This is a genomic window from Acidovorax sp. IB03 (assembly GCF_016406015.1).
Lineage (GTDB): Bacteria > Pseudomonadota > Gammaproteobacteria > Burkholderiales > Burkholderiaceae_C > Acidovorax > Acidovorax temperans.
The window spans coordinates 167,396-217,765 of the sequence record NZ_JAEFCH010000003.1 but is presented as its reverse complement, the minus strand read 5'-3'; the positions used below and the strand labels follow the sequence as shown (position 1 = coordinate 217,765).

Annotated in this window: 40 protein-coding genes, 2 pseudogenes and 1 riboswitch (1 of these 43 running past the window's edge); of the genes and pseudogenes, 21 read left to right on the top strand and 21 right to left on the bottom strand. The window is 65.2% G+C overall.

The window, feature by feature from the left end:
• The 4 genes and pseudogenes from IHV84_RS03155 to IHV84_RS03140 all read left to right on the top strand — a co-directional run.
• Positions 1–173, top strand: a pseudogene (locus tag IHV84_RS03155) (IS1595 family transposase); the annotation flags it as partial.
• Between the two features lie 111 nt (positions 174–284).
• Positions 285–1,220: a translesion DNA synthesis-associated protein ImuA gene (gene imuA, locus IHV84_RS03150; RefSeq protein WP_198845762.1), complete on the top strand. Its 936-nt coding sequence runs from the start codon at positions 285–287 to the stop codon at positions 1,218–1,220.
• A complete protein-coding gene (locus tag IHV84_RS03145; protein ID WP_233099667.1) occupies positions 1,183–2,766 on the top strand; it encodes a DNA polymerase Y family protein in 1,584 nt (527 codons plus the stop codon). The genes imuA and IHV84_RS03145 overlap by 38 nt, the downstream gene beginning before the upstream one ends.
• Positions 2,759–6,028 (top strand): error-prone DNA polymerase, encoded by a 3,270-nt coding sequence (locus IHV84_RS03140; protein ID WP_198845761.1) that lies wholly within the window; start codon positions 2,759–2,761, stop codon positions 6,026–6,028. The genes IHV84_RS03145 and IHV84_RS03140 overlap by 8 nt, the downstream gene beginning before the upstream one ends.
• A gap of 49 nt (positions 6,029–6,077) precedes the next feature.
• Here the strand turns inward: IHV84_RS03140 and IHV84_RS03135 are convergent, their stop codons facing one another.
• The 3 genes from IHV84_RS03135 to IHV84_RS03125 all read right to left on the bottom strand — a co-directional run bounded on the left by IHV84_RS03135 (position 6,078) and on the right by IHV84_RS03125 (position 8,720).
• Positions 6,078–6,962, bottom strand: a complete 885-nt coding sequence (locus IHV84_RS03135; RefSeq protein WP_198845760.1) for a universal stress protein — start codon at positions 6,960–6,962, stop codon at positions 6,078–6,080.
• Positions 6,963–7,086: 124 nt separating this feature from the next.
• Complete coding sequence (locus IHV84_RS03130) at positions 7,087–8,070, bottom strand: calcium/sodium antiporter (RefSeq protein WP_198845759.1); 984 nt, start codon at positions 8,068–8,070, stop codon at positions 7,087–7,089.
• A 59-nt stretch (positions 8,071–8,129) separates the two neighbouring features.
• The gene (locus tag IHV84_RS03125) at positions 8,130–8,720 is read right to left on the bottom strand and encodes a gamma-glutamylcyclotransferase (RefSeq protein WP_198845758.1); all 591 of its coding nucleotides are present in this window, start codon (positions 8,718–8,720) and stop codon (positions 8,130–8,132) included.
• A gap of 388 nt (positions 8,721–9,108) precedes the next feature.
• Between IHV84_RS03125 and smc the strand changes: the two genes are divergently transcribed.
• The 4 genes from smc to IHV84_RS03105 all read left to right on the top strand — a co-directional run bounded on the left by smc (position 9,109) and on the right by IHV84_RS03105 (position 18,600).
• Positions 9,109–12,633: a chromosome segregation protein SMC gene (gene smc / locus IHV84_RS03120; protein ID WP_198845757.1), complete on the top strand. Its 3,525-nt coding sequence runs from the start codon at positions 9,109–9,111 to the stop codon at positions 12,631–12,633.
• Positions 12,634–12,649: 16 nt separating this feature from the next.
• Positions 12,650–13,789 carry a cell division protein FtsZ gene (locus IHV84_RS03115; RefSeq protein WP_198845756.1) on the top strand — a complete coding sequence of 380 codons (1,140 nt, stop codon included), beginning with the start codon at positions 12,650–12,652 and terminating at the stop codon, positions 13,787–13,789.
• 152 nt (positions 13,790–13,941) lie between these two features.
• Positions 13,942–16,068, top strand: coding sequence for an NAD-dependent DNA ligase LigA (gene ligA, locus IHV84_RS03110; protein WP_198845755.1), 2,127 nt, complete (start codon positions 13,942–13,944; stop codon positions 16,066–16,068).
• Positions 16,069–16,200: 132 nt separating this feature from the next.
• Positions 16,201–18,600, top strand: a complete 2,400-nt coding sequence (locus IHV84_RS03105) for a penicillin-binding protein 1A (RefSeq protein ID WP_370541172.1) — start codon at positions 16,201–16,203, stop codon at positions 18,598–18,600.
• A 251-nt stretch (positions 18,601–18,851) separates the two neighbouring features.
• On the opposite strand, the gene IHV84_RS03100 is transcribed toward IHV84_RS03105, so the two are convergent.
• Together IHV84_RS03100 and IHV84_RS03095 are read right to left on the bottom strand one after the other, a co-directional pair.
• A complete protein-coding gene (locus IHV84_RS03100) occupies positions 18,852–19,403 on the bottom strand; it encodes an NUDIX hydrolase (RefSeq protein ID WP_198845753.1) in 552 nt (183 codons plus the stop codon).
• 133 nt (positions 19,404–19,536) lie between these two features.
• Positions 19,537–20,232 carry a fumarylacetoacetate hydrolase family protein gene (locus IHV84_RS03095; RefSeq protein WP_198845752.1) on the bottom strand — a complete coding sequence of 232 codons (696 nt, stop codon included), beginning with the start codon at positions 20,230–20,232 and terminating at the stop codon, positions 19,537–19,539.
• A 146-nt stretch (positions 20,233–20,378) separates the two neighbouring features.
• Here IHV84_RS03095 and IHV84_RS03090 point away from each other — a divergent pair, with 146 nt between their 5' ends.
• From IHV84_RS03090 to IHV84_RS03080, 3 genes are read left to right on the top strand one after another with little or no spacing between them, the layout of a single operon-like run.
• Positions 20,379–20,828 (top strand): MarR family winged helix-turn-helix transcriptional regulator, encoded by a 450-nt coding sequence (locus tag IHV84_RS03090; RefSeq protein ID WP_044402876.1) that lies wholly within the window; start codon positions 20,379–20,381, stop codon positions 20,826–20,828.
• A 60-nt stretch (positions 20,829–20,888) separates the two neighbouring features.
• The gene (gene maiA, locus IHV84_RS03085) at positions 20,889–21,557 is read left to right on the top strand and encodes a maleylacetoacetate isomerase (RefSeq protein WP_198845751.1); all 669 of its coding nucleotides are present in this window, start codon (positions 20,889–20,891) and stop codon (positions 21,555–21,557) included.
• Positions 21,536–22,447, top strand: coding sequence for a polyphenol oxidase family protein (locus tag IHV84_RS03080; RefSeq protein WP_370541169.1), 912 nt, complete (start codon positions 21,536–21,538; stop codon positions 22,445–22,447). The genes maiA and IHV84_RS03080 overlap by 22 nt, the downstream gene beginning before the upstream one ends.
• On the opposite strand, the gene IHV84_RS03075 is transcribed toward IHV84_RS03080, so the two are convergent.
• A complete protein-coding gene (locus tag IHV84_RS03075) occupies positions 22,364–22,687 on the bottom strand; it encodes a hypothetical protein (protein ID WP_198845750.1) in 324 nt (107 codons plus the stop codon). The genes IHV84_RS03080 and IHV84_RS03075 overlap by 84 nt on opposite strands.
• 125 nt (positions 22,688–22,812) lie before the next feature.
• On the opposite strand from IHV84_RS03075, the gene IHV84_RS03070 reads away from it, so the two are divergent.
• The 3 genes from IHV84_RS03070 to phbB all read left to right on the top strand — a co-directional run bounded on the left by IHV84_RS03070 (position 22,813) and on the right by phbB (position 26,720).
• Positions 22,813–24,513: an alpha/beta hydrolase gene (locus IHV84_RS03070; RefSeq protein WP_066782761.1), complete on the top strand. Its 1,701-nt coding sequence runs from the start codon at positions 22,813–22,815 to the stop codon at positions 24,511–24,513.
• Positions 24,514–24,604: 91 nt separating this feature from the next.
• Positions 24,605–25,783, top strand: a complete 1,179-nt coding sequence (locus tag IHV84_RS03065; protein WP_044402866.1) for an acetyl-CoA C-acetyltransferase — start codon at positions 24,605–24,607, stop codon at positions 25,781–25,783.
• Between the two features lie 199 nt (positions 25,784–25,982).
• Positions 25,983–26,720 carry an acetoacetyl-CoA reductase gene (gene phbB, locus IHV84_RS03060; protein WP_044394578.1) on the top strand — a complete coding sequence of 246 codons (738 nt, stop codon included), beginning with the start codon at positions 25,983–25,985 and terminating at the stop codon, positions 26,718–26,720.
• Between the two features lie 207 nt (positions 26,721–26,927).
• Here phbB and IHV84_RS03055 read toward each other — a convergent pair whose 3' ends face one another.
• From IHV84_RS03055 to IHV84_RS03030, 6 genes are all read right to left on the bottom strand, one after another.
• Positions 26,928–27,086: a DUF3309 family protein gene (locus IHV84_RS03055; protein ID WP_015014216.1), complete on the bottom strand. Its 159-nt coding sequence runs from the start codon at positions 27,084–27,086 to the stop codon at positions 26,928–26,930.
• A 213-nt stretch (positions 27,087–27,299) separates the two neighbouring features.
• Positions 27,300–28,574 (bottom strand): acyl-CoA dehydrogenase family protein, encoded by a 1,275-nt coding sequence (locus IHV84_RS03050; protein WP_066782766.1) that lies wholly within the window; start codon positions 28,572–28,574, stop codon positions 27,300–27,302.
• 45 nt (positions 28,575–28,619) lie between these two features.
• A complete protein-coding gene (locus tag IHV84_RS03045; protein WP_142080703.1) occupies positions 28,620–29,705 on the bottom strand; it encodes a phosphotransferase in 1,086 nt (361 codons plus the stop codon).
• A 156-nt stretch (positions 29,706–29,861) separates the two neighbouring features.
• Positions 29,862–30,581: a Crp/Fnr family transcriptional regulator gene (locus IHV84_RS03040; RefSeq protein WP_044394583.1), complete on the bottom strand. Its 720-nt coding sequence runs from the start codon at positions 30,579–30,581 to the stop codon at positions 29,862–29,864.
• A gap of 203 nt (positions 30,582–30,784) precedes the next feature.
• Positions 30,785–31,564 (bottom strand): oxepin-CoA hydrolase, alternative type, encoded by a 780-nt coding sequence (locus IHV84_RS03035; RefSeq protein WP_198845749.1) that lies wholly within the window; start codon positions 31,562–31,564, stop codon positions 30,785–30,787.
• A 4-nt stretch (positions 31,565–31,568) separates the two neighbouring features.
• Entirely contained in the window at positions 31,569–33,092 is a 1,524-nt protein-coding gene (locus IHV84_RS03030) for a 3-hydroxyacyl-CoA dehydrogenase (RefSeq protein ID WP_198845748.1), read from the bottom strand.
• Positions 33,093–33,255: 163 nt separating this feature from the next.
• On the opposite strand from IHV84_RS03030, the gene IHV84_RS03025 reads away from it, so the two are divergent.
• Positions 33,256–35,352, top strand: a complete 2,097-nt coding sequence (locus IHV84_RS03025) for a hypothetical protein (RefSeq protein ID WP_370541168.1) — start codon at positions 33,256–33,258, stop codon at positions 35,350–35,352.
• A gap of 101 nt (positions 35,353–35,453) precedes the next feature.
• Here the strand turns inward: IHV84_RS03025 and IHV84_RS03020 are convergent, their stop codons facing one another.
• Genes IHV84_RS03020 through thiO form a run of 4 tightly spaced genes read right to left on the bottom strand, consistent with a single transcriptional unit; the run spans position 35,454 to position 38,503 of the window.
• Positions 35,454–36,359, bottom strand: a complete 906-nt coding sequence (locus tag IHV84_RS03020; RefSeq protein ID WP_198845747.1) for a thiamine phosphate synthase — start codon at positions 36,357–36,359, stop codon at positions 35,454–35,456.
• Complete coding sequence (locus tag IHV84_RS03015; RefSeq protein WP_198845746.1) at positions 36,352–37,164, bottom strand: thiazole synthase; 813 nt, start codon at positions 37,162–37,164, stop codon at positions 36,352–36,354. The genes IHV84_RS03020 and IHV84_RS03015 overlap by 8 nt, the downstream gene beginning before the upstream one ends.
• A 14-nt stretch (positions 37,165–37,178) precedes the next feature.
• A complete protein-coding gene (gene thiS / locus IHV84_RS03010) occupies positions 37,179–37,376 on the bottom strand; it encodes a sulfur carrier protein ThiS (RefSeq protein ID WP_044394592.1) in 198 nt (65 codons plus the stop codon).
• A complete protein-coding gene (gene thiO / locus IHV84_RS03005; protein WP_198845745.1) occupies positions 37,373–38,503 on the bottom strand; it encodes a glycine oxidase ThiO in 1,131 nt (376 codons plus the stop codon). Before thiO ends, thiS begins: the two co-directional genes overlap by 4 nt.
• A gap of 58 nt (positions 38,504–38,561) precedes the next feature.
• A riboswitch (TPP riboswitch) is annotated at positions 38,562–38,695 on the bottom strand.
• A gap of 68 nt (positions 38,696–38,763) precedes the next feature.
• Between thiO and thiD the strand changes: the two genes are divergently transcribed.
• Complete coding sequence (gene thiD, locus IHV84_RS03000; RefSeq protein WP_198845744.1) at positions 38,764–39,666, top strand: bifunctional hydroxymethylpyrimidine kinase/phosphomethylpyrimidine kinase; 903 nt, start codon at positions 38,764–38,766, stop codon at positions 39,664–39,666.
• Between the two features lie 58 nt (positions 39,667–39,724).
• Here thiD and IHV84_RS02995 read toward each other — a convergent pair whose 3' ends face one another.
• The 3 genes from IHV84_RS02995 to IHV84_RS20280 all read right to left on the bottom strand — a co-directional run bounded on the left by IHV84_RS02995 (position 39,725) and on the right by IHV84_RS20280 (position 42,574).
• Positions 39,725–41,026 (bottom strand): cytosine permease, encoded by a 1,302-nt coding sequence (locus IHV84_RS02995; RefSeq protein WP_198845743.1) that lies wholly within the window; start codon positions 41,024–41,026, stop codon positions 39,725–39,727.
• Positions 41,027–41,279: 253 nt separating this feature from the next.
• A complete protein-coding gene (locus IHV84_RS02990) occupies positions 41,280–42,188 on the bottom strand; it encodes a pseudouridine synthase (protein ID WP_198845772.1) in 909 nt (302 codons plus the stop codon).
• A 218-nt stretch (positions 42,189–42,406) separates the two neighbouring features.
• On the bottom strand, positions 42,407–42,574 hold the full coding sequence (locus tag IHV84_RS20280; RefSeq protein WP_233099666.1) for a hypothetical protein: 168 nt from the start codon (positions 42,572–42,574) through the stop codon (positions 42,407–42,409).
• On the opposite strand from IHV84_RS20280, the pseudogene IHV84_RS20275 reads away from it, so the two are divergent.
• Both IHV84_RS20275 and IHV84_RS20270 read left to right on the top strand, forming a co-directional pair.
• A pseudogene (locus tag IHV84_RS20275) lies at positions 42,495–43,397 on the top strand (Cache 3/Cache 2 fusion domain-containing protein); the annotation flags it as partial. The gene IHV84_RS20280 and the pseudogene IHV84_RS20275 sit on opposite strands and share 80 nt — an antisense overlap.
• Before the next feature lie 36 nt (positions 43,398–43,433).
• Positions 43,434–44,339, top strand: a complete 906-nt coding sequence (locus tag IHV84_RS20270) for a methyl-accepting chemotaxis protein (protein ID WP_370541171.1) — start codon at positions 43,434–43,436, stop codon at positions 44,337–44,339.
• Between the two features lie 208 nt (positions 44,340–44,547).
• On the opposite strand, the gene IHV84_RS02980 is transcribed toward IHV84_RS20270, so the two are convergent.
• The gene (locus IHV84_RS02980; protein WP_198845771.1) at positions 44,548–45,636 is read right to left on the bottom strand and encodes a DUF72 domain-containing protein; all 1,089 of its coding nucleotides are present in this window, start codon (positions 45,634–45,636) and stop codon (positions 44,548–44,550) included.
• Positions 45,637–45,752: 116 nt separating this feature from the next.
• Between IHV84_RS02980 and IHV84_RS02975 the strand changes: the two genes are divergently transcribed.
• From IHV84_RS02975 to IHV84_RS02965, 3 genes are all read left to right on the top strand, one after another.
• On the top strand, positions 45,753–48,116 hold the full coding sequence (locus IHV84_RS02975) for a Tex family protein (RefSeq protein ID WP_198845742.1): 2,364 nt from the start codon (positions 45,753–45,755) through the stop codon (positions 48,114–48,116).
• A gap of 83 nt (positions 48,117–48,199) precedes the next feature.
• Positions 48,200–49,027: an HDOD domain-containing protein gene (locus IHV84_RS02970; RefSeq protein WP_198845741.1), complete on the top strand. Its 828-nt coding sequence runs from the start codon at positions 48,200–48,202 to the stop codon at positions 49,025–49,027.
• A 48-nt stretch (positions 49,028–49,075) separates the two neighbouring features.
• Positions 49,076–50,278, top strand: coding sequence for a patatin-like phospholipase family protein (locus tag IHV84_RS02965; protein ID WP_198845740.1), 1,203 nt, complete (start codon positions 49,076–49,078; stop codon positions 50,276–50,278).
• Between the two features lie 38 nt (positions 50,279–50,316).
• On the opposite strand, the gene IHV84_RS02960 is transcribed toward IHV84_RS02965, so the two are convergent.
• Positions 50,317–50,370, bottom strand: the end of a protein-coding gene (locus IHV84_RS02960; RefSeq protein WP_198845739.1) for an iron-containing alcohol dehydrogenase. It continues 1,083 nt past the right edge of the window; only the last 54 of its 1,137 coding nucleotides appear in the window; the start codon falls outside the window, past its right edge — the gene reads right to left on this strand; it ends in the stop codon at positions 50,317–50,319.

Below are 50,370 nucleotides of genomic sequence, written 5' to 3'. Positions count from 1 at the left end.
TGGACGCCTATCTCGATGAATTCGTGTTCCGTTTCAACCGGCGCACATCCAGCTCACGCGGGATGCTGTTTTACCGCTTGCTGCAGCAAGCGGTGGTTACGCCGCCAGTGACGTATGGGGATGTCGTGAGCAAGAACACCGGGGAGAGCCAATCGGATACCATTGCTGGATGAAATCACAGTATCAATGGGGCTGCTGGAGCTAAATAGATACCCCTTATAAAAATACAGTTATTATGCAATTCACGACGCACCGTTGATTCACCCACCCCGCGAACTTCCTCCATGTCTGCCTTGTCTTTTGCGCCCCCGCGCGATGCGCCAGCCAAAGCCCCTGTGCATTTGCAGGGGCTTTGGCTGGGCCACCAGTTGTGCGATGCCGCTTCGGCCCCCACCCAGCCCACGGGGCACAGCGCGCTGGATGCGCAGTTGCCCGGTGGCGGCTGGCCCATTGGCGCGCTGACCGAGGTGCTGCAGCCCAACCCCAGCCGCCATGCCTGGCAACTGCTGCAGCCCGCGCTGGCGCAGGCCACGGCGGCCCGGCCGGGGTCTGTGGTGCTGGTCGCCCCGCCGTTCGAGCCTTTTGCCCCTGCCTTGCAGGCCGCTGGCCTGCCGCCTGCGCGCTTGTGCAAGGTGCAGCCGGGGGCTGCAGCCACAGGCAAAGCCGCCACCGCCGCGCTGTGGGCGGCCGAGCAGGCGCTGCGCTGCCGCGATGTGCTGGCCGTGGTGGCCTGGCTGCCCCAGGCGCTGCCCGATCAGTTGCGCCGCCTGCACCTGGCGGCTGCGCAAATGGGGCAGTTGCTGTGGGTGTTTCGCCCCGCCGGGGTGCGCCAGCAGGCATCGCCCGCGCCGCTGCGGCTGTGGGTGCAAGAAGACGTGACCCAGCCCCTGGCCATGCGGGTGCAGGTGCTCAAGCGCAAGGGGCCGCCGCTGGCCCAGCCTTTGGTGTTGCCAGCGGGCTCAGCCCGGCTGGCGCAGGTGCTGGCAGCAGGCGCCCTGCGCAGCCAGCAGCGGCGAGGGCAGGGCGCTGTTGCGCCCGTAACGCCTGTGCGGTCATCACCCGTTTCTGCTGCACCTGCAGCATTGCCCGCATTGGCGCTGGCCACTGCGTTCGGGATGCGGGAGGGTGGTGCTGCGCTGGGTGGTTTGCAAGAGCCTGCCGGTGGGTGGAAGGGGGTGGCACATGCACTGGATCGCCTGGCCGTGCCCGCAACCCGTTGAACCCCGCCCGCCCAGCGCCCACGCCCCTGGGGTAGCGGGTGCCGAGCCCAGCCTGCACGCGCACGCACCGTCGGGCGGTGTGCCCGGTGCTACGCCCACATGGCAAACGGTACAAGGCGCCGAGGCTTGGTGGGCGCTGCGCTTTACCCCCAGGGTGGCGCGTGTGGATGAGGCGCTGCTGCTGGAGGTGTCTACCACCGAGCGCCTGTGGGGCGGCCGCGCGGCGCTGCTGGCCCAGCTGCAAGCCAGTGCGCCTGCGATGGAAACCGGCGTTGCGCCCGAACCTGCACCGGTGGCCTGGCTGGCGTCTCCATCGCCCCGCGTGCAGCCACCGCCCGCGCCTTTTGCCCAGGGCGCTACATCGTTCCAGGCCCTGGCACTGCTGCGGCTGCAGCAGGCAGGGCTGCGCCCACCCCGGCGCGTGCCGCACGATTTGCCCCTGCACACCCTGACGGCGCTGCGCCCCCATGTGGCCAGCCTGGCGCGCATGGGCTGCAACACCTGGGGCCAGTTGCGCGCCTTGCCGCGCGATGGGGTGGCGCGGCGGCTGGGCGCTTCGGCCTTGTACGCGCTGGACTGTGCCTATGGCGACGCCCCCCACACGCACACCTGGCTGGAGCTGCCCGAAACCTTCGCCCTGGCGGCCGAGCTGCCCGCGCTGGCCACCTCGGCCGATGCGCTGCTGTGGTCGGCCCACGCCTTGCTGCAAGCACTGCAGGCCTGGCTACAGGCGCGCCAGCAGGGCGTGCTGGCGCTGGAACTGGCCTGGCACCACGACCTGCGCAAGGTGGACGGCAAGCCCGTGCCCCCCTGGCAGGCGCTGCCTGTGCGCACCGCCCAGCCCACGCAGGCCCTGGCCCACCTGCGCCGCCTGCTGGCCGAGCACCTGGCCCGCACGCCGCTGGCCGCACCCGTCAACCAGATTGCCCTGCGCGCCCTGCAAACCGTGCCCATGCCCCAGGCCAGCGCCAGCCTGCTGCCCCCCGCAGGCGTGGTGGGCCGCAGTGCCGAAGACCACGCCCGCAGTGAAAGCTGGCACCAGTTGGTAGAGCGCCTGTCGGCCCGCCTGGGGCCCGAGCAGGTGCAAGGCGTGGCCCTGGTGGCAGACCACCGGCCCGAACGCATGCAGCACTGGCGGCCCGTCAGCCACTTGCTGCAGGCAGGTGGAACAGACCCTGGCAAATCCCCGCAGCCCCACGCGTTGCCCGACGCCAGCCTGTGGCCCACCTGGCTGCTGCGCCCGCCGCAACGCCTGGCGGTGCAGGGCAGCCGCCCTTGCTACCAGGGGCCGCTGCGCCTGCTGGCGGGCCCCCACCGGCTGGAGGCCGCGTGGTGGGAAGCTGCCGACGCCCCTGAATCGCCCCCCAATGCCTGCGGTGCCGACCCCGCCCCCGGCCTGGTGGTTCGCGACTACTTTGTGGCCCACAACGAGCGCGCCGGGCATGTGTGGGTGTTTCGTGAGCGGACACCATCGGCCCCGCCTGGCACCGAAGGCGGCGCGCCCACCCGGCAGCATCGCTGGTTTTTGCACGGCATTTATGGCTGAAGGCACCACACCCGCCCGCCCGGCCACGCTGGTGCTGCCCGACTATGCCGAGCTGCACTGCGTCTCCAACTTCAGCTTTCAGCGTGGCGCATCGCACCCGCACGAGCTGGTGGAGCGCGCTGCCGCCCTGGGCTACCGCGCACTGGCGCTGACGGACGAATGCTCGGTGGCGGGTGTGGTGCGCGCCCATGTGCGGGCCAAGGCGCTGGGGCTGCACCTCATCGTGGGCAGCGAGTTTGCGTACCCCGGCTTTCGGCTGGTGGCACTGGCGCGCAATGCGCAGGGCTGGGGCAACCTGTGCCAGTTCATCACCACGGCGCGGCGTAGCGCGGCCAAAGGTAGTTACCAGATGGGGCCCCTGAGCGATGTGCGCCAGCTGCAAGGCTGCGAGCTGCTGCTGGTGCCCGAGCGCACGGTGCAAAACGCTACTGATTTTGTAGCTGTTAGCGCTTTATTGGAAAGCGCTAGAGCCCAGTTTGGCTTGAATTTTTGGCTGGTGGCTGAGCTGCTGCTGGAGCCCGACGACGACCTGTGGCTGGCCACCTTGCAGCAGGCGGGCGCGGCGGTGGGCGTGCCGCTGGTGGCCGCGGGCGATGTGCACATGCATGTGCGCTCGCGCAAGCCGCTGCAGGACGTGATCACCGCCGTGCGCCTGGGCCTGCCGGTGGCGCAATGCGGCTTTGCGCTGCAGCCGCATGCCGAGCGGCACCTGCGCCAGCGCGTGCGGCTGGCGGGCATTTATCCGCCCGAGCTGCTGCAGGCCACGGTGCAGATTGCGCAGCGCTGCACCTTCAGCCTCGACGAAATCAAATACCAATACCCGCAAGAGGCCGTGCCCCCCGGCATGACACCCGCCCAGGGCCTGGCCTGGCTCACCTACGAAGGCGCAGCCAGCCGCTACCCGCAGGGCGTGCCGCCTGCGGTGCACACCCAGCTGCAGCGTGAGCTGGCGCTGATTGCCGACTGCCAATACGAGATGTACTTTCTGACGGTGCACGACATCGTGCGCTATGCGCGCAGCCAGGGCATCTTGTGCCAGGGGCGCGGCTCGGCGGCCAATTCGGCGGTGTGCTTTTGCCTGGGCATTACCGAGGTAGACCCCACCCGCTCGCACCTGCTGTTTGAGCGCTTCATCAGCAAAGACCGCCAGGAGCCGCCCGACATTGATGTGGACTTTGAGCATGATCGGCGCGAAGAGGTTATCCAGTACATCTACAGCAAATACGGACGCGACCGCGCCGCCATTGCCGCCGTGGTCACCACCTACCGCACCCGCAGCGTGCTGCGTGACGTGGGCGAGGCCCTGGGCGTGCACCCGGCGGTGGTCGATGCCTTTGCCAAAGAGCACCACTGGTTTGACGAAGACCTGGCCAGCCACAAGCTGCAGGCCCTGGCCGAATCATTGGGCCAGCCGCTGGCGGCGCACACCGCCCGCCTGTGGCTGGAACTGGCGGGTGAGCTGCACGGGTTTCCGCGCCACCTCAGCCAGCATGTGGGCGGCTTTGTGCTTACGCAGGGGCCGCTGTCGCGGCTGGTGCCGATTGAAAACGCGGCCATGGCAGACCGCTCCATCATCCAGTGGGACAAGGACGACCTGGACGACATGGGCCTGATGAAGGTGGACGTGCTGGCGCTGGGCATGCTCAGCGCACTGCGCCGCTGCCTGGATCTGCGCGCCGCGCTGCGGGGTGAGCGCTGGCGGCTGGCCGACATCCCGGCTGAAGACCCGCACACCTACGACATGATTTGCGCCGCAGACACCGTGGGCGTGTTCCAGATCGAAAGCCGCGCCCAGATGAGCATGCTGCCGCGCCTGCAGCCGCGTGTGTTTTACGACCTGGTGGTGGAAGTGGCCATCGTGCGGCCCGGCCCCATCCAGGGCGGCATGGTGCATCCGTATTTGCAGGCGCGCGAGCGGCGCAGGCGGGGCGAGGCGCTGGTGCTGGAAAAGCCCGAGCTGGAAAAGGCGCTGGAGCGCACGCTGGGCGTGCCGATTTTTCAGGAACAGGTGATGCAGATCGCCATGATTGCGGCCAATTTCTCAGCCGCCGAGGCCGATGCCCTGCGCCGGTCCATGGCCGCCTGGAAGCGCACGGGCGGCGTGCATAAGTTTGAAAAGCGCCTGATCGACGGCATGGTTGCCAACGGCTACGCGCTGCCCTTTGCCCAGGCCATCTTTGCGCAGATGCTGGGCTTTGGCGAATACGGCTTTCCAGAAAGCCATGCCTACAGCTTTGCGCTGCTGGCCTACAGCAGCAGCTGGCTCAAGTGCCACGAGCCCGCGTGCTTTCTCGCGGCGCTGCTCAACTCCTTGCCCATGGGGTTCTACAGCGCATCGCAACTGGTGCAGGATGCCCGCCGCCACGGCGTGCGTGTGCTGCCGATCGATGTGAACCACAGCGACTGGGATTGCACGCTGGAAGGCACGCCCCAGCGGCTGCAGCCCCCCCGGCCCATCCCCGGCGTGCGGCCCGCTGCCTTGCCCCAGCCTGCGGTGCGCCTGGGGTTGCGGCTGGTCAGCGGCCTGCATGCCAATGCCGCAAAGCGCTTGCTGCAGGCCCGTGCGCAGGCACCGCAGCACCGCTTTGCCAGCACCGAAGACCTGGCCCTGCGCGCCGGGCTGGAGCGGCACGACCTGCAGGCCCTGGCCGCTGCCGATGCGCTGGCCGCCTTGTCGGGCCACCGTCGCCAGCAAATGTGGGACGCCGCCGCCCAGCACCGCGCCCCTGCGCTGCTGCGCCACGCCCCGGTCAACGAAGCGCCGCTGGAGCTGCCCCAGGCGCCCGAGGGCGAAGAAATCGTCTTCGACTACGCCGCCACGGGCCTGACCTTGCGCCGCCACCCACTGGCCCTGCTGCGCCCGCGCCTGGCGCGCTGGCGGCTGCTCACGGCCCTGCAGCTGCAAAGCGTGCCCCATGGCCGCAGCGTGCGCGCCTGCGGCATCGTCACCGTGCGCCAGCGGCCGGGCACCGCCAAAGGCACCATGTTTGTGACGCTGGAGGATGAAACCGGCCCGGTCAACGTCGTCGTCTGGCCGGGGTTGATTGAGCAGTGGCGCGATGCGCTGCTCAAGTCACAACTGCTGGCCGTGCAGGGCCTGTGGCAGTGCGCTACAGGGCCGGTGCCGCCATCGGCCGGGGGGCAGGGCGCAGCGCCTGGGGTGCCCGCCGTGCGTCACCTGGTCGCCCAGCGCTTCAAAGACCTGACCCCGCTGCTGGGCCGCCTGGGCGGGGCGTTGCAGGGCAGCCGCGACTTTCATTGAGGCCTAGGCGCCCATGGCGCCTCATTCTGAAAAAGCCGGCGCCAGTGGTTTACACCGACACCAGCACATCGCACTGCGACTGCGCCAGGGCATAGCGGGTGACGCTGCCCAGCAACACGTCTTCCAGCGTGTTGTCTCCTTGCTTGCCCATCACGATCAGATCGCAGTCAAGTTCCTGCTCCTGCTGCACCAGCAGCAGCGAGGGGTCGCCGTGCATCACCACCGTGGGGGTGAATACCGGGTCCAGGCCCGCCACTTCGCACAGCGCCTGCATACTTTCCAGCGCCTCCTGGCGGGCTTTGGATCGGTAGTGCTGGATCTGATCGGCCTGCACACCGGCGTATTCCATCATTCCCTCGTATGGCACGTCGTAGGCATGCAGCAGCACCAGGCTGGCGCCCGGCGCCACCGCCTGTGCGATGCGGATGGAACGCAGCGAATGCGCTGAAAAGTCCACCGGCACCAGCACCGTCTTGTAGGGCTCGTGGGGCGCCTGCTTGACCACCAGCATCGGGCGCGTGGTCTTGCTCACCATGCGTTCTGCGGTAGAGCCCAGCAGCATGTGCCGCATGAAGCTCGCGCCCCGCGCGCCCAGCACCACCAGGTCGGCCTGGGCGGCATCGGTGTAGCCCTGCAATTCGGGCAGCAGGGCACCGTGGGCTACATGCACCTGGGTTGCAACGTTGTGGCGCTGCGCCATGGAGTCTGCCAGCTCTTGCAGGGCATTGCGCGGGGCATTGAGCATGAGCTGCTCCAGGTCAGACGGAATCTGCCCGGCCAGCCGGCGTAGCCTTTGCAGCGGCGCAGGCGTGGTCACATGCACCAGATCGAGCTGCGCGCCGGTCACGCGGGCCACGCTGGCAGCACGCTCAACGGCGTGCCGGGCGGGGGCGGAAAGATCGGTGGCGGCGACGAGCCGGTTCAAGGATGCCATGGTGCTTCTCCAACGGGTGATCGAATACTTCTGGAAGGGGTGGCCGGGAGGGGCGCCTGCGCCAGCCATGCTTCGCAGGCCATTCTGCATGATGGGCTGCGCGCACCCAGCGATGCCCCTGCGTTCATGCGCGCACGAAAATCAGCGTGCCCAGGTACACCGCGTAAGCGGTGACGAACAGAGCGCCTTCGGTGCGCGAGATGCGCCGGTCGGTAACGAAAATGGGCACGCACAGCAGCGCCACCAGCGCCGCCAGCGGCAGGTCTACGTGCAGCAAGGGCGCGTCCACGGGCACCCCGCTGGGGGTTGCCAGGCAGGTGACGCCCAGAATGAACAGAATGTTGTAGGTGCTGCTGCCAATCAGGTTGCCAATGGCAATGTCCCGCTCGTTCTTGAGGGTGGCCATGATGGTGGTGGCCAGCTCGGGCGCCGATGTGCCGATGGCCACAATAGTCAGGCCCACCACCGCGTCTGATACGCCCAGCGACCGGGCCATGTCTACGGCACCCGTCACCAGCAGTTCAGCCCCTACCACCACGACGACGATGCCGGCCGCCAGCATCAGCACGCTGACCGTGCCCTGCAGGGTGGTAACCCGGGGCAGGAGGTTGCTGGCGCTGTACTCGCGCGAGAACTCTTGCTGGATAGGCAGGCTTTCGCGCTGGCTCATGTAAACCATGGCAATGGTGTACGCCACCGCTGCGCCCACCATCAGGGCGCCTTCGGGGCGGCTGAGCTGGCCGTCCCACGCCATCCACAGCAGTGCCCCGGCCGATATCACCATCACCGGCAAGTCCAGCTTCAGGCTCAGCAGTTGCAAGGGCAGCGGCTTGATCCACGCGCTCAGGCCCAGAATGAAAAGAATGTTGACGATGTTGGTGCCGGCGATGTTGCCCACCGCCAGCCCGCCGTTGCCCTCGGCGGCTGCGGTCAGCCCCACGGCCATTTCGGGGGTGCTGGTGCCCACAGCCACCACGGTCAGGCCCAGAATCATGGGCGACACCCCCAGCAGCGCCCCCACCCGTGAGCCGCCGCGAACAATCAGTTCCGCCCCCACGATGACGACAACCAGACCCGCCAAGAAGGATGTGATGGCAACCAGGTGCATGGGGCCATTATGGAGGGCGCCCCCCAGGCGTTGCGGGGACCATGTGCCCAGGGCCTGGCTTAGCGCGGGCGGCGTGTCAGCGCAATCAGCCGCGCCAGGGCCCTGTCGTGGATGCCGTGCCGCAGCAATTCATCGTGCGTGGCTTGTGCGTAGTCCCGCGTGGTGCCGTAGCGGCCGGACGCCTGCTCAAAAATGCGGCGGTATTCATAGTCTGGCAGCACGCCCGTGTGGTTGGGGCTTTTGCGCGACAGGGTGAACGCCAGCGCCTTCACCGTGCCGTACGGCGTCTGGCAGGGCAGCCAGCGCGGGTCGTACACGGCGTTGACCATCTCGCGGTCCCACAGCGGGGGCATCACATCCCGCACCCGGTGCCGTTCGATACGAAACACCATGCCCCGGCAGCTGCCCCCGGTCAGCAGCGCAAACACCAGGCCGGGGCATTCGGGCGTGCCCCGGTTCACGCGGCTCCACATCTTCAGCGCTCGGTGCCAGCCGTGCACCTTGGCGGGCCGCTGCTCGGCGTAGTCAAAGTCGGGTCGCCAGATAAGCGAGCCGTAGCCAAACAGCCAGAGGTCTTGGTGGGGGTTCCACTGCGCCAGCGTCTGGGCCAGCATGGCAGCGGGGTCGCGCGGAGCGTGCAGGGGTGTCATGCCGTGGGGTGGCGGTGTCGGGTCTGAACAGAGGGGCTGGGATGAATGCCGAGCCGCAATTATTGGCGCCCCCGAGGGGATTTGCTGGCAGGGTCGATGAAACCTCGGGCAGCGGTGGCCTATCGTAGGTTGGAAAAATGCTCATATTTTGATAGCTGGTAGCGCTTGTCCGTCAAGCGCCAGAGGCCAATTTGGTTGAATATTGGCCGCCAGCGTGCTGCGTCGCAGCATCGAGCGGCCCTGGCACGGCGGCGTGCGCCAGGATCAGAGGCAGGCGGCCCCTTGGGGCGCGGTATCATCCGGGCCTGCCCAGGTCGCCTGCAGCTTCCTGGGCGATTTGCGTTGTTGTTCGCTGTTGTCCTTGCTCCACGCTCCCTCCGCCTGACCCGTGCGTCTTACCTCCATCAAGCTCTCCGGCTTCAAGTCGTTCGCTGAACCCACCAACTTCATGCTGCCAGGGCAACTGGTCGGTGTGGTGGGGCCGAATGGCTGCGGCAAATCCAACATCATGGATGCGGTGCGCTGGGTGCTGGGCGAGAGCAAGGCCAGCGAGCTGCGCGGCGAGAGCATGCAGGACGTGATCTTCAGCGGCACCACCACCCGCAAGCAGGCCAGCCGCGCCAGCGTGGAGCTGGTGTTTGACAACTCCGACCACCGCGCAGGCGGCCAGTGGGGCCAATACGGCGAGGTGGCCGTGCGCCGCGTGCTCACCCGCGACGGCACCAGCAGCTACTTTCTGAACAACCAGCCCGTGCGCCGCCGCGACGTGCAGGACGTGTTTCTGGGCACCGGCCTGGGGCCCCGCGCCTACGCCATCATTGGGCAGGGCACCATCAGCCGCATCATCGAAAGTCGCCCCGAAGAGCTGCGCCTGTTCCTCGAAGAAGCTGCCGGGGTCTCCAAATACAAAGAGCGTCGCCGCGAGACCGAAAACCGCCTGGCCGACACGCGCGAAAACCTCACGCGGGTGGAAGACATCCTGCGCGAGCTGAACGCCAACCTCGAAAAGCTGGAAAAGCAGGCCGAGGTGGCCGCCAAATACAACGCGCTGAACGCTGACGCCACGCTCAAGCAGCACCAGCTGTGGTTCCTGAAGCGCGCCGACGCAGAGGCCGAGCAGACCAAGGTGCGCCTGGAGGGCCTGCAGGCCGTGAACGACCTCGAATCGCGCATGGCCGACCTGCGCGCTGTCGAATCTGACCTGGAAACCATCCGCCAGGCGCACTACGCGGCGGGCGACCAGGTCAACCAGGCCCAGGGCAAGCTGTACGAGGCCACGGCCGAAGTGGGGCGGCTCGAAGCTGAAATCCGCTACGTGGTGGAAGGCCGCGTGCGCGTGGAGCAGCGCCTGTCCACCCTGGCCGAGCAGATCGCCCAGTGGCAGGCCCGGAAGGAAGAAGCCGACATCGAGCTGGAAAACCTGGCCGGTGCGGGCGTGGACGCCGAAGAGCGTGCCGAACTGCTGGCGGCCCAGCTCGAAGAGCAGGCCATGCAGCTGCCCGACCTGGAAGACGCCCTGCGCCAGGCGCAGACCCGCGCCAGCGAGCAGCGCGCCAGCGTGGTGCAGGTGCAGCAGCAAATTGGCGTGCTGGCCGCCGAGCAGCGCAGCCTGGACGAGCAAAGCCGCCAGCTCGACACCCGCTACGAGCGCCTGCGCGCCGACCGCAACGCCCTGGCCGCGCCCGACGAAGCCCGCCTGAACAACCTGCGCAGCCAGTTGGAAGCCGCCCAAGAACAGGCCGAGACCACTGAAGCCCGCCTGGCAGAGTTGCAAGACACCGTGCCCCAGCTGGACGAAGACCGCCGCGCCCGCCAGCAGGACGTGAACACCGAAAGCGCCCGCCAGACCGACCTGTCGGCCCGCATGGAAGCCCTGAAGGCGCTGCAGGAAAAGGTCAAGACCGATGGCAAGCTGCGCCCCTGGCTGGCCAAACACGGACTGGATGGCATGCAGGGCCTGTGGAGTCGCATCCACATCGAACCCGGCTGGGAAAACGCCCTGGAAGCCGCCCTGCGCGAACGCCTGGGCGCGCTGGAAGTGGGGCGCCTGGACATGGTGCGCGGCTTTTTGGGCTCGAACGAAAACGACGCGCCTCCCGCACGTCTGGCTTTCTACAGCGCCCCTGCTGCGGGTGTGCCCGAGCCCACGGGCGCGCACACCCGGCTGTCAGACCTGCTGCGCATCCACGACGCCAGCCTGCGCGCTGTGCTGACCGACTGGCTGCAGGGCTGCAGCATCGCCCAGACGCTGGACGAGGCCCTGAACCGCCGCGCCAGCCTGCAGCCGGGCGAAGTGATCTATGTGCCCACGGGCCACGCCGTCAGCAGCCACAGTGTGAGCTTTTACGCGCAAGACTCCGAACAGTCGGGCCTGCTGGCGCGTGCGCAAGAAATTGAGCACCTCGAAAAAGAACTGCGCGCCCAGGCGCTGATTGCCGACGAATCGCGCACCGCGCTGGTCCGCGCCGAAGCGGCTTATGCCGATGCCTCGCAACGCTTGGTGGCCGCCCGCCGCGAGGCCACCGAGGCCCAAAGCCGCGCCCACGAACTGCAGGTGGAAACCCTGCGCCTGACCCAGTTGGCCGAGCAGACCCGTGCGCGCAGCGAGCAGATTGACGCCGACCTGGGTGAGGTCGAGGCCCAACTGGCCGACCTGCAAGAGCGCCGCGTGGCCGCCGAGGCCCGCTTTGAAGAGCTGGACATGCAACTGGCCGACAGCCAGGAGCGCGAAGCCCAGCTGGGCGACCGGGTGATCGAGACCGAGCGCAAGCTAAACGCCTGCCGCGAACAGCAGCGCATGCTGGAGCGCCAGGTGCAAGAGGCCACCTTCTCGCAACGCAGCCTGGACGCCCGCCGCGCCGAGCTGAACCGCTCCATCGAAACCGCCAACCAGCAGGCCACGGCCCTCACCGACGAGCAGCAGCGCGCCCGCGACGAGCTGGCACGCCTGTCAGACGCCGCGGCGCAGGGCGGCTTGCAACAGGCGCTGGACTTGAAGATGGACCGGGAAAAGGCTCTGGCCGCCCAGCGCAGCGAATACGACGACCTGACAGCCAAACTGCGCGCCAGTGACGAGCGCCGCATGCAATTGGAGCGGGCGCTGGACCCGCTGCGCCAGCGCATCACCGAATTCCAGCTCAAGGAACAGGCCGCGCGTCTGGGCCTGGAGCAATACACCACGCTGCTGACCGACGCCCAGGCCGACCTGGAGGCCGTCGAAAAATCGATTGCCGACGGCAACGTGCGCGTGCAGGGCCTGCAGGGCGAAATCGACCGCCTGCACCGCGAAATTGCCGCGCTGGGCGCCGTCAACCTGGCTGCGCTGGATGAACTGAACCTGGCGCGTGAACGCAAGGTGTTTTTGGACGCGCAAACCGCCGATTTGACCGAGGCCATGAACACGCTGGAAGACGCGATCCGCAAGATCGACGGCGAAACCCGCCAGCTGCTGTCGGGCACGTTTGAGACGGTGAACGGGCACTTCGGCCGCATGTTCCCTGAGTTGTTCGGGGGCGGGCAGGCCAAGCTCATCATCACCGGCGACGAGATTCTGGATTCGGGCGTGCAGGTGATGGCGCAGCCACCCGGCAAGAAGAACCAGACCATTCACCTGCTCTCGGGTGGCGAGAAGGCACTCACGGCCATTGCGCTGGTGTTTGCGATCTTCCAGCTCAACCCCGCTCCGTTTTGCCTGCTGGACGAGGTGGACGCGCCGCTGGACGACGCCAACACCGAGCGCTACGCCAAGCTGGTGGCCAGCATGAGCAAGGAAACCCAGTTCCTGTTCATCAGCCACAACAAGATCGCCATGGAAATGGCCGAGCAACTGATCGGCGTAACCATGCAGGAACAAGGTGTGTCGCGCATCGTGGCGGTGGACATGGAGTCCGCCCTGTCCATGGCCGACGCTTGATTTGAACTGACCCCCCATGAACTCATCTCTGTTACTGAGTCTGGCAATCACCGGTGGGCTGGTGCTGGCGGCCATCGTGGCCTACAACGCCTGGATCCTGCACCGCAACGCTCCCAAAAAAGCCTTGCCCCCTGACCCGGACCGCCCGGCCCCCGTCGCAGGCGACCCCTTGCTTGAACCCACCCTGCGCCAGGAACCTTCGCTCGACGCCGACTTGGGCCCGAGCAACGCCGCCAGCTATGCGAATCTGGATCAGGGTGCAGAGCCGCACGAACACACGGTGGATGCGGGCGATGCCCTGCGCATGCCGGTGCCCACGCACAGCCTGGAACGCCGCCCAGGGCTGGATCCGCTGATCGATGTGATCGCGTCCATCCAGCCCGAAGGCCTTGTCTCTGGCGACGCGGCCCTGGCCGCCTTGCCACCCACGCGCCGCGCCGGCAGCAAGCCTTTTGCCATTGAAGGGCTGAACGACGCCACCCAGCAGTGGGAGACCCCTGCACCCGGCCAGCGCTACCGCAGCTTCCAGGCCGGGGTGCAACTGGCCAACCGCATGGGCGCGCTCAACGAGATCGAGTTCTCTGAATTCGTGATGAAGGCACAGGGCTTTGCCGACGCCATCAACGCCGCCCCCGACTTCCCCGACATGCTGCAGGAAGTGGCCCGCGCCCGCGAGCTGGATCAGTTCGCCAGCGACCACGACGCGCAGCTTTTGTTTGTGCTGCGCGCCCACCAGGCCGCCTGGAGCCCCGGCTACCTGCTGCAAAATGCCGCCCGCGTGGGCTTTGTGGTGGGCGCCATGCCCGGCCGTTTGGTGCTGCCCGCCAGCGCACCTGGCCTGCCGCCCGTGCTCACCCTGGGTTACGACACCCAGGCCGCCCTGGCCGATGACCCAGACCAGTCCGCCATCCGCGACATCAGCCTGAGCCTAGACGTGGCCCAGGTGCACCGCACAGAACAGCCCTTTGCCCGCCTGCGTGAAGTGGGCGCAGCCCTGGCGGAAGCCATGGACGGTGTGCTGTGCGACCAGAACGGCCAACCCTTGCCCGCCATGGCCATGGACCCGATCGCCGCGGACCTGGAGCTGCTGTATGACCAGCTTGATGCGCGTGATTTGTCGGCTGGCTCGGTGCTGGCCCGCCGCCTGTTTAGCTAGAACGTGCAGCCCCTTTTGAGCCGTTTTCGGCGTCTTCTCCCCTGCGGGGAACGGCGCCCTCTCTGCAGGGCGGCCTTCGCTCGGTGTTCCTGGCGCCAGCCTTGCCCTTTGCAGGCAACGCGCCCCGTGTCTGTCGATGCCGATCACAATCCATGACCGAAAATTTAGACCTTTTTTCGGCTCCAGCGCCCGAAAATAAAGCGCAAGCAGCTATCGATTTGGAAGCAAAAGCTGTTGCCCTGCGCACTCAATTGAATCAGTGGGCCCACCAGTATTACGTGCTGGATGAGCCCACCGTGCCCGACGCCGAATACGACCGCGTGTTCCGCGAATTGCAGGCGCTCGAGGCCGCACACCCACATCTCGTTACCCCTGATTCACCCACCCAGCGCGTGATTGGCGCCGTGATGGAAGGGCTGGCCCCGGTGCGTCATGTGGTGCCCATGCTCAGCATCCACACCGAAACCGACACTGAAGCCACGGGCGCGCAAGCATTTGACGCCCGCGTGCGCCGCGAGCTGGGGCTGAGCGAGGCTGACCCCGCCATCGAATACGTGGCCGAGCCCAAGTTTGACGGCTTGGCCATGAGCCTGCGCTACGAGCGTGGCCGCCTAGTGCAGGCCGCCACGCGGGGCGACGGCGAGGTGGGCGAGGACGTGACGCACAACATCCGCACCATCCGTCAGATTCCGCTGACCTTGCCCGAGGGCGTACCCCCAGTGCTGGAAGTGCGCGGCGAGGTCTACATGCGCCGGGCCGACTTTGATGCCCTGAACGAGCGCCAGCGCGAGCAGGGCGGAAAGACCTTTGTGAACCCGCGCAACGCCGCAGCGGGGGCCGTGCGCCAGCTCGATTCGAACATCACCGCCCAGCGCCCGCTGAGCTTTTTTGCCTACGGCTTGGGCGCCATCACGCCGCCTGACCAGGGCGGGCCGGTGTTTCGCACGCATTACGAGATGCTGCAGACGCTGAAATCTTGGGGTTTTCCGGTCGCAGCCGAGGTGCAGATTGCGCGAGGCGCTACGGAATTGGTAGCGTTTCACCAGCAGGTGGGCGCCAGCCGCGATGCATTGCCATACGACATTGATGGCGTGGTCTACAAGGTCAACTCGCTGCAGTTGCAGCGCGACCTGGGCTTCAAGACCCGCGAACCCCGCTGGGCTGTGGCGCACAAGTACCCCGCGCAGGAGATGGCGACCAAGGTCGAGGGCATCGACATCCAGGTGGGCCGCACCGGCAAGCTCACGCCCGTGGCGCGCCTGGCGCCGGTGTTTGTGGGCGGCGTCACGGTGACCAATGCCACGTTGCACAACCTGTTCGAGATTCGCAAGAAAGGCGTGCGCGTGGGTGACCAGGTGATCGTGCGGCGCGCAGGCGATGTGATTCCCGAAGTGGTGGGCGTGATGGCTTCCGGCCCGCGCCCGGCCTACGTCCAGAATTTCCGCATGCCGCGCCAGTGCCCCATTTGCGGCAGCGAGGTGGTGCGTGAAAAGGGCGAGGCCAACCACCGCTGCACAGGCGGCCTTTTTTGCGCAGCCCAGCGCAAAGAGGCCATCCTGCACTTTGCCGCCCGCCGCGCCATGGACATTGAGGGCCTGGGCGACAAGCTGGTAGACCAGCTGGTGGATGCCAACGTGATCCGCACACTGCCTGACCTGTATCGCTTGGGCCTGAGCGCCCTGGTGGTGCTGGAGCGCATGGCCGACCGCTCGGCCCTGAACCTGCTGGCCGCGCTGGAGAAGTCCAAGCAAACCACGCTGCCGCGCTTTTTGTTTGCGCTGGGCATCCGGCACGTGGGCGAGTCCACGGCCAAAGACCTGGCCAAGCACTTTGGCACGCTGGACGCGCTCATGGGGGCGGATGCCGAGTCGGCCGCCACCGAAGAGCAACTGCTGCAGGTGCCCGACGTGGGCCCCATCGTGGCGCGCAGCGTGCACACCTTCTTCCAGCAGCCCCACAACCGCGAGGTGGTGGAACAACTGCGTGCCTGCGGCGTGACCTGGCCCGAGGGCGTGCCCACCGAACGCGCACCCCAGGTGCTGGCGGGCAAGACCATTGTGCTGACGGGCACCCTGCCCACGCTCAGCCGCGACGCGGCCAAAGAGATGCTCGAAGCCGCAGGCGCCAAGGTGTCGGGCTCGGTCAGCAAAAAAACCAGCTATGTGGTGGCTGGTGAAGACGCGGGCAGCAAGCTGGCCAAAGCCGAAGAACTGGGCGTGCCCGTGCTGGACGAGGCAGGCATGCTGGCGCTGCTGGCGGGCGAGGGCGGTGCCGCGTGAGCATGGTGTGGTGCCATGTGCCCCGACTTGCCAGGGGCGCCACAAGGCCGGTTGATCCATTCACTGAGCAGCCCCAGCCCGGGCTGAACTGAACCCATGCTCCGTTTTCTCTCCACTTTGCGCACGGGCCTGATGGCTGGGGCGCGCCGGGTGCTGCAAACCCTGCGCACTGTACCCGCCCTTTGGGGGCGCTTGCAGCCCCGCAGCTGGCGCACTTGGCTGCTGCTGGTGCTGGCCTTGCCAGCGCTGCTGGCGGTGTACACGCTGCTGCTCATCCCGTTCACCCCATCGATTGCCGACATCACCAAGGCCAAGACCGAGCGGCCCGCGCAGCTCTTGTCGGTGGATGGCAAGGTGCTGGCCGAGTACCGCTGGGCCAACCGCGAGTGGGTGGCGCTGAACCGCATCTCGCCCCATGTGGTCAACGCCCTCATCGCCACGGAGGACCACCGCTTTTACGAGCACTCGGGCATGGACTTCAGGCGCACTGCGTCGTCGGTGGTGCACACGCTGCGCGGCGATCCGCAGGGCGGCTCCACCATCACGCAGCAGCTGGCGCGCAACCTGTTCCCGGAAGAAATTGGCCGCTCGCGCACCATCACCCGCAAGCTCAAGGAGGCCATCACCGCCTTCAAGATCGAGTGGACGTACTCCAAGGATGAAATCCTGGAGACCTACCTCAACACCGTGCCGTTTCTGTACAACGCCTACGGCATCGAGATGGCCGCGCGCACGTATTTCGACAAGTCGGCCGACAAGCTCAACCTGCTGGAAAGTGCCACGCTGATTGGCATGCTCAAGGGCACGGCCTACTACAACCCCGTGACCCAGCCCGAGCGCTCGCAGGCGCGGCGCAACATCGTGCTGGCGCAAATGGTCAAGCGCGGCAAGCTGGAAGAGTCCAAGCTGGCGGCCCTGCAAAAGCGCCCGCTGCGCATTGACTTTGAACGCCAGACCGAAGCCATGGGCCTGGCCCCGCACTTTGCGCAGCAACTGCGCAAGCAGCTCATCGCCTGGGCCGATGCCAATGGCTACAGCCTGCACGCCGATGGCCTCATCGTGCGCACCACCATCGACTCGCGCCTGCAGGCCATGGCCAACCAGGCCGTGGCACGGCAGGGCCGCCAGTTGCAGGGCATTGCCGACAACGCCTGGTCGGCCCGCAACGGCTGGAACCCCAAGAGCGAACTGGTGCAAGCACTGGTGCGCGAAACCCCGCAATACCGCGAGGCGGTGGCCAAGGGCGAGCCTGCGGATGAAGTGCTGAAATCCCTGCTGGCCGACACCCGCTTCATGACCGCGCTGAAGCAGGAAAAAACCCGCGTGCAGGCGGGTTTCATGGCCATGGACCCCGTCACCGGCCATGTGCTGGCCTGGGTGGGCAGCCGCGACTTTGCTGCCGACCCGTTCGACCATGTGCAGGCCGCCCGCCGCCAGCCGGGCTCCACCTTCAAGCCCTTTGTGTACGGCGCCGCCTTCATGCAGGGGGCGCTGCCCACCGACGAGCTGATGGACGAGGCGGTAGAGATTCCGCTGGGCGGCAACCAGGTGTGGCGCCCCACCGATGGCGGTGCGCCCAGCAACGCCCCTATGACGCTGGCCGACGGCCTGGCATTTTCCAAAAACACCATCACCGCCCAAGTCATGCAGAAGGTGGGCCCGGCCCGTGTGGCCGACCTGGCCCGCGCCATGGGCGTGCGCGAGAGCAAGCTGGAAGAGGTGCCATCGCTGGCGCTGGGCACCAGCCCGGTCACGCTGCGCGAAATGGTCACTGCCTACAGCACCATCGCCAACGCAGGCCGCTACGTCGAGCCCATCCTCATCACCAGCATTGAAGACCGCCACGGCAAGGTGCTGCAAACCTTTGCGCCGCCCGCGCCCGAGCAGGCCATGCCCCTGCAGGCTGCACAAACCCTGCGCAACGCCATGCGCGGCACCATCGACCGGGGCACCGGCTCCGCTCTGCGCAGCCGCTACGGCCTGCGGGCCGACCTGGCGGGCAAAACCGGCACCACGCAAGACAACACCGACGGCTGGTTCATTGCCTTGCACCCGCGTGTGGTAGCGGGTGCGTGGGTGGGCTTCAACGATGGGCGCATCACCCTGCGCAGCGATTACTGGGGCCAGGGCGCCCACAGCGCCCTGCCCATGGTGGGCGACTTTTTGCAGCAGGCCTTCCGCACCAACACCCTGGACGGCCGCGACCGGTTTGTGGACGAAGAAACCCCCAGTTTGCTGGGCGATGCCATGAACGGTGTGCGCACCTGGGTGCGTGATCTGTTTGGCCGGGATGTTCCCCCGCCGCCCGAGGTAGGTGCCGACCCGCTGCCACCATCCCTGCCGCCAGGCTCGCTCCCGCCCGTGATTCGCGATGCGGACCCGCCGCCACCCGGCGCCCAAGGGGGGCAGGGCGGTGCCGTGTTTGGTGGCAGCCCCGTGCCACTGACGCCCGCAGAAGCTGCAGCCACCCCGGTGCCGGGTGTGGTGGTGCCATCGCAGACCGACAGGCCTGTGCGGGACGGGGAACAGTGAACGCCTGAAGCCCCCGCTGTTTATCCAACATCCAAGGGGAATGGCACGGCTCTGAAGGCTTTGACGGTTGCCACGGCAATGGTGGCCGCCCATTTCATGGCCTGCCGGGGCTATGTCTTGTGCGCGTATCGCTTGTCAGGTCGTTACGGTGCGGGGCTTCAACCGCACCCAAGCCGCTGCCTGGCTGTCGCTTGCCCAGCACCGGCAGCCCCTGGACGATGCTTACGGACAGACGGTGCGGTAGCGGCAAATCACTCAATATCCACGCAGTGCAGTCCAAACGTTCCGGTCTTGCGATCGGCAAAGTAGGCTTCCAGGGTTTCCTTCACCGTGCGGAAGGCGATCTCGTCCCAGGGCACTTCGGCTTCGGTGAACAGGCGCGCTTCGATGGTTTCAAAGCCGGGGTTGAATTTTTCACTGAGCACGCTGGCCAGGTAGAAAAAGTGCACCTGCCCCACGCGCGGCACGTTGAGCACGCTGAACAGTGGGCCCATCTGGATTTGTGCCCCGGCCTCTTCATCGGTTTCGCGGGCTGCGCCTTGCGAGGTGGTTTCGTCCAGTTCCATGAAGCCTGCGGGCAGCGTCCACTTGCCCCAGCGCGGTTCAATGTTGCGCTTGCACAGCAGCACCCGTCCGTCGGGCGTGGTGGGCACGGTGCCAACGACGTTCAGCGGGTTTTCGTAGTGCACCGTGTTGCAGGCGGGGCAGACGGCGCGCAGCTTGGTATCGCCGTCGTCAGGCAGACGGTACACCACGGCGTTGCCGCAGTTGCGGCAGTGTTTGATGGGGCTGCGGTAGGTCATGCAGAAGTTTGAGTCAAATCGGCTTGTAGCGCTTGATGGATAAGCGCAGCAAGCTATCAAAATAGTAGTGAATATGGCAGGCGTTGCTGGCGCGGTGGGCGGGGGCAACGATGCACCCCCGCCGCGCGGCGCATTACACCAGCTTGAGGCGAATGCTGCCCAGCCCGTCCACGCCGCCTTCCAGCACGTCGCCAGTGACGACGGCGCCCACGCCTTCGGGGGTGCCGATGTAGATCAGGTCGCCGGGCTGCAATTCCCAGGCGGCCGAGAGGTGCTCGATGGTTTCGGCAATGTTCCAGATCAGTTGGGCAACGTTGCTGCGCTGGCGGTCCACCCCGTTGACTTGCAGCCAGATGCCAGCCTTGCCCACATCGCCCGCCTGCGCTGCGGGGGTGATGGGGCCAATGGGCGCGCTGTGGTCAAAGCCCTTGCCAATGCTCCAGGGGCGGCCCTGCTTTTTCATGTCGTTTTGCAGGTCGCGGCGGGTCATGTCCAGGCCCACGGCGTAGCCGTAGATGTGCGAGAGCGCATCAGCCGCCGCAATGTTCTTGCCCCCCTTGCCAATGGCCACCACCAGCTCGATCTCGTGGTGCAGGTTGGTCGTGAGGGACGGGTAGGGCAGCGGGGTGGTGGCGCCGGGAGCGGCAACCACGATGGCGTCGGCTGGCTTCATGAAGAAGAAGGGTGGCTCGCGCCCTGTGAAGCCCATCTCCTTGGCGTGCTCTTCATAGTTACGGCCCACGCAATAGATGCGGTGCACCGGAAATTGCGCTTCAGTGCCCACCACAGGAACGCTGGGGGCGGGGGCGGGGGGGAACACGTAGCTCATGTCTGCCTTTCGTTGTGGTGTGGCTGCTGTGCGCAGCCCAAAAACAGTGCCGCGCCCGCCAGCGAAGCATGGCTTGCCCGTGGGCGCATGAAGCGCAGTGTGCCACGGGCACGGGCTGTTTGCAGGGGGGCGCTACACTCGCGCCCATGCCCAAGAGCTTCGATTTACACACCGCGCCGGGCCACCTGGTTCGGCGAGCGCACCAGCGCTCGGTGGCGCTTTTCATGGAAGAAGCCGCCGACTTTGATGTGACGCCCGTGCAGTTCGCCATCTTGCACGCACTGCTGGAACAGCCGGGCGAGGACCAGGTGACGCTGGCCACCCGTGTGGCGTTTGATGCCGCCACGTCGGGCTCGGTCATCGGGCGCCTGGAGGCGCGCGGCTGGGTGCGGCGTGAGCCTGATACCCAGGACCGGCGCCGCAAACTCCTGTGGATCACCCCCGAAGGCGAAGCTGCCGTGCTGCGCATGCGCCCGGCCGCCCAGCGCGTGCAGGAAAGGCTGGTCGCCCCCCTGACGCCGCAGGAACAAGCCCAGCTCAACGCCTTGCTGACCAAACTGGTGTTCAGCACCGGCACCGAAAGCCACGGGCGCTGAGGTGTTGGGGGCGTCCCCATCTCTGCGTCAGAACCCCCGTTATCCGCTTTGCGCTTGACCATGAAGCTCTACAACTATTTCCGCTCCTCCGCCTCTTTTCGCGTGCGCATCGCGCTCAATATCAAGGGCCTGCCTTATGAGTACCTGCCGGTGCACCTGCTGCGTGGCGAGCACCGCGACCCGGCCTACGCCAACCTGGTAGGCGATGCCCTGGTGCCCGCCCTGGTCACCGACGAGGGGGCCGTGCTGCCGCAATCCATGGCCATCATGGAATATCTGGAAGAGCTGCAACCCACCCCTGCGCTGTTACCCACCACGCCCCTGGCCCGCGCCCGGGTGCGCGCCCTGGCGCAAATGGTGGCTTGCGAAATCCACCCGCTGAACAACCCCCGCGTGCTCAAGTACCTCACCGGTACCCTGCACGCCGATGAAGACGCGAAAAATGCCTGGTACCACCACTGGGTGCGCCAGGGCCTGGAGGCCTTTGAGCGCCAGCTGGCACTGCTGGCCGCCGAGCGGCAGGCGCAGGGGCTGGCCCCCTCGGTGTATTGCTGGGGTGACACCCCCACGCTGGCCGATTGCTGCCTGGTGCCGCAAATCTTCAACGGCAAGCGCTTTGGTGTGAACCTGGACAGCCTGCCTTTGACCATGGCTGCATTCGATGCCTGCATGGCCCTGCCTGCATTCGCCCAGGCCCAGCCCTCGGCGTGTCCGGACAACGCGCCGTGAGCGGCGGCGTGGACGCTGCGCTGCCCGCAGATTGGCTGGTGCCCGACTGGCCCGCCCCGGCGGGCGTGCAGGCCCTGTGCACCACGCGCGCTGGCGGCGTCAGCCAGGGGCCCTATGCCAGCATGAACCTGGGCACGCATGTGGGCGACGACCCCCAGGCGGTGCAGACCAACCGCGCCCTCCTGCAGGCGACCCTGGGTCAATCCACACCGGGCGCCCGCCCTGTGTTTTTAAGCCAGGTGCATGGCACGGGCGTGGCTGCGTTGACCGCCTCTACCCCCGACAACACCGAGGCAGATGCCTGTGTGGCGACTGATGCTGGCGTGGTGTGCACCATCATGGTGGCCGATTGCCTGCCGGTGTTGCTTGCCCACACCAGTGGCGCCGTGGTGGGTGCTGCTCACGCGGGCTGGCGGGGCCTGGCGGGCCAGAGCGGCGTGGGTGTGTTGGAATCAGTCATGCGTGCGTTGTTTGAGCGATTTCAGGCTCTAGCGCTTATCAATAAAGCGCAAGCAGCTATCAAAAATGTAGCAAGCAACACTGAAAGTTTTGAAGCGGTAGCCTGCGATACATTGGCTTGGCTGGGGCCTTGCATCGGCCCGCAGGCTTTTGAGGTGGGCCCGGAAGTGCACGAAGCGTTCTGCGCTGCTGGCCCCCAATACAGCGCCTGCTTTGTTTCATCGCCCACCCAGCAGGGCAAATGGCTGGCCGATTTGGCGGGCCTGGCCCGTTTGCGCCTGCAGGCCATGGGCGTCACGCGCATTTATGGCAATGACAGCAGCGCAGCGTGGTGCACGGTCACCCAGTCAGCCCGGTTCTTTTCCCATCGGCGTGACACGGCTTTGCTCGGCGGCAGCGGGCGTCTGGCCGCCTGCATCTGGCGCGGTTGAGGCGGGCGCCGCCGCCTGGGCCTGTGCTTCCTCGTAGGCGGCCCGCTCGGCCATCTCGCGCGCCTTGATGGCGCGTTTGCGTGATGGGGTGCCCAGGATGTAGCCCACGATGCCCATCGGCAGCAAGCCATACAGCACAAACGTCATGACAGCGCCCAGCACGGTGCCCATGGGGCTGGTGGCCTCGGCCACTGCCATCATCAAAGTGACGTAAAGCCATGCAATCAGGACAAGGTACATTGGTGTGTATGTAGGTGAAATGCTCCATCATGGTTGCCATGCCCCAGCGGGCTGGGCAACAATGAACCAGAGCGGGTGAAAACGCCTGCAGCCCGCCCGACGGACCACTCTTTGAGGAACGCAGCATGAATTCTGAAGCACTCTGGGCCCAAGGTGCCCAGCAATTCCAACAGATATTTGGAGACAGCTGGGCCAAAGCGCTGCAATCCTTCCAGAACCTGGACCTGGGTGGCCCCCCGGGCAAGGTGCCTGCGGTGCAGTTGTCTCCCGCCAAGCTGCAGGCCCTGCAAGAGCAGTACCTCAAGGAGGCGCAGGCGCTGTGGTCACAAAGCCTGCAAGGTACGCCCGAGGTGAAAGACCGCCGTTTCAGCGGCGACGGCTGGGCTTCGAACCCCGTGGCTGCTTTTTCAGCGGCCGCCTACCTGCTCAACGCCCGCACGCTGATGGGCCTGGCCGATGCCGTAGAGGGCGACGAAAAAACCCGTGCCCGCATCCGCTTTGGCGTGGAGCAGTGGATGGCCGCCATGGCCCCGAGCAACTTTCTGGCCTTCAACGCCGAGGCGCAGAAAAAAGCCATCGAGACCAAGGGTGAGAGCATTGCCAAGGGTATGCAAAACCTGCTGCACGACATTCGCCAGGGCCATGTGTCGATGACGGACGAGAGCCTGTTCGAGGTGGGCCGCAACGTGGCCACCACCGAGGGTGCCGTGGTGTATGAAAACGAGCTGTTCCAGTTGCTCGAATACAAGCCCCTCACCACCAAGGTGTACGAACGGCCCTTTTTGCTGGTGCCGCCTTGCATCAACAAGTTCTACATCCTTGATTTGCAGCCTGACAACTCCTTCATCCGCTACGCTGTGGAGCAGGGGCACCGCACCTTTGTGGTGAGCTGGCGCAATCCCCACGAAGACTTGGCCCACAAAACCTGGGACGACTATGTGGAAGACGGCGCCATGGCGGCCATTGACGTGGTGCAGAGCATCACCGGGGCTGACCAAATCAATGCGCTGGGCTTTTGCGTGGGCGGAACCATCCTGAGCAACGCCCTGGCGGTGATGGCTGCGCGCGGGCAAGAGCCCGTGGCCAGCGCCACCTTCCTCACCACGCTCATCGACTTTGCCGACACCGGCATTCTGGACGTGTTCATTGACGAGGCGTTCGTGCAGTTCCGTGAGTTGCAAATGGGCAAGGGCGGGCTGATGAAGGGGCAAGACCTGGCCTCGACCTTCAGCTTCCTGCGCCCCAATGATCTGGTGTGGAACTATGTGGTGGGCAACTACCTCAAGGGCGAAACACCGCCCCCGTTCGACCTGCTGTACTGGAACAGCGACAGCACCAATCTGCCCGGCCCCTTCTACGCCTGGTATCTGCGCAACTTCTATCTTGAAAACAACCTGGTGCAGCCGGGCAAGCTCACCGTCTGTGGCGAGAAGCTGGACTTGGGGCAGCTCACCCTGCCCGTGTACATCTACGGCTCGCGCGAAGACCACATCGTGCCCATCAACGCCGCGTACGCGTCCACCCAGGTGCTGCCTGGAAAAAAGCGGTTTGTCATGGGGGCCTCGGGCCACATCGCCGGTGTCATCAACCCCCCCGCCAAGAACAAACGTAGCCACTGGATTCGCGCCGACGGCAAGCTGCCCGCCACCCTCGAGCAATGGCTTGAAGGGGCCACAGAACATGCGGGCAGCTGGTGGACCGACTGGTCCCACTGGTTGAAGGCCCACGCTGGCAAACAGATTGCTGCCCCCAAGACCTATGGCAAGGGCGCCAAGTTCAAGGCCATTGAGCCAGCTCCTGGCAGCTACGTTAAGCAAAAGTCCTGACTTGCAGGACTGCGAGAATGTTTAGGTTCGCCCTTCAAAGCGCATGGTGATGCGCCGCCGGGCAAAAGAGATTCACACTGAAAGGACTTTCATGGAAGACATCGTTATCGTTTCGGCCGCCCGCACGGCGGTGGGCAAGTTTGGCGGTTCGCTGGCCAAGACTCCGGCAACCGAGCTGGGCGCCGTGGTGATCCGTGAAGCCATCGCGCGCGCGGGTCTGGCGTCTGACCAGATCGGTGAAGTCATCATGGGCCAGGTGCTGGCTGCTGGCGTAGGCCAGAACCCAGCCCGCCAAGCCATGATGAAGGCTGGTGTGGCGAAGGAAACACCTGCCTTGACCATCAATGCCGTGTGTGGCTCCGGCCTCAAGGCCGTGATGCTGGCTGCCCAGGCCGTGGCCTGGGGTGACAGCGAAATCGTGGTGGCGGGTGGGCAGGAAAACATGAGCCTCTCGCCCCACGTACTCAACGGCTCGCGTGACGGCCAGCGCATGGGCGACTGGAAGATGGTGGACACCATGATCGTGGACGGCCTGTGGGACGTCTACAACCAGTACCACATGGGCATCACGGCCGAGAACGTCGCCAAGCAATACGGCATTACCCGTGACATGCAAGACGCGCTGGCCCTGGCCAGCCAGCAAAAAGCTGCAGCCGCCCAGGATGCGGGCAAGTTTGTGGACGAAATCGTGGGTGTGAGCATTCCCCAGAAAAAAGGCGACCCGGTTGTCTTCAACGTGGACGAGTACCTCAACCGCAAGACCAGTGCCGAAGCCCTGGCGGGCCTGCGCCCCGCGTTTGACAAGGCCGGCAGCGTAACGGCCGGCAATGCCTCGGGCATCAATGACGGCGCCGCTGCCGTGGTGGTGATGAGCGCCAAGAAGGCCGCAGCGCTGGGCCTCAAGCCCCTGGCGCGCATTGCGGCCTTTGGCACCAGCGGCCTGGACCCCGCCACGATGGGCATGGGCCCCGTGCCTGCTTCCCGCAAGGCTCTGCAACGCGCTGGCTGGAACGCCGCCGATGTGGACTTGTTCGAGTTGAACGAAGCGTTTGCGGCACAAGCCTGCGCAGTGAACAAAGAGTTGGCCATTGATCCCGCCAAGGTCAACGTCAACGGTGGCGCCATTGCGATTGGCCACCCCATTGGTGCGTCGGGCTGCCGCATCTTGGTGACCCTGCTGCACGAAATGCAGCGCCGTGATGCCAAGAAGGGCTTGGCTGCCTTGTGCATTGGCGGCGGCATGGGCGTTTCGCTGGCGCTTGAGCGCTGAGCCCACTGCTTTTTTTGATCCCCTGCAAGGCCGCGCGGATGCGCGGCCTTTTTCATGCCCGTTGCACCCGTGCGACGGTCTGCATGTTTCGTTACTTTTTTTGGAAAAGACCGCACGCCCCAGTGTTTACCTGCACAGCCAGCTCACAAATTTTCGGTAGAGTGGTGCGAGGCAGATTACTTACACAAGGAGAAATAGCATGAGCCAAAAAGTAGCGTATGTAACCGGTGGCATGGGTGGCATTGGTACCGCTATCTGCCAGCGTTTGCACAAAGATGGTTTCAAGGTCATCGCCGGCTGTGGCCCCACGCGTGACCACGCCAAGTGGCTGGCAGAACAAAAAGCCCTGGGCTTCACCTTTTACGCATCGGTGGGCAACGTGGGCGACTGGGATTCGACCGTCGAGGCATTCACCCAGGCCAAGGCTGAGCATGGCACCATTGATGTGCTGGTGAACAACGCCGGTATCACCCGCGACCGCATGTTCCTGAAGATGTCCCGCGAAGACTGGGACGCTGTGATCGAAACCAATCTGAACAGCATGTTCAATGTGACCAAGCAAGTGGTTGCCGACATGGTGGAAAAGGGCTGGGGCCGCATCATCAACATCAGCAGCGTGAACGGCGAAAAAGGCCAGGCGGGCCAGACCAACTACTCTGCTGCCAAGGCTGGCATGCACGGTTTCTCCATGGCTTTGGCGCAAGAGCTGGCCACCAAAGGCGTGACCGTCAACACCGTGAGCCCCGGCTACATCGGCACCGACATGGTCAAGGCCATCCGCCCTGACGTGCTGGAAAAGATCGTGGCCACCGTTCCCGTCAAACGCCTGGGCGAGCCCAGAGAGATCGCTTCCATCATTGCGTGGCTGGCGTCGGACGAAGGTGGCTACGCTACTGGCGCAGACTTCTCTGTGAACGGTGGCTTGCACATGGGTTGACCGCCGTACTGGCGCTGGAGACCTGCCTGTCCAGGTGTGAGCCTTCATCGCCAATGTGCGGATTGCGCGGAAATTCTTTTCCGAGCAACTCCTCAAAGCAAAAAGGGAGCGTGCTTGGCAGGCTCCCTTTTTGTTTCAGCCTGGGTTGTGGGTTGATTACACAAGAACCAGGTGGCTTGTAGCAGTTTGCGCAACTTCAATAGACCGTCATATCCTGCCCATGAGCAGCAAGATGACCAGTATCAGCACCACCAGACCGATCCCCCCGCTGGGGCCGTACCCCCAAGAGCGGCTGTGACCCCATGTGGGCAGAGCGCCAATCAGGATCAAGATCAGGACGATTAGGAGAATCAGGGAAAGGGACATAGCACTTCCTCGGTGTGTTGAGATGAAGTGCATTGTGGGGGGGGCCAGTCAATGCCCCGTGCAGGTAGCGAACCTGCTGCGGGGTCAGGGATTTCCCACAGATACCGAGCGACTATCCGCCCCTAGCCCCTGTGCCTGCCAACCAAATTTGGAGACCCCAGGGAAGTGCAAATCATGCACTTCCCTGCGTATCGCTCGTGGGCAGCCTATGCCTTAGGCGCCGCGTGTGATGGGCACGCCCGCGTCGCGGCCGTAGCTGCCGTACTTGCCCAGCTCCCACTTGGCAATGGCGTTGCGGTGCACTTCGTCCGGGCCGTCTGCAAAGCGCAGGGTGCGCGCACCGGCGTAGGCGTAGGCCAGGGGGAAGTCGTCGCACATGCCGCCGCCGCCGTGGGCCTGCATGGCCCAGTCGATCACCTGGCAGGCCATGCTGGGTGCCACCACCTTGATCATGGCGATCTCGGTCTTGGCCACCTTATTGCCTGCCACGTCCATCAGCCAGGCGGCCTTCAGGGTCAGCAGGCGGGCCATGTCGATCTTGCAGCGGGCTTCGGCAATGCGCTCTTGCGTCACGGTTTGCTGGGCCACCGTCTTGCCAAAGGCTACGCGGCTGCTGGCGCGCTTGCACATCAGCTCCAGCGCGCGCTCGGCCAAGCCAATGAGGCGCATGCAGTGGTGGATGCGCCCGGGGCCCAAGCGCCCTTGGGCGATCTCGAAGCCACGGCCTTCGCCCAGCAGGATGTTGGAGACGGGCACACGCACGTTTTCAAACGTCATCTCCACGTGGCCGTGGGGTGCGTCGTCGTAGCCAAACACGTTGAGCGGGCGAATGATCTTGATGCCGGGGGTGTCAGCGGGCACCAGCACCATGCTTTGCTGCGAGTGCTTGGGCGCCTCGGGGTCGCTCTTGCCCATGGTGATGAACACAGCGCAACGTGGGTCGGCCGCGCCCGAAATCCACCACTTGCGGCCGTTGATGACGTATTCGTCTCCCTGGCGTTCAATACGGGTTTCAATGTTGGTGGCGTCGCTTGATGCCACGGCCGGTTCAGTCATGGCGAAGGCAGAGCGAATCTTGCCTTCGAGCAATGGCTTGAGCCAGCGGGCCTTGTTCTCTTCACTGCCGTAACGGGCAATGGTTTCCATGTTGCCGGTGTCGGGTGCCGAGCAGTTGAACACTTCGCTGGCCCATGGCACGCGGCCCATGATTTCTGCCAGGGGCGCATATTCCTGGTTGGTGAGGCCTGCGCCGGTGTAGCCTGAGGCGGCGGCGCTGTCCACCGGCAAAAACAAATTCCACAGGCCTGCGGCTTGGGCCTTGGGCTTGAGGTTTTCGATGGTGTTCAGTGCACTCCAGCGTTTTCCTGCAGCCGTGTTGGCCTGCAGCTCGGCCGTGTAGTCGGCTTCGGCTGGGTAGATGTGCTCGTCCATGAACTGGAGCAGTTTGGCCTGCAGTTCTTTGGTTTTGGGGGAGTAGTCAAAGTCCATGGGGTTCTCCGTGAAAAATTGGTCGTGTGGTTCTGTGGGGCAGGGTTAGCCGCGCTGGGCAAAAGACCAGGCCAGTTGCGCCATGGGGCGGGCCGTTTCGCCCGAGGCCTTGGCCTGCGCGCTGGAGGCGGTGCCTGCCTCCACCCGCTTGGCAATGCCCTGCAAGATGGCCGCGATGCGGAACATGTTGTAGGCCATGTAGAAGTTCCAGTCAGCCCGCAGTGCTTCGGGCGTGGCAATGCCTGTGCGCTCGCAGTAGCTGCGGATGTAGCTGTCTTCGTCCGGAATGCCCAGTGCGGCCAGGTCTTGCCCTGCAATGCCGCGCCCCAGTGCCGCCGGGATGTGCCAGCTCATGCAGTGGTAGCTGAAGTCAGCCAGGGGGTGGCCCAGGGTGGACAGCTCCCAGTCCAGCACGGCAATCACGCGGGGCTCGGTGGGGTGGAACATGAGGTTGTCCAGCCGGAAGTCGCCATGCACGATGGAGACTTGGCTCTCATCCCTGGCGCTGGCAGGCATGTGCGCGGGCAGCCATTCCATCAGCCGGTCCATCTCTTCAATGGGCTGGGTGATGGAGGCGACGTACTGCTTGCTCCAGCGTCCAATTTGGCGGTCGAAGTAGTTGCCCGGCTTGCCGTAGTTGGCCAGGCCCCGGTCAGCAAACTTCACGGTGTGCAGCGCGGCAATCACGCGGTTCATCTCGTCGTAGATGGCGCCGCGCTCGGTCGGCGTCATCCCGGGCAAGGATTGGTCCCACAGCACGCGGCCTTGCATGCACTCCATCACGTAGAAGGCGCGGCCGATCACCGATTCGTCTTCGCACAGCACATGCATGCGGGGCACAGGCACATCGGTGCCTTGCAGACCGCTCATCACGGCGAATTCGCGCTCGATGGCGTGGGCCGAAGGCAGCAGCTTGGCCACTGGGCCGGGCTTGGCACGCATCACGTAGCTGGCGCTGGGCGTGATGAGCTTGTAGGTGGGGTTGGACTGCCCGCCTTTGAACATCTCGACGGTCAGGGGCCCTTCAAAGCCTGGCATGTGGCGACCGAGCCAGCTGGTGAGCGCGGCAACATCGAAGGCGTGTTGTTCGGACACAGGGCGTGTGCCCACGAAGTGGTCAAAGTTGCTCATGTGAGGTTGGGTGTGTAGACGCGGCAAGGCTTTGCGGACGTGCAGCGCGCCGCATGCGGTGAGATGGGAGGGGCGAGCCTGCCGCTGCAGGTGCGGCAGGTGTGGGGTGCGCAGGGTTTGCGCACGGAGAACACGACGGGGACTGGTAGTGAACCTTCAGATGTCTGCTTCGGCAATGCGCATCAGAGCTTCGCGGTTGCGCACCACCAGGCCACCCGGCTCGATGCGAATCGCATCCTCGCGTTCCATGGCTTTGAGTTCCTGGTTCACCCGCTGGCGCGATGCCCCCAGCAATTGCGCTAGCTCTTCCTGGGCCAGTTGCAGGCCAATGCGCATCTCGCTGCCGTCCGACAAACTGGGAATGCCATAGCTGCGCACCAAGTGCACGAGCTGCTTGGCCAAGCGCGCCCGCAGGGGCAGGGTGTTGAGGTCTTCCACCAGCCCATAAAGCTGCCGAATGCGGCGTGCATGCAGGCGCAGCATGGCTTCGTAGAACTCGGTGTGCGCGGCCAGAATTTTCTTGAAGTCTGCCTTGGCCACGCAAAGAATGGTGGTGTCGCCGTGCGCGTAGGCATCGTGCGTGCGCCGGTCTCCGTCGAAGATGGCTACGTCCCCAAACCAGATGCCCGGCTCCACATAGGTCAGCGTGATCTGCTTGCCCGAGATGGAGGTGGAGCTGACCCGCACCGCGCCGCGCGCGCAGGCAATCCACTCCTCGGGCGGATCGCCCCGGGCGGCTATGAGGCCGCCGTCCTTGAAGCGTTTGACGTATGCACATCGGAGGATGTCGTGTCGCAATGACGGAGAAAGGGATGAGAACCAGCGACCGGAATTGATCGCTTCACGTTCTTCGATGGTAAGAATCGGGTCGTCCATGGTCTGTCTTTTGGGTGACTGGAAACAGCTTCATTGTCGCGTGAGGGACCGGGCTATTCGCTCAGTGTTGTCACCTGTGTGTCTGTGTCTTGGGCGCTTAGCCTGCGACGTACAGACGAAAAAAATGCCCTGGGCCGAGAGGGGCGCAGGGCACAGGCCTTCACCAGCCTTGGCAGGCTGGTGAAGGCGGCTGGTGAAGGCGTTCACTCGTAGCGCGGCGCGCGCTTTTCCAGAAACGCTGCAATTCCTTCCCCCGCGTTCGGGTGGTGCAGGTTTTTGACGAAGTGATCGCGTTCACTGTTGAGGTGCTGGCTCAGCGTTTGGTGGGCGGCATCGCTCAGCAGCTCCTTGATGCTGGCCAAAGCGTTGGGAGCACGTTGGTTCAGGCGATCTGCCAGTTGCAGCGCTGTGCCCAGAGCATCGCCTGGGTTGCTCAGGCGGTTGACCAGGCCCAGTGCATGCAGCCGCTCGGCGGTGATCTTGTCGCCACACATCAACAGCTCGGTGGCCAGAGGACGTGGAAGGGTGCGTGCCAGGCTCCAACTGGCGCCTCCGTCGGGCGACAGGGCCACGTTGCTGTAGGCCATCAAAAACACCGCATCGCGTGCCGCCACCACCATGTCGCAGGCCAGGGCCAGCGAAAAGCCCGCGCCAGCCGCAGCGCCTTCCACCGCCGCAATGATGGGCTTGGGGTAGGTGCGGATGGTCTCAATCCATTGGTGCAGGCCTTCAATGCTCTGGGCTTGCACTTCGGGGGGCTGCTGGCGGTTGGCCTGCAGGCGCTGCAGGTTGCCACCCGAGCAGAACATGCCGCCCGCGCCTGTGATAACCACGCTGCGCACATCGGGGCTGCGCTCGGCCACGTTGAGCGCTTCGATGCACGCCGCGCCCATGGAGGGCTCCATCGCATTGCGCAGACCGGGGTTGCTCAGGGTCAGTACCAGCGTCTGACCTTCACTGGTGCTCAGCAGTTGGGCGGGCATGGATTCAGCTTTCTTCGACGTGGGTCAGGCTCAGGCCGATGGCGCCCCGCCGGCGCAGCCAGGGGCTGGGGCGGTAACGGGTGTCGCCGTACACGGTCTGCATGTTGAACAGCACTTCCAGGATATTGGTGGGACCCCAGCGGTCACCCATGGCCAAAGGCCCCAGCGGGTAGCCCAGGCCCAGGGTGACGGCGGTTTCCAGGTCCTTGGGTGAGCAAATGCCTTGCTGGCAGATGTCTGCCGCGATGTTGACGATGGTGGCCACCACGCGCTGGGTGACAAAGCCGCCGCTGTCACGGATCACGCTGACGGGCTTGCCATCACGGGCAAACAGGGCGTGCGCGGCGTTGCGAATGTCCACGCGCGTGGCCGGGTTGGTGGCCAGCACGCGCCGCTTGGTGGCGGCTTCTTCCACCAGCATGTCGATGCCAATGGTGCGGGCCGGGTCCAGCCGTTCGACCACTGCCACGGTGGTCACATCAAACCCCAGGGGGGCGACCAAGGTGATGGCAGTGGGTGAGGGCGATGCACCGGTCTCGATGGTGGCGCCCAGGTCCTTGAGCAACTGGTACAGCTCCATGCGTCGCGACGCTCGGGGCGAGACCCACACGGGCGGTATGTCTTGCACCACCGGCACAGGCGGCTCTGCGGGCACCTGGGCCACACCGTTTTCGTAGCGGTAGAAGCCATCTCCCACTTTCTTGCCAAGTACCCCGCCTGCCAGCCGTTGTGCCGTGATGACGCTGGGGCGAAAGCGCGGCTCTTCGTAAGACTGGTGGTAAATGGATTCCATCACGGGGTGCGACACGTCCAGTGCCGTCAGGTCCATCAACTCGAAGGGCCCGAGCTTGAAACCTACCTGGTCGCACAGGATGCGGTCGATGGTGGCGAAGTCGGCCACGCCCTCGCTGACGATGCGCAGTGCCTCGGTGCCAAAACCACGCCCGGCGTGGTTGACGATGAAGCCCGGCGTGTCTTGCGCCTGTACGGGGGTATGCCCCATTTCGCGGGCGTAGGCTGTGAGGGCCTGGCACAGGGCTGGATCGGTCTTGAGGCCTGCCACCACTTCTACCACCTTCATCAGCGGCACGGGGTTGAAGAAATGGAAACCGGCCAGTCGTTCGGGTTGTTGCAGCGCGGCTGCAATGGCCGTCACAGACAGGGAAGAAGTGTTGGTTGCCCACACCACGTTGGCTGGCAGGGTGCGCTCCAACTCTGCGAAGAGTGCTTGCTTGACCTCAAGACGCTCCACCACCGCCTCAATCACCAGTTGGCAAGGCCCGAGATCAGCCAAAGTGTTGGCAATTTGCAACTGGTGACTCCAGGCCTGGACTTGCTCTTCTGTCACGCGGCCTTTGGCGGCGAGTTTGGCCCATTGCTGCTGGATGGCTTGTCTGGCTTTGTCTGCTGCGCCGGGCTTGGAATCAAGCAACCAGACGTGACTGCCCGCTTGTGTCGCAATCTGCGCTATGCCTTGGCCCATGGCCCCCGCGCCCACCACGGCGATGCTGGAAAAATGAATTTTCATAGCGCGATTATGGCTGCGGCCCTGCGTTGCCACTTATGTGCAAGATTCCAACGAGCCAAGAACAAAATTAATTGTGAAACTCCGTAACAACATCCTCGGAGCCGGTCTGTGGGCTATCGCAGCCGGTGCTTCAGCGCTTTCCCTTGGGGCAAGCAGGGGAGCTGTGGTCCTGGGTAGTTCGCTCGACCTCACTTTTGATGTGCAGCCAGATACTGGCTCGGACGTGGCTTCTTCTTGTGTTGCTGCTACGGTGAAGTCGGGCGATGCGCAATTGAGCGAATCGAAGGTCTTCGTCACGCCCTTGCCAGAAACCAGCGGACGTACCGGCGTTCGTGTGCAAGCTTCTGTTGCGATCGACGAGCCCATCGTCCAGGTCACCCTGACAGCGGGCTGCGCGGGCCGGGTGGCCCGTACCTACATTTTCTTTGCAGACCCTCCGCAGACGGCACCGCGCAGCGTTGCAGTTCCTGGGCCGCAAGCGACGGTGACCACTCCATCGCGCATCGCAGCACCGACAGCGGTGGATGTGCCCGTCTCAAATTCCGCCCCACAGGGTAGCAGCGCCACCGTTCCGCGCCCTGCGCCCACCAAGGCGGCATCTGCGCCCGCTGTGGCGCGCAAAGAAGCGCGTGTTTCCCCGCGTCCATCGGTAGTCAAGCAGGCTGCGCCCCGGGAGCCTGCGCGCTCTCGGCTGGTGATGGAGCCTTTGGATGCCTGGCTTGAAATGCCGCTGGCCCTGCGTACCACGCCGGAACTGCCACAAGCCCCCGCATCAGAAACTTCACCCCAGCGGGAGCAAGCGGCTGCGTTGTGGCGTGCCTTGAATCAGGATCCCCAGACATTGGCGCAGCAGGAAGCAGCCCTGCGCAAGCTGGAAACCGAATTGACCCAGTTTCGCGCCAGCGCGAGCCGCAACCAGGCCGCGACCGCTGAGTTGCAAAGGCAGGTGCAGGAGATGGAGGCTGATCGCCTTCCCTCGTGGATGGTCTACGGCTTGGGTGGCGCGCTGGCCGTGGCCCTGGGCTTGTGCGGATGGTTGTGGCGCCGCTCTGGCCGCGCGGCATCCAAGTCCGAACGTTCATGGCGTGAGGCCGTGGCGGTCAGCAGTCGAAGGGCTGACGAGCCAAGTGTGGTCGATCTGGAAACTGTGGAAGAGGTGGTTGCACCGCCTACAGACCGCTGGGGTCGTCCCCTGACCCCCGCTGCGACCCCGCCCGTGGCTGCGCCCATGCCTGCGGTGCAGGCGGTAGCGGCAGAAAATGCGGCCGAGCCCGGTGAAGTCTCGCTGGAGGACGCTGGTTTTGAACCGGCCCCCACGGCTGCACCAGCAGCGCAGGCACCACTGCACCACATCATCAATCCAGAAGAGCTGTTCGATATTCAGCAGCAGGTAGAGTTTTTCGTGTCCGTGGGCGAGCACGACCAGGCCGTCGAGGTGTTGCGCCAGCACATCGCCCAGCATGAGGAAACCTCACTGGTGACGTACCTGGATTTGCTGCGCCTGTACCGTACCTTGAGCCGTGCTGCAGATTTCAACGCCCTGCGCCAGCAGTTCATGCGCCATTTCAATGCGCATGTGCCGGAGTTCTCGGCGTTTGACCGCCCGGGCAAGCCGCTGGACCAGTACCTGGAAGCCCTGGCTGAAATCGAGGCCGAGTGGAGCTCTCCCAACGTGCTCCATGTGCTGGAGAAGCATATGTTCTACCGGCCCGGTGACACGCGCAAGGCGCCCTTTGATCTGGCTGCCTTTGATGACCTGCTGCTACTGTTGGCGATTGCGCAGACGACGCCATCGAGTGCGCGGGGCGCACCACCTCCGCGCAAACGTACCACGCCGCATCCACAGACTTTTGAGGCCGCAGCCGCGCATGCCTTGAGTTCGCTGACACCGCTGGACCACACGCCAGACTTCCCTCTGGACTCGCTGGCAGCGGCTCTGGAGTTTGGCTTTGAGCCGCCCGCACCGCGTGCGGGAGCTGCGGTGGACGAGAACAAGCTGACATCTCAGGAGCCCAAGCCGGTAGCGCAGCCTCCTGCATCAGCTTCTGCTGTTGGTTCGGCAGGTACAAAGTACCAATCTTCCGTCACGCTGGACATTGATTTGTCTGAGCCCGTTCCCATCACCATCAGTGATTTGCCGGCTGTTCTGGTAACGCCGCCTCCCGCCCCTGGCACACCGATTGGGTTCGGGTCTTCCAACGATCTGATGGAGTTGAGCTTGGAGCTGGAGCCGCTCAAGCCCACTGATAAGAAGCCCTGAGCGGGTTGTTGGAGGGGTTGCGCAACCCAGCTTTCCGATGCCGCAGCAGCAGCCTTGCGGTGACGCAGGCGGAAATATCAACAACCCCGCCCGCAGGTCACTCAACCTCGCATTGCCGCCATCAGGCTCGCTGCAGCTTCTTCAGGCTGGTCGGCATTGACCAAGGCGCGCACTACCGCGATGGAGCCGACCCCGGTGGCCAATACCTCGGCAAATTGTTCTTGCCCTATCCCGCCGATGGCAACTTGGGGGTAGCTCTTCATGAGCTTGGCATAAGCCGCCAGCCGCCCCAGCCCTTGCGGTGCCGTCGCCATTTTTTTCAGCGTCGTAGGGAACACAGCGCCCATGGCGATGTAGCTGGGGCCCACTGCATCGGCGCGCACCATCTCGGCATACCCATGGGTGCTGACGCCCAGCCGCAGGCCTGAATCGCGCAGGGTCTGCAGTTCTTCGGGAGTGAGTGCGTCCAGGTCTTCCTGCCCCAGGTGCACACCGTAGGCCCTGGCGGCAATGGCTTCCCGCCAGTGGTCGTTGATGAACAGCAGGGCGGGGGTGCCCGCCACTGCAGCCACGGCTTTGCGCACTTCCTGGGCAATCGCTACAGCGTCATCCGACTTGTAGCGCAGCTGTACCGTGGGCACGCCCGCATGTGCCATGCGGCCCACCCAGTCGGCATTGGGCAACACGGCATACAAGCCGAGTGCCTGGGGGCAGGTGACAAAGGCACTGGTCCGTGGTGTAGTTTGCAAGCCATAGTCGCGTGGGTCACTGGGCCAGAGTGCTGCGTCGAACTGACCGGTGCGCGTGGATTGAGCAAGCCAGGCACGGGCAAGGCACTCTGCGTCGTGGGCGATGAAGCCTAGCTGGCTGCAGGCGTGCAAAGCGGCCAGGTACACAGGATCGTTACCTGTGGGCTCTGGGGGCTGCAGCGGTTCAAACCCCGCAAACTTTGCTGCGTGCAAGCTCTGGATGGATTGGGCCATGGCGGCCGTGGTGGCATCAAGCATGTTGGTCGTGGTGCCAGAAGGGCGTGCCCAGCACTGGGGTGCTGGGCTGGGCGGAGTCTTGTGCGGTCATCGCGCCTGCACGGTAGGCGGCCCGGCCAGCCTGCACGGCATCGGCAAAGGCGCCGGCCATGGCCACGGGGTCTTGCGCCAGGGCCACGGCCGTGTTCAGCAGCACGCCGTCGTAGCCCCATTCCATGACCTGGCAAGCGTGCGAGGGCAGGCCCAGGCCTGCATCCACCAGCAGTGGCACGCTCAGCCGCTCACGCAAGGTTTGCAGCGCGTAGGGGTTCACTGGGCCGCGACCGGTGCCAATGGGTGCAGCCCAGGGCATGACGGCCTGGCAGCCGACATCGACCAGGCGTTGGCACAGCACCAGGTCTTCGGTGCAATAGGGCAGCACCTGAAAGCCTTCTTTGATGAGGTGCTCGGCCGTGCTCACCAGGTTCAGCGTGTCGGGCTGCAGGGTGTAGTCGTCGCCGATCAGTTCCAGCTTGATCCACGGGGTGTTGAACACCTCGCGGGCCATCTGGGCGGTGGTGATGGCTTCCTGGGCGCTGTGGCAGCCCGCGGTATTGGGAAGCACGGGCACATTGAGCTTGCGCAGCAGCTCCCAGAAGCTGGCGCCACTTTCGGCTGGGTTGCTGCCCTGGCGGCGCAGCGAGGCGGTGACCATGGCGGGCTGGGCGCGTTCGACGGCGGCCTCAAGCACAGCAGGCGAGGGGTACCGGGAGGTGCCCAGCAGCAGGCGGCTGGCGAAGGTGTGGCCGTAAAGGACCAGCGAATCTGGATGGGTATGAGCGGTCATGGGTTGTTGGGGCGTCAGCCGCCCGTCACAGGGGAGATGATTTCTACGCGGTCGCCCGGCTGCAAAGCGTGTGCTGCGTAGCGCGTGTTGGGCACAAAGCTGGTGTTGACAGCGACAGCGAAGGGCGGCCGGGCCTGGATGGCGGCCACGGCATCGGTCACGGTGGCGCCTTCCGGCAGTTCGTAAGGATGGTTGTTGATGAAAATCTTCATGCCAATGCGCTGGCTGCCTGAACGGCGGGGGCCGGTTGCCCCAGCAGTTCAAGCCGCAGATCAAATCGTTTTGAAAGCTGCGATTGTCCTGTGTTCAGAATTTCCAGGGTGACGTCCAGCATTGCCGGAGAAATCATGAAGCCGTGCCGGTACATGCCATTGACCTCCAGCACGCGCGGCTGGGGCTGGCGAATGGCGGGCAGGTTGTCGGGCAGGGTGGGGCGGCACTGGGTGCGAATTTCGAGAATGCGCGCCTCGGCAAAGCCAGGGTGCACGGCATACGCTGCGCTCAGCAGCTCCAGCGTCGATCGCACGCTGGCGGGCGACAGGTCGTCGGACTCGATCTCGGTGGCGCCAATCACAAACACATGGTCTTGCTTGGGCGCCAGGTAGATGGGGTAGCGGGGGTGCACCAGGCGGGTAGGGCGTTGCAGGGTGACATCGGGTGCGTACAGGCGCACCACCTCGCCTCGCACACCGCGCAGGTCTTTCCAGTCCTGGCGAGCGCCCAGGCCTCGGCAGTCCAGCACCCAGTCGGGTTGCCCTGGCGTGCCCGGTGCAAAGGCCTCGGGCGTGCGGGGCGCATTCCAGTGCATCTGCACACCCAGCCGTGTCATTTCGGCGAGCAGGCTGTTCAGCAACTGGCGGTTGTCCAGCTGGCCTTCGCCGGGCAGATACAGGCCGTGGTTGAAGCGCTCTGCCAGCGTGGGCTCTGCTTGCGCCAGAGCAGCGCTGTCCAGCTTTTGCAGTGGCGGCAGTTCCGGGGTGGTTTGCTGGTTGGCTTCCAGCACGCGCGTAAAGCGTTGGGCCTCCGCGGCATCTTGGCGGTGCCAGACGATCAAGGTGCCCGCCTGCTGAAAGAATACTGGCTCGGTCAGCGACGCAATCAACTGCTGCCAGCGCGGCAGCGCGTAGTGGCCCATGCGCACCACGCCCGGCTCGGTGATGGCGGATTCGGCCAGCGGTGCCAGCATGGCCGCAGCAACGTTGGCTGCCGATTGCTCTGCCTGGGGGCTGCCTGCGTCGTAAATCTCAACCCGGTGGCCCTGGCGTGCCAGCTCTACGGCGAGCAGGCGGCCCATGAGGCCGGCGCCCAGAATTGCAAAGGATGAAGGGGAAAGTGACATAGGGGTCCGTCTGGCGTCCGTCTGTAGAAAGGCAACAGTGGACAAAACGGAGGGCGCAGCGCCGTTGGTGGAAACTCCCCACGCCAGCATGACCTGGATCGGGTAGCGGGGCGCAATGCAGCGTGGCTGCGGGCCCCAGGGTATTTCTCAGTCGCACACCGTTGAAGCGGCGGGACACCCCTGTTTCGTCCGGAAAAAACAATTACAGCACATCCCCTTTTGGCGCGGCTTGACCTGGCGCATAGGCCATAATTTTTGCCATGACTTCCTCTTCTACAGGGCCCCACGCGGGCCGTCCACACGCACGCGTGTTGCCCAGTGACGCGCGCGTGTCATCCCGTTACGCACGCGTGTTGTCGATTGCCGGCTCAGACAGCGGCGGCGGCGCAGGCATCCAGGCCGATCTCAAAACCTTCAGCGCCCTGGGCTGCTACGGCATGACGGCCATCACCGCCGTCACCGCGCAAAACACCTGCGGCGTCACGGGCATCCACGGCGTGCCGCCCGACATGCTCAAGGCCCAGATCGACGCTGTGGTGCAAGACATTGGCGTGGATGCGGTCAAGATCGGCATGCTGCATTCGCCCGACGTGGTGCGTGTGGTGGCCGATGCCATTCGTGCCTACCAGTTGCCCCATGTGGTGCTGGACCCGGTGATGGTGGCCACCAGTGGCGACCGACTGATTGCGCAGGAGACTGTGGGCGTGCTGGTGAGTGAGCTGTTCCCTTTGGCCGAGGTGATCACGCCTAACCTGGACGAAGCGGGCTGGCTGCTGGGCCGCAGCCTGCAAGACGCCGATGCCCTGGAAGCCGCCGCGCAAGACCTGCGTGCCATGGGCGCGCAGGCGGTGCTGCTCAAGGGCGGGCACTTGTCCGGCGATTGGGTGGTGGATGTGCTGTCGATGCCCGGTGCACCGCGGGGGCACAAACTACAGTCGCAGCGCATTGCCACGCACAACGGGCATGGCACGGGGTGCACGCTGTCGTCGGCCATTGCGGCCCACCTGGCGCTGGGGCTGCCGCTGCAGCAGGCGGTGGAGCAAGCCCGCAGCTACATCCTGGGCGCAATTGCCGCCGGGGCCGATGTGACCACGGGGCGCGGCCATGGGCCGCTGAACCACGGCTACGCACCCATCGCGCAGCGGGTGTTTGAGAATTCTTAATCATTTTGGCCGCGAGCGCTTATCAATAAAGCGCTGACAGCTCATATTTTGATAGCAATCAGCGCGCCTTGGGCCGGGTGGCCCAGGCCAGCGCAAAGCTGAACGCCAGTGCTGGCAAGGCCGATCCAGCGCCCGGCAACACCTTGGGTGCCAGGTGGTACACCGCAATGCCCGCCAGCCACAGGGCGACGGGCAAGGCGTTCACCACCCGGGCCTGTGCCAGCAGCGTGGGGGCATGGGTGCCAAAGGCCAGGCGGCCCAGGATCACGCCGAAGAGCGGCACGAACACCGAGCTGAGCAGCAGCAGGAAGGGCTCCAGGCTGTGCATGGGCAGCACCAGGGCCAGGCCCGTGCACAGGGCGGCCACTGCCAGCCCCCAGCGGCGAATGCTCCAGCGCGGCAGCAGGCTGTGGGCCGACACTGCGCCAGAATACGCATCGCCATAGGCGTTGTCCACCTCGTCGATCAGGATCAGCGACAGCGCAATCAGCCCGCCCTGCGCCAGCAGCAGCGCCTGCACCAGGTCGGTGGAAGGCAACGTCAACGCCACCAGCACGCCCAGGCTGTAGCACCACATGTTGGCCAGCGCATAGCCCAGCCAGGTGCCGCGCAGCGCAGAGCCGCCGCTCTTGCCGTGGCGGGCGTAGTCGGCCACCAGCGGCAGCCAGGAAATGGGCATGGCAATCACCAGGTCGAGCGCGGGCAGCACGCCCATGCCGCCAGCGCCTTGCCGGTTCCACAGCGCGCTCAGGCCCTGGGCCTGCGCCAGAGATACAAACTGCCAGCTTAGCCACAGCAGCGACAGCACCACCAGGGGCAGAGCCACGCGGGCGATCAGCTTGCGCACCAGTTGCACCATCGACCCGCTGATGAGCAGCATCACCACGCCGCCCCACAGCAGCGTGGCCAGTACGGGCCACTGGGCCCCTTGCAGGCCGCCAGATTGCTGCCCAATGGCCACGGTGGCATCGCGCATCACCACCAGCTCAAACGTGCCCCAGCCCACCAGTTGGACGATGTTCAGCACGATGGGCAGGCTGGCAAAGCCCCGGCCATACACCGCATGCATCAGCCCCGCGCTGGCCAGGCCGCTGTCGCAGCCCAGCTTGGCCACCCAGCCCAGCAGCCCGGCGCCCAGCAACGAGCCCGCCACAATTGCCCACAAGGCCTCCTGGGTGCCCAGCGCAGGCATCAGGTAGGCGCCGACCTGCATCACCAGCAGGCCCACGCCCAGGCTGAACCACAGCGAGGCGTGGTCGTGCCACTGGAAGACGCGGCGCTCGGCAGGCACGGGCACCAGGGCCTCGTTGACTGCCGATGGTTGGGCTGCCGATGGGGCAGGGTTGTGGGGTGACGTCATGCAAAAGCTCCGCAGCGGTCTGTTCAATCAGATAACAACAGCGCAAGGCGGCAACGCCCGCCCTGGCGCTGCCCGGTGCGGGCATGGCTGCGGCGTAACGGCTTCCCTGCGCGAGGATGATCTCGGGCCCCGGTCTTGGTGACAGGGGCGCAATCAGGTTCAAAGGGACTCTCTCAGCCTGCGGCTTGCGCTGCAGACACCCCTAGCAGGCATTGGCGGCCGGAGGCCATCCAATGCGGGTTGGATTGTAGGTCTATGTCGCTGCAGACTTGGGCGGGGTTTCCACCACGGGCCACTGCAGGCGCAGTCGGCTTTCAAAGTGGCGTTCCTGCCCGGTCAGCGGATCGGTAAAGCGCAGCGACCGGGCCAGCAACTGCAAAGGGCGCGAATAGTCGCCTTCGGGCGGGTCGTTCACCTCGGGGTAGAACGGGTCGTTGCGCAGCGGCAGGCCCAGCGCGGCCATGTGCACGCGCAACTGGTGGCGCTTGCCGCTGATGGGCTCCAGTCGGTACAGCGCCCAGAGGCCTTGCACGGCCTGCACGACCATGTGCGTGTGGCTGTTGGGCTCGCCGGGCACCTCTTGCATGCGAAAGAACTGGGGCGATTCCTCCATGCGGCTGCGGTGTTCCCGCGGAAACGCGATGTCGGCATTCCAGGGCGCCACGGCATCGTAGGCCTTGGCCATGCTGCGCTCTCTGAACAAGGCCTGGTAAGCGCCCCGCGTGCGCGGCTGAACCGAGAACAACACCAGCCCCGCCGTATCGCGGTCGATGCGGTGCAGGGGCGATAGATCCGGCAGACCCAGTTGCCGCTTCAGCCGCACCAACAGCGACTGCTGCACATAGCGCCCCGTGGGCGTGACGGGCATGAAATGCGGCTTGTCAGCCACCAGCAGGTGCTCGTCCTGGTACAGCACCTCGTGTTCAAAGGGCAGTTCAGGCTCGCCCGGCAGATGGCGGTAATAGAAGAGGCGCACGCTGCCTTTGACCACCTGCTCGGGGCGCGCAGGCTGGCCCTGCGCATCCACCACATCACCCGCCAGCATGCGCGCCAGCCATTCATCGCGGCCCACCACAGGCAGGTGGGCGGCCAGCCTGTCGAGCAATGGGGCGGCATGGTGCGCGGGCAGCACCACGCAACTGGGGCTCACGCCATCGCGCATGGGCAGGGGAGTTTCGGTGGGGCGAGGGGGGCTCAAAGCGTCAAGGGTGCCTGGGAGGGGGCGAGCAGGAAAGCCCAAAAAGCATAGCACCGGGATTCATCCGCTGCCTGAGTGCAGAGGACTGAACACTGGTTGTTAATCATTGTGAATTGTCGGGTTACTACCAATTGTTTTTCTTGTAAAAAATATAATCAAACAATCTTTTGAGCACGATCAAGTCATTTTCTTGAATCATCGTGTAGGTATTTATTGAAATTGATGGATTTGGTAATAAATTTGATAAAAACATATTCATCAAGGATGGCCATGTTTACCGTATCCCAGCGCTCCGTCGCTTTCAAACTTTCCTTGGCGGCGTTGGTGAGCCTGTTGTTGGTCTTGCTCACCACCATGACCCTGGTGAGTCTGTTTATCTGGCGGGACTTTGGTGCGGTATCGCGCGACGATGCCCACCAATATGCGACCCAGATGCGCACCCTGGTGCAGAGCTTTGATGAAACCGCCCAAGAGCAGGCCAAGCGGGACTTTGTGCTGTTCAAGTCGCGCTTTTCGGGTGACTTCAGTGTGCAAGAGCAGCCCGGTGCGGACGGCAAGCCCGAAGCCGTGCTGAATTTTCAGGGGGTGCCCCTGAACGGCAACTTCGAGGGGGTGGATCGCTTCACCAAAGACAGTGCGGGCGCCATTGCCACCATTTTTGCGCGCACGGGTGGTGACTTCATCCGCGTGACCACATACCTCAAAAAGCAGGATGGCGAGCGCGCCTACAAATCCTTGCTGGACCGCAACCACCCCGCCTATTCGCTGATGCAGGAGGGCAAGACGTACATCGGCCGCGCCAGCCTGTTTGGCAAGGAATACATGACGGTGTAAGAGCCCATTCGCGAGGGCAACCGCACGATTGGCATTCTGTTCATCGGCACCGACATGGGCGCGATCCTGGGCAAGCTGGCCCAGGTCATGGGCTCGCAAAAGCTGTTTGAAACCGGCGCGGTGTATGCGGTGAACGTGTCCACCGGCCCTGCGCGGGGGCGCACATCGGGCCTGGCCAGTGCCCTGGTGGTGGATGAAAAAACCGAAGACGGCAAAGCCTGGCTGGCCAAGCTGACCGAGAAAGACCAGACCGGTGAGTTGGAAGTGGCCTGGTCGCCCCGCCTGGGCGCTGGCGCGCAGCAGCGCCAGTTTGTGGCCACCCAACGCTACAAGCCCTGGAACTGGGTGATCGTGGCCGAGGCGCCCCTGTCTGAAATGATGATGAGCGCCCGCGCCGTGCTGATCTGGCTGTGGGTGGGCGTGCTGGCCGCGCTGGTCATCCTGACGGTGGTGCTGGTCTATGCCACGCGCCGACTGGTGGGCAAGCCGGTGCAGCAGCTCAGCGCCGCGCTGGGGTTCCTGTCGCAAGGCGACTTGACGCGGTCGGTGGACATCCGATCCAACGACGAGATTGGCGCCTTGGGCCAGGCCATGGAAGGTTTTCGCCAGCGCCTGGCGCAAAGCCTGGGCACGGTGCGCCGCAGTGCCGAAAGCGTGTCGTCCGCCAGTTACGAGATCGCCCAGGGCAACCAAGACCTCTCGGCCCGCACCGAAACCCAGGCCAGCTCGCTGGAGGAAACGGCTGCCAGCATGGAGGAGCTGGGCTCCACCATTCGCCACAACGCCGACAACGCCTCGCAAGCCAGCCGCCTGGCGGCCAGCGCCAGCCAGGTGGCCGCGCAAGGTGGCGACGTGGTGGCGCAGGTGGTCAGCACCATGCACAACATCAATGGCAGCAGCCAGAAGATTGCCGACATCATTGGCGTGATCGACGGCATCGCGTTTCAGACCAACATCCTGGCCTTGAACGCCGCCGTGGAAGCCGCCCGCGCGGGCGAGCAAGGCCGAGGCTTTGCCGTGGTGGCCAGCGAGGTGCGCAACCTGGCGCAGCGCACGGCAACCGAGGCCAAGGCCATCAAGGAGCTGATTGGCGCCAGCAGCGCCATGGTGCAAGAGGGCTCGGTGCTGGCTGACAAGGCGGGCACCACCATGGGCGAGGTGGTCAGCGCCATCCAGCGCGTGGCCGACATCGTCTCGGAAATCAGCGCCGCCACGGGCGAGCAAAGCGCCGGGGTGGGTCAGGTGGGGCAGGCCGTCACGCAGCTCGACCAGGCCACCTAGCAAAACGCGGCTTTGGTGGAAGAAATGGCTGCCGCCGCCAGCAGCCTGCGCACCCAGGCCGAGCAGATGGTGGAGGCCGTGGCCCAGTTCAAGCTGGGGCAGGAGCCAGGGCAGGCGCTGCAACTGGGGCGCTGAGTGTCAATGCTTTTGCTATTAAGTTAATAGCTGCTAGCGCTTGATAGATAAGCGCTAGAGGCCAAAAAAGCTCTTATCCAGAAGCCGTGCCAGGGCCTGGGCCATCTGATGTGTGCAGCGCTCGCACATGCTCCGCCAGCCGCTGCACGGTCAAGGGGGCGCAGCCCTCGGCGTGGTTGCTGATGGTGACGTAGGCGTTCTGGCCCCTGCCGGTGATGCCAACGATCACCTTGGCCAGGGCTTCTTGTGTGGCGGGGTCCAGGTCGTGCAGCCGGTCGTAGGGGGCGTAGCGCTTTTCCGCGTCTTCGTAGCCGTAGGGGCCGTGCACTTCGTTCAGGTTCCAGCGGCACACCAGGGGCGTGGGCCACAGCGCCCGCAGCAGCGGCAATTGGTCTGCCAGTGGTGGCAGCTTGGGATGCAGACCCAGGCAGTAGGTGGCGCCGGCGTTGCGCAGCACGGCAGCAAATTCGGGCGTGAGCCACTCTGGGTCGCGCACCTCCACGGCAATCACCCCATCAGGTGCCCGGCTGGCCAGGGCTGGCAGGGCCTGCAGCAGCGTGCGCAGCTGCTCCAGCACCTGCGGCATGCGGTCCAGCAGCGCCATCGGCAAGGGGCTGATCTGGAACACCAGTGCGCCGACTTTGCTGCCCAGGCCTTCCAGTGCAGGCTCTACAAATTCGCGCAGCGCCAGTTCGGGGTTCAGAAACGCGGGGTTGGGCTCGCGGCCCCGGCCGTCTTCGGTGCGCACCAGCGCGTCTGTCACCAGGCTGGGGGCTTTGACCACAAAGCGGAAGTCCTCGGGCACCTGCTCGGCGTAGCGCTGGTATTGGCTGACGGTGAGCGGCCGGTAAAAGTTGCGGTCCAGGCTCACCGTGCGCAGCAGAGGGTGGGCTGCATAGGCCGCCAAACCTTGCTTGGACAACTGCGGTGCCTCGTATACGGCATCCCACACCAGACCATTCCAGGCCGGGTAAGTCCACGACGACGTACCCATGCGCAACTGCGGCGGCAGCGCCTGGGCCAAGGCATGCAGCGCATCATCCTGCGGTGCCGGGCGCACCTTCAGCCCCTGGCCGCGCTTGGCGGGGGCGGCGTCGGCGGGGCCAGAGGCAGGCGGCGGCGCAGGTGGGGCGGGCGGTGCGCCAAACAGGTCGTCTTGCAAAGGCAAAGCAGTCAACAACGGGGGGAAGGGGTGGGGATGTTAGCCCCGCTCAGGCCTGTGGCAAACTCCCGCGCTTCGCGTTTTGTTCGTTTGAGTATCAGAGAGTTTGCCCACACATGCAGCAGATCATTCGGCAACTGGCCGCAGAAATCAAAGTAGGGGAGCAGCAGGTCCGCGCTGCCGTCGAGTTGCTGGACGGTGGTGCCACGGTGCCCTTCATCGCGCGCTACCGCAAGGAAGTGACTGGCGGCCTGGACGATATCCAGCTGCGCGAACTGGAAGCCCGCCTGTCGTACCTGCGCGAACTGGACGAGCGCCGCGCTGCGGTGCTCAAGAGCATTGATGAGCAAGGCAAGCTGACCGATGCCCTGCGCGCCGCCATTGCTGCCGCGCCCACCAAGCAGGAGCTGGAAGACATCTACCTGCCCTTCAAGCAAAAGCGCCGCACCAAAGGCCAGATGGCCCGCGAATTCGGCATCGAGCCGCTGGCCGACAAGCTGTTTGCCGACCCCACGCTCGACCCCGCCGCAGAGGCAGTAGCCTTCATCCGCCCACCCGAGGTGCTGGACGACGGCAAGACCGGCGCCGATTTCTCGACCGTGCCTGCCGTGCTGGACGGCGTGCGCGACATCTTGAGCGAGCGCTGGGCTGAAGACGCCGCCCTGGTGCAAAACCTGCGCGAGTGGCTGTGGGCCGAAGGCCTGCTGCGCTCCAAAAAGGTGGAGGGCAAGAACGAGAACGACCCCGAAGTTTCCAAATTCCGTGACTATTTTGAATACGACGAGCCCATTGGCCGCGTGCCTTCGCACCGGGCGCTGGCCGTGTTCCGCGGTCGTGGTCTGGAGATTCTGGAAGCCAAGCTGGTGCAACCGGTGGAGCCAGAACCCGGCAAGCCCAGCCTTGCCGAAGGCAAGATTGCACTGCACCTGGGCTGGAGCCACCAGGGCCGCAAGGCCGATGACCTGATCCGCAAGTGCGTGGCCTGGACCTGGCGCGTGAAGCTGAGCCTATCCACCGAGCGCGATCTGTTCACCCGCCTGCGCGACGAGGCCGAAAAAGTCGCCATCAAGGTGTTTGCCGACAACCTGCGTGACCTGCTGCTGGCCGCACCCGCCGGCCCGCGCGTGGTGATGGGCCTGGACCCCGGCATTCGCACCGGCGTGAAAGTGGCGGTGGTGGATGCCACCGGCAAGCTGGTGGACACCGCCACGGTGTACCCGCACGAGCCCAAACGCGACTGGGATGGCTCGCTGTTCACGCTGGCCAAGCTGTGCGAAAAGCACGGCGTGAACCTGATTGCCATTGGCAACGGCACGGCCAGCCGCGAAACCGACAAGCTGGCCGCTGACCTGATCAAGATGGCCGCCAAGGCCGACCGCGCCATTGAGAAAGTGGTGGTGAGCGAGGCGGGTGCCTCGGTTTATTCCGCCAGCGAATACGCCAGCCAGGAAATGCCCGATGTGGACGTGAGCCTGCGCGGCGCGGCCTCCATCGCCCGCCGTCTGCAAGACCCGCTGGCCGAGCTGGTGAAGATCGACCCCAAAAGCATTGGCGTGGGCCAGTACCAGCACGATGTGAACCAGAGCGAGCTGGCCCGCACCCTGGGCACGGTGGTGGAAGACTGCGTGAACTCGGTGGGTGTGGACCTGAACACGGCCAGCGTGCCGCTGCTCTCCCGCGTGTCGGGCCTGTCGGCCAGCGTGGCCAAGGCCGTGGTGCGCTGGCGCGAGGCCAATGGTGCGTTCAAAAACCGCAAGCAGCTGATGGACGTGGCCGGCCTGGGCGCCAAAACTTTTGAGCAGAGCGCGGGCTTTTTGCGCATTCGTGGCGGTGACAACCCGCTCGACATGACCGGGGTGCACCCCGAAACCTACCCCGTGGTCGAGCAGATCATGGAAAAGACGGGCAAGCCCGTGGCCGAGCTGATGGGCCGGGCTGACATGCTCAAGACCCTGAAGCCCGAGCTGTTCGCCAACGAGAAGTTTGGCGTCATCACCGTCAAGGACATTCTGGGCGAGCTGGAAAAGCCCGGCCGCGACCCGCGTCCCGACTTCAAGGTGGCCCGCTTCAACGACGGCGTGGAAGACATCAAGGACCTGAAGGAAGGGATGATTCTGGAAGGTACCGTGAGCAACGTGGCCCAGTTTGGCGCGTTTGTGGACCTGGGTGTGCACCAGGATGGCCTGGTCCACGTGAGCCAGCTCGCGCACAAGTTTGTGAACGACGCCCGTGAAGTGGTCAAGACCGGCGACATCGTTCGCGTCAAGGTCATGGAAGTGGATGTGGAGCGCAAGCGCATCGGCCTGTCGATGAAGCTCGATGCTGCCCCGCGTCCGTCGGGCGACCGCGGCCCGCGCGACAACCGCTTTGAAGGCGCAGGGCGCGGCTACCAGCAGCCCCAGCGCCGGGCGCCAGAGCCCGCGCAGCAATCGGCCATGGCCTCGGCGTTTGCCAAATTGCAACAGGCCAAGGGGCGCTGAAGGCGCGGCGTACGTTTCGCCCACCGCTGCCGGGGTGGCGCGGCCATAATCGCCGCAACCACCACCGACGCGCCCCCTGAACCATGGAGCTGAACGCACTGCTAGGCCAACCCGCGGCGCTGCCAAGCCTGCCGCGCACGGTGGCGTTGCTGATGAACGAGCTGGCGCAGCGCGAGCCCAGTTTGCGTCGGCTGAACCTGCTCTTTGGTTCAGACCCGGTGCTCGCCGCACGCCTGCTGGAGCTGGCCAACGCACCTGCGCACCAGCTGACCCGCCAGGTGGCGGGCATTTCTGAAGCCCTGGTGCTGCTGGGCAGCGCCCCGCTGCAAACGCTGGTGTCGTCTGCCACGCTGGGCACGGCGGCCCGTGCGGTGCAGGGTATCAACCTGCAGCAGTTCTGGCGCTACAGCCTGCACACCGCCAAGCTAGCTCGCTCACTGGCTGGGGTGGTGTTCCAGAACCCCACGGCCGCGTATACCGCTGGCTTGCTGCATGGTTTGGGTGAATTGCTCATTCACCTAGGCAACCCGCAAAAGGCGCAGTCGATGAACACCTTGGTGCTACCGCTGGACATGCGCCGGGGCAAGATCGAGCAACGCATCCTGGGCTACAGCTACAGCCATGTTTCTGCGGCGCTGGCCCAGCGCTGGCTGCTGCCCCAGGTGGTGGTGGATGCCTTGCAGTACCAGGCTGCGCCTTTTGAGAACACGGCTTACGAGCCCCTGGCCGGAGTGATCCACCTGGCTGCGTGGCGCGTACGCGGCCGCGAGGCAGGGCTCTCTGAGCGCGAACTGGCGGTGACTTTTCCGGGCGAGATCGGCCTGATGCTGGGCCTGGACATTGACATGGTGCTGCAGCAAGACCCCATCGACTGGACGGTGCGCCCCGACGCCGCAGACTACCTGGTCTGACGCTCGCGCCCGCCGCGCGCGGGCTGCTGCGCTGCGACAATCGGCGCGATGAAAGCACTGCGAATCCACGCTGGCCCACTGGCCTACCAACACCTGGCCCAGCGCGGCCTGCAGCCGTCTGATGTCGGGGTGGTGCCCGCCGCAGCCGGTGGGCCCAAGGGGCTCATCCTGGGGCCGCTTGACCGGTTTTTGTTTGGCCAGTGGTTGCCGCAATCTGCCCAGCCGGTGCACCTGGTGGGTGCGTCGATTGGCGCGTGGCGCATGGCCACCGCTTGTCTCAATGACCCGGTGGCTGCCCTGCAGCGCCTGGAAGACGCCTACGTGCGCCAGCACTACGAGGTGCCCCCGGGCAAGAAGCGCCCCCCCGCATCGCAGGTGAGCGAGCAGTTTGGGCAAAACCTGCAAAGCTTTTATGCCGGACGGGTGGACGAGGTGCTGCAGCACCCCCGCTACCACCTGCATGTGATTGCAGCGCGTGGCCGCCATGTGCTGGGGCGGGAACACCCGGTGGCTACGCCGCTGGGCTACCTGGGCGCATTTTTCAGCAACACGATGCACCGCAAGGCACTGGGCGCCTGGCTGGAGCGGGTGGTGTTCTCCTCGCCCTTGGGGGGTAGGCCTGCGGGCGCACTGCTGCCCGCACCGCTTCCATTCGGCACGCACGACTTTCGCACCCGGCAGGTGCGCCTCACGCCTGCCAACTTCATGAACGCCTTGCAGGCGAGCTGCTCCATTCCGTTCGTGTTGCAGGCGGTGCACCACATTGAGGGGGCTCCGCCCGGCGCCTACTGGGATGGCGGGCTGACCGACTACCACATGCATCTGGCCTACCATCAGCCGCAGGTTGCTATCAATAACATAGCTGCTGGCGCTTATTCAGAAAGCGCTGCAGGCCGATTTGACTCTCAATCTGCCGTGAATAGCTCCGAAGCATCGCAGGGCGCAGGCCTGGTGCTGTACCCGCACTTTCAGCACCAGGTAGTTCCGGGTTGGCTGGACAAGGCGCTGCGCTGGCGCCACAAAGCCACCCCTGCGCTCGACTCGATGGTGGTGCTGTCGCCCGATCCGCAATGGGTGAAGACCTTGCCCAACGCCAAGCTGCCCGACCGCCAGGATTTCACCCACTACGGGCCCGACACCGCCGCGCGCAGCAAGGCCTGGCTGGCTGCCACGGGGGCAGCCCAGCAACTGGCTGATGAGCTGGCCCAGTGGCTGCAGCGGCCCGACATGGGGGCGGTGCACCGGTTGTAGGGCGGGCTTGGCGGGCACAGCCGTAGGGCAGTACGTTCTTACAGGCTCTGGTGCAGCATTTCCCGGTATTGCTCAGGCGTGGCAACGCGCGG

What these genes read in the sequence shown, in the direction of transcription:
- IHV84_RS03045 (WP_142080703.1), bottom strand. Translation starts at nt 29,705, where the DNA reads ATGAGCAACTTTGACCACTTCGTGGGCACACGCCCTGTGTCCGAACAA.
- IHV84_RS03125 (WP_198845758.1), bottom strand. Translation starts at nt 8,720, where the DNA reads ATGACACCCCTGCACGCTCCGCGCGACCCCGCTGCCATGCTGGCCCAG.
- ligA (WP_198845755.1), top strand. Translation starts at nt 13,942, where the DNA reads ATGACCGAAAATTTAGACCTTTTTTCGGCTCCAGCGCCCGAAAATAAA.
- IHV84_RS02990 (WP_198845772.1), bottom strand. Translation starts at nt 42,188, where the DNA reads ATGCGCGATGGCGTGAGCCCCAGTTGCGTGGTGCTGCCCGCGCACCAT.
- IHV84_RS03050 (WP_066782766.1), bottom strand. Translation starts at nt 28,574, where the DNA reads ATGGACTTTGACTACTCCCCCAAAACCAAAGAACTGCAGGCCAAACTG.
- IHV84_RS03115 (WP_198845756.1), top strand. Translation starts at nt 12,650, where the DNA reads ATGAACTCATCTCTGTTACTGAGTCTGGCAATCACCGGTGGGCTGGTG.
- IHV84_RS03090 (WP_044402876.1), top strand. Translation starts at nt 20,379, where the DNA reads ATGCCCAAGAGCTTCGATTTACACACCGCGCCGGGCCACCTGGTTCGG.
- IHV84_RS03075 (WP_198845750.1), bottom strand. Translation starts at nt 22,687, where the DNA reads ATGTACCTTGTCCTGATTGCATGGCTTTACGTCACTTTGATGATGGCA.
- IHV84_RS03035 (WP_198845749.1), bottom strand. Translation starts at nt 31,564, where the DNA reads ATGCCCGCCCAACTGCTGAGCACCAGTGAAGGTCAGACGCTGGTACTG.
- IHV84_RS03100 (WP_198845753.1), bottom strand. Translation starts at nt 19,403, where the DNA reads ATGACCTACCGCAGCCCCATCAAACACTGCCGCAACTGCGGCAACGCC.
- IHV84_RS03040 (WP_044394583.1), bottom strand. Translation starts at nt 30,581, where the DNA reads ATGGACGACCCGATTCTTACCATCGAAGAACGTGAAGCGATCAATTCC.
- thiS (WP_044394592.1), bottom strand. Translation starts at nt 37,376, where the DNA reads ATGAAGATTTTCATCAACAACCATCCTTACGAACTGCCGGAAGGCGCC.
- IHV84_RS03030 (WP_198845748.1), bottom strand. Translation starts at nt 33,092, where the DNA reads ATGAAAATTCATTTTTCCAGCATCGCCGTGGTGGGCGCGGGGGCCATG.
- IHV84_RS02995 (WP_198845743.1), bottom strand. Translation starts at nt 41,026, where the DNA reads ATGACGTCACCCCACAACCCTGCCCCATCGGCAGCCCAACCATCGGCA.
- IHV84_RS03105 (WP_370541172.1), top strand. Translation starts at nt 16,201, where the DNA reads ATGGCTGGGGCGCGCCGGGTGCTGCAAACCCTGCGCACTGTACCCGCC.
- IHV84_RS03015 (WP_198845746.1), bottom strand. Translation starts at nt 37,164, where the DNA reads ATGACCGCTCATACCCATCCAGATTCGCTGGTCCTTTACGGCCACACC.
- IHV84_RS03130 (WP_198845759.1), bottom strand. Translation starts at nt 8,070, where the DNA reads ATGCACCTGGTTGCCATCACATCCTTCTTGGCGGGTCTGGTTGTCGTC.
- IHV84_RS02975 (WP_198845742.1), top strand. Translation starts at nt 45,753, where the DNA reads ATGCAGCAGATCATTCGGCAACTGGCCGCAGAAATCAAAGTAGGGGAG.
- IHV84_RS03070 (WP_066782761.1), top strand. Translation starts at nt 22,813, where the DNA reads ATGAATTCTGAAGCACTCTGGGCCCAAGGTGCCCAGCAATTCCAACAG.
- imuA (WP_198845762.1), top strand. Translation starts at nt 285, where the DNA reads ATGTCTGCCTTGTCTTTTGCGCCCCCGCGCGATGCGCCAGCCAAAGCC.
- thiD (WP_198845744.1), top strand. Translation starts at nt 38,764, where the DNA reads ATGACTTCCTCTTCTACAGGGCCCCACGCGGGCCGTCCACACGCACGC.
- IHV84_RS03135 (WP_198845760.1), bottom strand. Translation starts at nt 6,962, where the DNA reads ATGGCATCCTTGAACCGGCTCGTCGCCGCCACCGATCTTTCCGCCCCC.
- IHV84_RS03055 (WP_015014216.1), bottom strand. Translation starts at nt 27,086, where the DNA reads ATGTCCCTTTCCCTGATTCTCCTAATCGTCCTGATCTTGATCCTGATT.
- maiA (WP_198845751.1), top strand. Translation starts at nt 20,889, where the DNA reads ATGAAGCTCTACAACTATTTCCGCTCCTCCGCCTCTTTTCGCGTGCGC.
- IHV84_RS20270 (WP_370541171.1), top strand. Translation starts at nt 43,434, where the DNA reads ATGATGATGAGCGCCCGCGCCGTGCTGATCTGGCTGTGGGTGGGCGTG.
- IHV84_RS03145 (WP_233099667.1), top strand. Translation starts at nt 1,183, where the DNA reads ATGCACTGGATCGCCTGGCCGTGCCCGCAACCCGTTGAACCCCGCCCG.
- IHV84_RS03065 (WP_044402866.1), top strand. Translation starts at nt 24,605, where the DNA reads ATGGAAGACATCGTTATCGTTTCGGCCGCCCGCACGGCGGTGGGCAAG.
- IHV84_RS03095 (WP_198845752.1), bottom strand. Translation starts at nt 20,232, where the DNA reads ATGAGCTACGTGTTCCCCCCCGCCCCCGCCCCCAGCGTTCCTGTGGTG.
- IHV84_RS03140 (WP_198845761.1), top strand. Translation starts at nt 2,759, where the DNA reads ATGGCTGAAGGCACCACACCCGCCCGCCCGGCCACGCTGGTGCTGCCC.
- IHV84_RS02970 (WP_198845741.1), top strand. Translation starts at nt 48,200, where the DNA reads ATGGAGCTGAACGCACTGCTAGGCCAACCCGCGGCGCTGCCAAGCCTG.
- IHV84_RS03020 (WP_198845747.1), bottom strand. Translation starts at nt 36,359, where the DNA reads ATGCTTGATGCCACCACGGCCGCCATGGCCCAATCCATCCAGAGCTTG.
- thiO (WP_198845745.1), bottom strand. Translation starts at nt 38,503, where the DNA reads ATGTCACTTTCCCCTTCATCCTTTGCAATTCTGGGCGCCGGCCTCATG.
- phbB (WP_044394578.1), top strand. Translation starts at nt 25,983, where the DNA reads ATGAGCCAAAAAGTAGCGTATGTAACCGGTGGCATGGGTGGCATTGGT.
- IHV84_RS02965 (WP_198845740.1), top strand. Translation starts at nt 49,076, where the DNA reads ATGAAAGCACTGCGAATCCACGCTGGCCCACTGGCCTACCAACACCTG.